This window comes from Mycobacterium nebraskense (assembly GCF_002102255.1).
In the GTDB taxonomy this organism is placed as follows: domain Bacteria; phylum Actinomycetota; class Actinomycetes; order Mycobacteriales; family Mycobacteriaceae; genus Mycobacterium; species Mycobacterium nebraskense.
In genome coordinates, this window is the sequence record NZ_LQPH01000015.1 from 1 (window position 1) to 52,345 (window position 52,345).

The following is a 52,345-nucleotide window of genomic DNA, read 5'->3' on the forward strand; positions in this document are numbered from 1 at the left end:
GGCGTGTACTGCGGGGCGGGCCGGCTCGGGGCGCGATAGACCGGTGCGGCCGGCGGCGGCTTCACCGGGGTTTGGGGCGCCGGCTGCTCGGCCGCCGGCGGCGCCGGCTGCGGGGCGGCCACCGCGGTAGGGGGCGGTGACGCGGGGGCGGGCGGCTGCGCTTCCGGCGGCGCACTCGGGGCCTGGGCGGGCACCTGCTTGGCCGGAGTGGCGACGCTGACCCGCGGGTTCTGCGGGGCGTTGGACCCCGGCCGGTCGGAGGCCAGCGAAAACAGCACCACGCCGGCCACGACGGCGGCGATCCCGGCCAGCGCGCTGCCGGCGAGGAACATGGGCCTGCGCCCGCGCGGGTTCACGTCGTCCTCGTCCGCGACGGCGCTGTAGGCCAGCGCGTCGGCGTCGGCGTTGCCCCAGACGTCCAGGTGGGTCGGGCCCAGCGCTCGGGGACTCACTTCGCCGGTGCCCGGGTCGAGCGCGTACGCCAGGGCCGCCGTGGACGAGGCGAACAGCGGCGCGTTCGCCGACGCCAGCGCCGCCCCGCGGGCCAGCGCCATCTCCGGCTCCTCCGGAGCGGTCACCTCGAGCGGGGTCGCCGCCTCGAGCGCGGGCTTGACGGCCACGATGTCCGTGCCGCAGCCGACCAGGAAGACGCCGTCCGCCCGCGTCCCGCGCGTGTTGAGGCCGGCGACCATCGTCGCCAACTCGGCGGCGAGCGGCCCCTGCCTGGGGTTCGCCAGCTGCTGGCGGTGCAGGTCGACGATCGAACCGTCGGTGACGTCGACGACGGCCAGCGTCGCGGTCTCGGGTTCCACGAACAGCATGGCGATGTACTCGTAGTCGAGCGCGGACCCGACCGTCTGGGCCAGCGCGGCCGCGGCCAGCAACGGGGACACCAACATCACGCTGCCCATACCGCGGCGGGCCATCGCATCCCGCAGCAAGCCGGCGCCGGCGGGGTCCGTCCAGGTCACTCCGGTCGACACCAACTGGTGGCCGCCCGCGAGCGCACCTTCCCGGGTGCCGCCGATCGCCGCAAGCACCTCGTCGACCGCACCGACGGCCACCGGGTCACCGCCGGCGGCGCCGACGTCGAACTCGTCCTGTTCGACGGTGACACCGTCGGCGTTGTGGCCCTCGATGACCACCAGGCGGACCGTCTCGGGAGCCATCGAGACCCCCAGCACGATGTCCACGTACGCCTCCACAGTCCGCTGATTCGCGCTGATTTGCTCCGAGGCCCTCCATGAGGGCACCACCGGATAAACCCCGCCCGACCGGGTGACACCACGCTACCCGCGCGGGCCCGGCCGCGCTCATGGAGCGCGCTTACCGGGAACGACGCGCGGCTAGTAGCCGGGGCTCAGGAACGGATTCTGGGAGTTCCCCGGGTACTGAGGATAAGGGGTGTACTGCGGGGCCTGGGGCGCCTGCGCCTGCGGAACCTGGACGGGTATCGGGACCGGCAGCAGCGGCACATGGATCCACTGGGTGGTCATCGGCACCGTCGTGCTGGTGGTCGTGGTCGTCGACGGTGGGGGCGGCGTTTCGGTGGTGGTCGTCGGCGATGGCGGGGGCGTCGTCATGGCCGTCGTGGTCGGCGTCTGAGTCAACGGCGGCGCGGTGTGCCGCGGGGTGTAGACGGGCGGCACCTGCGTGGTGACCACGACCGGCGGCGGCGGTGCTGATGGTGGCGGTTCGGGCGGCGGCGGCGCGGGGCTGGGCACCGGCGCGGCGCTGGGCGGGGGCGGCACGGCCGTCGGGGGCGGCGGCGCGACGGTGCGGGGGACCAGGGGGCGGGCCGGCGGCGCAGGCTGGGGTGCGACGCTGGGCGCCGGCGGGGCCTGGCGGTTTTCGATCCCGGTCAGCGTGTAGGCCACACCGCCGATCGCCGTCATGGCCACCAGCGCGGACATCCCGATGATCAACTGCGACAACCGAAGGCGGCGCCACGGCCGGTCCGGGGGCGGATCGATCACGTTCAGCCGCATCGACCAACCGGATGGGCCGTCTTCGTCGTAGGTTTCGCCGCCGAACCGCACCCGCACGTCGCCGGGGTACTCGGTCTGCGACCACGCCAACTCGCGATCCGTCAGCGCCTCGTCGTCGATCACCAGCACGTCGCCGGCCCCGAGGTCGACGACATGACCGGTGGCGTGGGCGGACGCGAGTAAACCCATCGACGTCCGCGTGCGCAGACTCAGCTCTTCGCCGCGGGACGCCAGGAGCAAGGCGCCGCAGGCTGCCGCGAGGGCGGGCTGCGACGGCGTCAGCACCGGGATGCGGCCGTGGATCGAAAGCCGTTCGGCGACAAGCGGAATGTGTGCGCCGCCGCCAACGGTCACCACCGCCGCGAGGTCTGCCCAGCTCTTGCGGTAGCGCACCAGCATGTCGTCGAAGGCGTAGATGAAGCCGGTCAGCCGATCCGCCATCAGGTCTTCGAGATCGTCTCGCTTCAGCGTGAAGCCGCAGCTGCGTTCGCCGAGCTCGGCGGCGATTTCGGTGACAACGTCAATGGACAGCCGCTCCTTGGCCAGCCGGCACTGTTCCCTCAGTTCGCCGAGCTGGCCGACGGCGGCCGTACTGGCCGGGTCGATGCCGCTACCGCGGCCCAGCTCCTCGAAGACCCGCAGCAGCAGCTCCTGGTCGATCTCGTCGCCGGACAGGGCCGCGTAACGCATTGTCGCGCTCACGAGTTCGAAATCGCCCGCGACATTCACCAGCGTGGCCGACGTACCGCCGCCGCCGAAATCGAGCAGCCCCACCACCCCATCGTCGGGCAGGCCGAGCTCGTCCTTCACCGCGGCCAACGACGCGATCGCGTCCGAGACAAGCTGGGGCGCCATGCCGCTGCGGACGAACCCCAGATGCGTCCGCAGCCCGTCGCGCAGCGCCTGCACCGTAACGGGTTTCCAGTACGCGGGCACGGCGATGGAGATCTCCGAGCACGATGCGTCCGCGTCGGCGGCGCGCACCATCGCGTCCAGGGCCTCGACCGTGAGCAGTTCCGGGTCGTGCGCGGACCCGTCGGCGGACACCAGCGCCACCGAGTCGCCGATGCGCTCCACGAAGCCCTTCATCATCACGCCGGGCTCCGATAGGTACGGATCCTCTTCGGGCACGCCGACTTTCGGCGCGCAGTGCGGATAAAGAGTCAGCACGGAGCGCCGGGTAACCGGTGGGCTTTCATTGCGCGCAGCGACCAGGTTGGTGGTCCCGATCGACAACCCAAGTGGGTCGTACATAGAGCGAAAACTTTCGTCTATAGGGGTCGGTGGCCAGCGTTAACGATAGCCGCGGACACGCCCAAAACCGATGGCTTGCAACATCATCGGTATCCGGTCGATGCCACCTCGTCACCGAAGTGGTACCGCTAACCCCTTGACAAATTCGCGCTCGTGCTCACACCACGGTGAGCGGCAGCGATCGCCTCGGCTCAAACTGGAATGTCGCTCCGCCGCTGACCTTCGTTACCGACACCTCGGGCAGTTCGGCCGCCGCGGTGTCGGTTTCGACCAGTTCCGCGGTCCAGTCGGTGTTCGTGCCGCTGACCCGAACCTCGATGTGCGGGTCGATGGCGGTGGCGATCGCCTGCAGCGGTTGCACGGATTCGGGTGTACACAGCGCGATCCAGGCGGCGTCGTCGTGGGCCGGTGAGCGGTGCACGACGAGCCGGTTGGCCGTTTCTGCGCAGACGTAGCCCGCGGGGTTCAGCAGGGGGTGCAGTTCGAGCACCTCCAGCACGCCTTCGATGCCGCCCGGGAGTCCCAGCGCGCGGTGAATGCGCTCGGCGGCCACGCCCGCGATGCCGGTCAGGCCTTGGGTGCACACCGATACGGCTTGGGCGTCGTCGGTGGCGCGTGCCCGCACCGCGATGGCGAACGACAGGTACAGCAGGTGCATCTGCAGACAAACCTCGTCGGCCATCCGGACCAGCGCCGAATGCGAGAAGCCGGCGAAGTCGAAGTCGGACAGCAACGGCCCGGAGTAGTCCGCATTCCCCTCGTCCGACCCGTCGATCGGATCGAGTTCCCATGTGGCAGCTCGGGTTTGGCGAACGATGTCCAGCGCGGGAATGCTCTGGGCCTCGGGATAGGACTCGTCGATGATGACGGTCCACGCGCAGTGCGGATGGCGATCCGCGGGCGTGCGCGGCGGCCGGTGGATGGGCCGCACCTGGGCGCGCGCGTTGGTCGCCACCGCGGTGGCGTCGAAGGTGGGGTCCTCGATGGTGTGACACATGCCGAACACGTACTTCTCGCCCATCGGCTCCACGTCGAGCAAGGCACCGCAGTGGTCGAGGTGGAATTCGCCGTGCCAGCGGTCGTGGACGGTGTAGCGGAAGTCCATGAATTGCGGTGGAGCGCCGATGTCGAGCTGCAACCCCTTGAAGATGGTCGGCACGTCGTCGCCCTCGAAGTTGAGCGCCCGCTGCATGCGTCTGGTGTAGATCGGGCTGGCACCCGCCCACTCCTCGATCGCGATCTGCACCATCTCGTCGCGGCCGAACGCGCTGATGCACCAGGCCATGCCGGAGCGGTCGATCAGCTGCCCGATCAGGAGCAGTTCGGGAACCAGGACGGCCAGCTGCTCGCGGGTCAACCGCGCATATCGGGATTGGCTCACGGGCCAAAAATAGACTTGGCTATGTTATAAAGTCAACAATGTCCATCGCTGCAGGCCAGTCCGCTGCGGGCTCCGTTGGCCCCACCCGCCGCACCAGCGCGCCACGCAAGCGCGGCGACGACACCCGCGCGAGAATCATCGACGAGACGGTCCGCTGCATCGTGGAGGAAGGGTTCGCCGCGGCGACCGCCAAGCATGTGGCCGAACGCGCGGGCGTGACGTGGGGGGTCATCCAGTATCACTTCGGCGATCGCAACGGCCTGTTGATGGCCGTCGTGGACGACGGGGTGGACCGGCTGATCGAGAGCCTGTCGTCGGCCGATGTCAGCGAGCTGCAGCTGCGCGAGCGCATCGAGGTGGTCGTCGACACCGCCTGGAGCTGCTACAGCAGTCCGACGTCGATGGCGGCGTTCGAGATACTGCGCGCGACCCGCGGAGGGCCGGGCGAATCCCCGCGGCGTCATCTGCTGGAGATCAACGCCGCGATCGGGCAGCTGGGACGAGTGATCACCGACGACCCGGCGAACGCCGGTGTGGCCGAAGTCATCTGGGCCACGCTGCGGGGTGTGGTGCTGGTGCAGATGCTCACCGGGACGGCGATCGACTGGAGCCTGGAACGACGCGCTCTGATCGACATGGTCACCCGCTACCTCTCCGACGGTCAGGCCTACCGCGACACTTAAACCACGCACAAGACACGCCACACCATGTGACCGTGGCTTAAGTCTCGGCGACACCGGCTCTTCGATGCGGGCGCAGGCGGCGTATCACCGTGTGCTGCAATGACGGGATGAGCACCCTCACCCTCGACGACCTGGCCGCCATCGAAGCCATCAAGCAGGTCAAGTACCGGTACCTGCGCGCGCTGGACACCAAGCACTGGGACGACTTCGCCGACACGCTCGCCGAGGACATCAAGGCCGATTACGGGCCGTCGCTCGGCAACGAGTTGCACTTCACCAACCGCGACGACCTGGTGGAATACATGCGCAGCTCGCTGGGGCCGAACGTCATCACCGAACACCGGGTGACCCATCCGGAGATCACCGTGACCGGCGATACCGCAACGGGCAATTGGTATTTGCAGGACCGGGTGATCGTCGCCGAACTCAACTTCATGCTGATCGGTGCGGCGTTCTACCGCGACACCTACCGGCGCACCGACGCCGGCTGGAAGATCAGCGGAACCGGCTACGACAGGACCTACGACGCCACAATGTCGTTGGCGGGCATGGACTTCAACGTCAAACCCGGTCGCGCGCTGGCCATTTAACCCGCTACTTGGTGATCGCTATCACCGCACCGGGCCGCAGCCATTTCATGATCGACACCAGCTGAGCATCGTCGACCGCGACGCATCCCTCGGTGGGTTTCCCGTCGGTGGTGTGGAAGAAGAACGCCGAACCGCCGCCCGGCGTCTTGTTCTGGTTGACGCCCATCACGACCGCGTGCTTGTACTGCGGTATCTGGAGATTCTCGCTGTCGGCGGTGTTGAACGGGCACTGCGCCTTCTGGCACACCTGCATGGAGTTGAACGTGGGGCTGTGGTCGTCGCCGCTCCACCAGTGATTGGCCCCCACCTGCGTGTACGGCAGCCCGGTACCGGGATTGGGCGCGGTGCCGAAGGCGGAGTCCAGGGTGTATACGCCCATCGGAGTGGCCGGCACCCCGCTCTTGGCCTGCGGTGCCATGCCCGCCGAACCGACGTGGGTGGGAATCCCGGTCCGCAGCGCCTGCCAGCCGGCGGCGCTGCGCTGATAGATGTCCATCGTCGCGTTCGATCCGCCCGTGCTCATCACCGAAACCACCTGCGTGGCATTGCCGACGGCGTTCGCGAACCAGGGTGCGCCGGCCGCGGCACCGATCGGCGCCAGGGCCAGCGACGCGAAAAATGCGCACGCCGAAGCGGACAACGAAGCGAGCAGTCGGCGCATGACCTCAATCGTCAAACGCGCACAGCGCTAGGTCAAGTAAAGCTTTAGACCCGGTTAGGTCACCGTGCCGTGACCAAATCGCCCGCGTCACACGGTTTTCGGGAGAAGACCGCGCTCGGTGGCCGAATTGCCTTGAGACACAACAGGAAATACAGGTAGCCCAGCGACCAGCCGGCCAACACGTCGGACGGGTAGTGCACGTTCAACGCCACCCGGGAGACCCCCGCCGCCAGCACGCTCAGCGCGACCACCGCGACCGCACCGCGGCGCACCACCCGGTTCATCGTCGGCAACACCAGGGACAGCGCAGCGAGCAGCGCGGCCGTCACCTCCAGCGCGTGCCCGGACGGAAACGAGGTCTCGGCCGCGGTTACCAGCATGGTCGACGGCCGCGGCCGGTCCGCCAGCAGCTTCGCCGCCACCGTCACCAGTCCGCTCAGCGGCGCGCAGGCCAACAGCAGCAGCCCCGCCCGCACCCTTCGCGTGACCAGGGCGACTACCGCCGCCACCGTGCCCAGCACGCGAAACGGGACCGGTCCCAGCGCAAAGGAGACGTCCGCCCAGAATCGCACCCAGATGTGATCTCTGGCCGCGCTGTCCCGAGCGGCGTCCAACAGCGAGGAATCCATGCGCTGCAGCCAGTGCCAGTCCTGCGAGTAACCCACCCACATGAGGGCATAGACGGCGGCGGCGGCCAGCGCGATGCATACGGCCGGAATGGTCCGCGGTCGGGTCATAACCCCACCGATACCAGCCGCGCCCGCGCAAGCGTCGGGCGGCCTGACCACGCGGTCTGGCAGCCCGGTCCATACTGGCGTCATGGCCGTATTCGTCCGTAGGTTGTTCGGCATCGGCAAGCTGCCCGACGACGTGTACGCGCAGGTCGAGGCGGAAGGCCTTATCTACCTCGCCGACTACGTCCCGGTGACCCGGCGATTCAGGGGCACCATTCCCGGCGTGCGATTGCCGCACAGCGTCGCCAGCTACACCGGTTCGCTGGTGTTCACCTCCGAGCGGGTGCTGGCCACGCTGTCCATGCTGCCCCGGCTGGCGGGCCCAACCGTCGACGTCCGCTGGGACGCGCCGCAGACCGGCGCGGCGCAGGTCGAGATCTCGTCGACCGGTTTGCAGGTCGACGTCGACATCGCGCGGGTCGACCCGAAGTTCAGCGGCGAACTGTCGCTGCACTACAAGGTCGCCATTCCGGCCGATGTGCTCAGCGGCCTGCCGCGGCAATCGCTGGCCTTCGACATGCCCCCCGACTACGTCTTCCGCGCGGTCGGCGTTACCTATAGTCCGTGATCGTCATCCGCGGCCAGGGCGGCTGCCGCAGCACCGCCAGGCTGCCGATCACCGCCGCTAGCAAGCCGGTGACCACTCCGATCAGCGCGATTCGATTCGCGTCCAGGGCGGGCTCCCAGGACGCCTCGCCGTTGCGGACGACGAAGACGCCGAGCGGTTTGACGACGGGGATCACGGTGGTGCCGTCCGGTGTCTGATAGGGCTCGCGGTATACGCGGCCGGCAGCTCGGTCGGTGGGCAGTTGGTCGAGTAGGTCGAACGGCTTCACGGAACACTCCCTTCTCGGGTGTTCGTGCGGACACGGTTCACGCTAACGCGGATTTCCTACGATGACTCCCGTGAGCGATCAGGCCTTCAGTCCGCAGGAGCGGCGGGCCGTCTATCGGGTGATCTCCGAGCGGCGGGACATGCGCCGGTTCGTCCCCGGGGGCGTGGTGGGCGAGGACGTGCTGGCGCGCCTGCTGCAGGCCGCCCACGCGGCGCCCAGCGTCGGTCTGATGCAGCCGTGGCGTTTCATCCGGATCACCGATGACTCGCTGCGGCGGCGCATTCACGCACTCGTCGACGAAGAGCGCCCGCTCACCGCCGCGGCCCTGGGCGAGCGGGCCGGGGAGTTTCTGGCGCTGAAAGTCGAAGGCATCCTCGAGTGTGCCGAGCTGCTGGTGGTGGCGCTGTGCGACGACCGGGAGAAGCACGTGTTCGGCCGGCGGACGCTACCGCAGATGGATCTCGCGTCGGTGTCGTGCGCGATCCAGAATCTGTGGTTGGCGGCGCGCTCCGAAGGCCTTGGCATGGGCTGGGTTTCGCTGTTCGATCCGCACCGGTTGGCGTCCCTGCTACAGCTGCCCGCCGGGGCGGAGCCGGTGGCCATCCTGTGCCTGGGTCCGGTGCCCGAATTCCCAGACCGTCCGGCGCTGGAACTGGACGGCTGGGCCGTCGCCCGCCCGCTGTCGGAGTTCGTCTGCGAGAACCGCTGGAGTCGGCGCACCGAGGCTGCCCCCGAGTAGCTGCGGTATCGTCGCCGGTCGCAAGGCAAGTTGGAGAGGTGACGCAATTGGCACCGGGCGAAGCAGCGGACCAAAGGGACAACGTGCTGATCGTGCATTGGCACGATTTGGGCCGCTATCTCGGCGTCTACGGCCACCCGGACGTCTCCAGCCCCCGGCTGGACCGCCTTGCCGCCGAGGGCATCCTGTTCACCCGGGCGCACGCCACGGCGCCACTGTGCTCGCCGTCGCGCGGATCGCTGTTCACCGGCCGCTACCCGCAGACGAATGGCCTGATCGGGCTGGCGCACCACGGCTGGGAATACCGCAGCGGCGTGCGCACCCTGCCGGAGATATTGACCGATGCGGGTTGGTACTCCGCGCTTTTCGGCATGCAGCACGAGACGTCCTACCCGCAACGGCTGGGCTTCGACGAGTTCGACGTGTCGAACTCGTACTGCGAGTACGTGGTGGACAAGGCTGGCGAATGGCTCCGCGAAGACCCCGAAAACCTCGCGGGCCAACCGTTCCTGTTGACCGCCGGGTTCTTCGAGACGCACCGGCCGTATCCGCGGGAGCGCTACGAGCCGGCGGACAACGCGCAGGTCGACCTGCCCGACTACCTACCCGACACCCCCGAGGTGCGCGGCGACCTCGCCAGCTTCTACGGGTCGATCGCGACGGCCGATGCCGCCGTCGGCCGGCTGCTGGACACGCTGGCCGAAACCGGATTGGACGCCAAGACCTGGGTGGTGTTCTTCACCGACCACGGCCCGGCGTTCCCCCGTGCCAAATCCACGCTCTACGACGCGGGAACCGGCATCGGCATGATCGTCCGGCCCCCCACCAACCGGGGCCTGGCCCCGCGGGTTTACGACGAGCTGTTCAGCGGCGTGGACCTGCTGCCGACACTGCTGGACCTGCTGGGTCTCGACGTTCCGCCCGATGTCGACGGGGTGTCGCACGCGCGCGCCCTCATCGCGCCCGACCCGCACACCGTGCCGGTCAGGGACCATGTGTACACGACGAAGACCTATCACGACTCGTTCGATCCCATCCGCGCGATTCGCACCAAGGAATACAGCTACATCGAGAATTACGTGCCCCGGCCGCTACTCGACCTGCCGTTGGACATCGAGGAAAGCCCTTCCGGGCACGCCGTGGCTCCGTCCGTCACCGGTCCGCGCCCGGAGCGCGAACTCTACGATCTGCGCACCGACCCCACCGAGACCACCAACCTGCTGGCCGGTGACAATGCCGGTGCCGACGAAGTCGCGGCCGATTTGGCTGTGCGGCTTCATGATTGGCGCCAGCGCACGGGTGACGTCATCCCGTCGGAGTTCGCCGGCACCCGCATCGCGGCGCGTTACACCGAGACGTATCTGCAGATCCATCGGTTGAAGCCGACCGCCCGGTCGGCGATCGCCGCCGACCGCGGCATCGAGAAGGAAGCGAGCCGTTAGCCGGCCGAACGCTGCGAGCCGCCGGCCTGGGCGACGATGAACACCCGCCGGAACGGGAAGATCGTCGTGCCGTCGGCCCGGGGCGGGTAGGCGTCGTCCAGCAGCGGGATGAGTTCCCCGCGGAACCGCTCCCAGTCCTCGGCGCTGAGACGCTCGCGCACCGGAACCAGCGCCGTCCCGGTGATCCATTCCAGTACCGGATTGTCACCGGTCAGCAGGTGCAGGTAGGTGGTCTCCCAGACGTCGACCTTGCATCCGGCGTCCAGCAGCATGTTGGCGTACTGGATCGGCGGCTGCACCACGGCACCGACCCGAAATGGTATGTCGCGCATTGCTTTTGCGTATGGCTCGCGCCGGGCCAATGTCCGCACCGTGGCGTGTGACGGCGTCTCGAAGTTCCCCGGAACCTGGACGGCGATCCACGATCCGGCGGGCAGCTCGTGCGCCCAACGGACCAGCAGGTCGGTGTGCTCGGGCACCCAATGCAGGGCCGCGTTGCTGACCACGACGTCGGTATCGGGCTTGGGCTTCCAGTCCCGCAAGTCGCCGATGACGGCGTCGATGCCGCGTTCCTTTGCGGCGGCGACCATCTCCGGCGAGGTGTCCATCGCCTCGATCACCGCCTCCGGCCAGCGCCGGGACAGGTATTTGGTCAGGTGGCCGGGCCCGCAACCGAGGTCGACGACGCGGCGGGCCCGCTCGGCCCCCACCCGGGACAGCAAGTCGTAGAAGGGCCGGCTGCGATGGTCCGCAAAGGCCAGGTAGACATCGGGATCCCACATGTCGGTCCTCCTGATCACGCGCCGTTGCCAGTCGGCAGATAGACCAACCGTATTAACGCATGCCGCCCGGGAGCCGCCCAAGTGGCCCCGGGAGCTGCGCCGGCCGGTTAGCATCGGCGTTCGTGGCGCCCGACACTTCGATTGATCCGCCCATTCCCGTTCCGGACATTCCCGGTGCCTTCAAGGGTGCCTTCCAAGGTGCAGACGTAGGAACCGACGTCGGCGGATTACCCCCGAATTCCGCGCTATCCCCCCGCCAGCGCATGGTAGTCGAGGGCTCGGCCATCGGCGACCTCGCCCTGCGCACCTGGGTGTCGTCGCTGCTCACCGCGACCGTGGCGCCGGTTGTGGTCGCCGCTTCCCTGCGGCACTCCGAGGCCCGCGCCGAGCGCGCCAACCTGAACTTCTACGCCGAACTCGGCGCGCAGCGAGATCCGGTGAAGTCGTTTCCCGCGCCGACCGAATCGCCGCGGGTCTCGTCGCGGCCCGCCAGCCCGCTCACCGAGTGGGTCGCGGGCGGCACGGTGGAAAACATCGCGTTCCCAAGCAGCTTCACGGCCATCAATCCCGCGATGCGCGAGCAGTGGGGCGCCTGGAAGTCCAACAACGTCGTGCGCGCGCAGCACTGGCGCCACGAGGACGGGCCGCGTCCCACGCTGTGCGTCATCCACGGGTTCATGGGTTCGTCGTATCTGGCCAACGGGCGGTTCTTCGCGCTGCCGTGGTATTACCGCTCCGGCTACGACGTCCTGATGTATACCTTGCCGTTTCACGGCAAGCGCGCCGAAAGGCTCTCGCCGTTCAGCGGTTTCGGCTATTTCGCCGGCGGCCTGAGCGGTTTCGCCGAGGCGATGGCCCAGGCGGTGCACGACTTCCGGTCCGTCATCGATTACTTGCGCGGTACCGGAGTCGACCGCATCGCGCTGACCGGCATATCGCTGGGCGGTTACACCTCGGCGCTGGTGGCCTCGGTCGACGACCGGCTGGAGGCCGTCATCCCGAACTGTCCCGTCGTCACCCCGGCGACCTTGTTCGACGAATGGTTTCCGGCCAACAAACTCGTCCGGCTGGGGCTGCGCCTGTCCAACATCAGCCGCTCGGAGTTATCGGACGGGCTGGCCTACCACTGCCCGCTGAGCTATCGGCCGCTGCCGGCAAAAGACCGGCGGATGATCATCACCGGGCTCGGCGATCGGATGGCGCCGCCGGACCATGCCGTCAAGCTGTGGGAGCACTGGGATCGTTGTGCGCTGCACTGGTTTCCGGGCAGCCACGTGCTGCACGTGAGCCAGCTGGACTATCTGCGCCGGATGACCGCGTTCCTGCAGACCGTCATGTTCTAGCGGTTTCGGCGACGGGCGCCTCGCCCACCGGAGTCGGCCAGCCCAGCTCCGCCAGCAACCCCGCAGGCGCATCGATGTGCCCGTCGAGCCGCTGCGTGGACAACAGATCCAATGCCTGAAGCGCCGGCCGATGATTGCCTCGCTGCGGGGTCAGCCCGGCCAGCGGGGCCGTCCGCTCCGGCGGCGTGTCGGTCAGGAAGGCGCACGCGGCCGCGACGGTGTTGCGGGTCCCGTCACCGGCGAGCTCGAGCGCCGTGCACGTTTCCCGCGCAGGATGCGCCCGGATCGCGTCGAGTGTCTCGGCCAACTCCCCGTCCACCCGGATCCGGTACGCCGCCAGGTAATCCGACGCTGCGCGCTGCACCCCGGACCAGCTCTCGCGGGGGTTGGAGGTGAGCAGCCGCGGGGCGTCGTCGGGCGCGACGCTGGTGACTTCCCACCCGAGTTCCCGCAGGTGGTCGGCCAGCCGGCGTGCCGCCACCTCCGCGGTCTCATGCAAGGGGATGCGTGCGGAGCGCGCTTGCAGCGCGGGCAGGTTGTCGGTGGCCGATATCGTCAGCCCGATCCACGTCTCGCGCCTCGACGCATCGGATGCGTTGTCGCGGACGGTGATCCGGATCTTGTTCGCGCGGATGCCGTAGCGGTCCAGGTAGCGGGCGATCAACAGCAGCGGCAGCACGTCGGCGTCGCCGTTTGACGGCCCGACCCGCAGCAGCGCGGTTGCCGCGGTGGCAGAGGCGGATTCGAGTGCGGTCGTCTCGCCGCGTCCCATGATCGCCAGCCGGCGGCGCAAAAGGGTGGTGAAATACAAACCCCGCCAGCAGCCGAACAGCACGATCACGACGGCCGCGGCGATGCCGAGAAGCCAGTAATCCCGCGGGGACCGCCAGGGGTAGGCCATCACCGCGGGCACGACGGCCAGCAGCGCCAGCGTCACTCGGCCGGGTCCGGGGGTGGGTATCCAGCGCTGAAGGCTCACGGGGTGGGATCCTTTCGTCGGCGGGTGGCGGCGGCGGTCATCGCGCCCGCGACTGCGACAAGCACAGCCAGCGCGGCGGTTCCGGCCAGCGCGACGGTCCGCGGGGTGGTGTTTTTGGGCGCGGGTGCCGGCGGAACGGCGACCGGCTTGACCGCCACCGCGGGAGGCTGATTGCCCGCGGGCAGTTGCCAGGTCAGGGCCGCCACCGGATCCACGCTGCCGGCGCCGACGACGTTGGATGGCGCCCGTGCGCCGTTGTGTGCGGTCGCGGTGATGCGATGGACGACCTGCGTGGCGTTGAGGTCGGGGTACTTGCTGCGGACCAGCGCCGCGACGCCGGCGACGTAGCCGGCCGCATAGCTGGTGCCGCTCAGCGCGACCTGTTGCTGGTGTTCGTCGGGCAGCCCGTTGGCCAGGGCGCCACCGTCGGCGTTGCCGACCGACACGATGCGTTCGCCGGGCGCGGCGATGCCCACCCACGGACCGGCCATGGTGAATTTCGACGGCTGGCCGTCGGGTGTCAGGGAGGCCACCGACAGCACGTACGGCTGCCACATCGACGGGATGGAGACCGAGGTGACGCCGGCCCAATTGCGTGGATCGTCCGGACGGCTCAGGTCGGTCAGCGGGTTGGACTCGCATGACGTTCCGCCTGCGACCGATCCGGTCGGTCCGGTGTTGCCGGCGGCCGCCACGATCACCGCGTCCTTGTCCACCGCCGCATAGCGGATCGCCGCGCCCAGCGCGTCCTGGTCGACGGGCCGGTCGGCGGGCAGGCAAGTGAGCGTGGAGATGTCGATCACCCTGGCGCCGAGGTCGGCCGCATGCACGATCGCGCGGCTGAGCGTCGTGACGTCCAGGCTCGCCCGCGCCATCAGCGGGTCGCCGCCGGGGGTGCGCGGCGAGAACTTGGCCGACGTCGTCCTGATCGACACCACCCGCGCCGCGGGCGCCACGCCGGCAAAACCGTCGTCCCCGGGCTGTCCGGCGATGAGCCCGGCCACCAGGGTGCCGTGGCCGTCGCAGTCGGTCAGGCCGTCGGTCGTCTCGACGAAGTCACCGCCCGGGTCGACGTTGGGCAGCCGAGGACCCGGCCGCACCCCGGTGTCGAGCACCGCCACCAGTTGGCCGTCACCGCGCGAGAATTGCCATGCCCCAGGCAGATTCAGCGTCGCCTGGCTGGGCGTGACGGCCGCGGGATCACTGCCGGGGATCACCCCGGAGGCGCTGCACGGACCCCGCTGCTCCATCGGCTGGACGGGACCCGGGGCCCCGCTGGGCGGCGGAACGCCCGGATCGACCTTCGGCGCTTCGATGGCCATCGCCGACGGGCAGGTCCACAGCAGCGCAGCCAAAGCCGCTGCGAGACAGGCTGATCCGGTCCGAATCATCGATTGAGAATCCAGGCGAAGATGCCGACCAGGTAGGCCATGACGGGGATGAGCGACGCATCGAGCCCGCCCGCGACGAAGCCCACCAGCCGGCGCACGGGAAGCGAATAGCTTTCCGGCTCGGCGATGTGCGGGTTGAGGGCCACCACTATCCATGCCAAGGCCAGCGCGACGAGCACCAGCGCCGCTCCCAGGGCGGCGGCGTAGCGTCCGGTCGCGGTGTAGAGCACCAGCAGGACACCCGCGGCCAGGAAAGGCTGCGCGAGCAGCCACGCCTTGCAGACGGCCGAATCCCACACCCGCGCGCGCAGGACGGACGTCGCCGCCGTGGCGCCCACCACGTACCAGCCCGCGCCGCTCAGCGCCTCTGGGCGCAGTGCGATCGCCACCGAGCCCAGGACGCTGAGCAGCACTGCGGCAGCGATGAATCCGCTCTGATGGGCGTCGCCGATCCGCACCCGTCGCGGGAGATCCTCGAGCACCCGCAACGACGGAGCCGACGGGGTGGGATCGCCGGGCGCGGGGATGACCGGCAACGGGAAGCGCGCCCACAGCGCCGAGAGCTGCGCGGCCTCGATGGTGACCAGCAGTGCCGCGACGATCAGGCCGCAGCCGATGGCGAGGGGGCGCAGGTGCCAGAGCACCTCGGCGCCCGCGGCCAACAACACCCCCGCCCCCACCACCGCGGTCGCGGTGAAGAAACCGACGATGCGCTCGCGTTCGGCGCTGGGCACCATCAGGGCGATCAGCGACCACGCGGTGACGCCGGCCGCGGCGAGCATGATGTGCGCCGGCCCGAACCGTCCGGGCACCGCCAGCGCCAGCGCGGCGCCGATCGGCACCAGCGCGGCGATCGACAGGGCCGTCCCGGCGCGCCGCGCGCGGGCCGCCACCAGCAAGCCGACGATCGCGGTCACCGCGGCGACCGCGCTGACCGCGACCAGCCCGGCCAGCGCGCCGGTGGCGACGCGGTAGGTGACCGAGAGCCCGGTGGCCAGGAACGCGACCGCGATGACGGCGGCCAACGCCCCGCGCTGGATATGCGCTGCGCCCCAAGGCTTCAGCCGGGAGGCCGAAAAGATCATGGCCGCGTCGGCGATGTCCTCGACGATGCCGGGGGCCGCATGGCCGACGGGCACCGGCTGCAGTGCCAGCAGGTCACCGTCCACGACCCCGACCGTGTCCAGGCTGGCGTCCAGGCTGAACGGCGCCCCGCCGATCGGGGCGAGGCTCAGCTGGGTCGCGGCGCCGAGGTCGGCGGTCCCCCGGGTCGCGCCATCGGAGTCGCCGTTCGGGGCCGCCGGTACCACCAGACGCTGTACGGCGGGCAGGATTTCACGTAGCGGCAACTCGGCGGGCAACGCCATCTCCGTCAGCCTGCTGTCCGCGAGGATTGCCACGCGGACGATCGGCATGACGGCGCCGGACGTCACCGGACCCTCGAAGGATGCTGGGGCCATACCTGAAACATCGTTGCTCTCTTCTCTATTTCGGAGTTGCGGTTATGCGTGCTGGGCAGTGAAATCTCTGGCCAACCGGTGGCCGGAGAACCATTCGGAGTCCGGCAGTAACGCGGTCAGCTGTTCAATCGCGACGGCGATCGCAAAGGGTGTGCCGGGGGCGAATGTCGACACCCACTCGCCGTCGAACGCGCGGGACGGGCTCACCAGCACCCGCCCCGCTGCCGCGTCGACGATGCTCATCCCCACCTCGGTGGTGGCGTGCCGCCCGTCGCGGTGGCAGCCGGCGACGACCTCGACGTAGCTGCGCGGACCGTTGAACACCGACTCCACCACCGGTCGCGCCGACTGCGGGATACCTAGGTAGTCAACGACTTCGGCCAGCGAGGCGCCCGAACGCAGCCGCTCGTCGGCCCGCGCGCCGACCCGTGTCGGCATGCCGAACTCGTCGAATCGAGCCGGCGGTTGCTGCGCCAGCCCGACGCCGAGGACCGGAACCAGCGCGCGCGGGTCGTCGATATCCATGGCGGTGAACGTGATCAGCTGCGCGCTGCGCAGGGCCACGATCGTCTTGGCGGTGATGGCGGAGCGCTGCGCCACGATGCCGCGCAGCAGCTCGCCGGTGCCGTTGTCGTTGTCGTTGCCCTTGGCGGGGCCGACGTAACGCAGGTCGAGCCATCGCTCCGGAAAGCACACCACTCTGATCCAGTCGGCGACCGCCGGGTTGACGGCGCCGCCCTCCGATACCAGACCCATCTGGGTCAGCTCGGCCTTCTGACGCTCGAGGAACGCTCGGCGTTGCGCGGCATCGCTATAGGGCGAGGTGATTGCGAGCACCCACGGGAAGCTGCCCGCCCCAATGGTTTCCGCAATGAACCACGCGTGGTCGACCGTCAGCTCGACGGCATTGGGTTCAGCGCTCATTTAACAAGGACTAACCGCCCCATTTGGCGGCTTCGGCCTGGTCACGGGCGAGCATGGACATGGTGTTGGCTTCGTGGGTGCTGGCCATCGCCTGGTAGGCCCGCACCAGGCTTTCCATCGCCTGGTTCCACTGGGTCTGCCACACCTGGTAGGTCATACCGGTGTCGCCCTGCCAGGCGTTGGACAACGTCGCCTGCTCGGCGGCGATGTCCGAACCGAGGCCCTGCATCGTGCCGGCGTAGCCGGACATGTCCGCGGCGTGGCTCAACATCGCCGGGTAGTTGTACATGATCTGGGACATGACAAGTCCTTTCGCGGTTGGTGGCGTCTGAAGCGGCGGTATCAGAAGGCGGTGTAGCCGGATGCGGCGGCGGCGTCGGCGGCCACGTAGGTGCCCGCTGCGTCGCCGAGGTTGGCCTGGGCGATGTCCAGCAGGGTGTTGACCCGGGCGGCGACCTCGACGAAGCGGGCGTGCGCGGCCTGGAACGCGGCCGAGGACTCGCCCTGGTGGAATGCCTGCGCCGACATCGCTTCTTGCTCGGCCTGGCTGATGGTGCTGCGCATCAGGGCCGCCTTGGCGCTGAACGCCGATTGCGAGGCCACCAACTGCGGGATATGAGCGTCCAACATGCTCATGGTGATTCCTTTCTGTTCGGTCTCATGGGGTTTCGCTGACTGACGAGCATCGTGCTGTCTGCCTTACCCCCCTTCCCTCGGCTCGGTGGGGCGCGCCGGGTCTTGGTTCGCGTCGTGGTCCCAGGTGCCGGGCGTCATCGGCATCCTTGGGCCGCCGCCGAACTCGCCGTCCGTTAGCTTGGTCAGTCCGGCCGCCCGGAAGGTGTTTTCTCTCCGCGCGGTGCCGGCGAAGCCCAGCGTTCCGGCCCCGGCACCGGATGCCGCCACGGCCAGCGGCTCCTCGTCGCCGTAATCCGGTGGGACGCCGATGTCGGAGTCCATATCGAGGTATTCGTCGCTGTAGTCGCGCATCGCGGCCCGCCGGCGCCGCCGCGCGCGCGCCTCGGCCCGGCCGGCCGCCGCCGCGCCGGCCGCCGGGATGGTCGCCGCCGGCGCCTTGACGCCACCGCGACCGCCCACCGTCGGGCCGACACCGGTCTCCGGGTCACCGCCGTAGGCGACCAGGTACGCGAGAGTGCTTGGCGCCGGCACCGGCGCCGGCGCGGGCGCCGCACCGGAACCCGCGGCAACCGAAGTGGCCGGGGCCCCAGCGGGAGTCGCCACCGTCGGTGCCAGCGCGACCGCCGGCAGCAGCGACGCCGGCTTGGTCGACGCGACCAGCGGTGTCGCCGCGGCTCCGGCCGCGACCGGCGCGATCTCGGCGGGCGCGGTGAGCAAGGAACTCAGGCCGATGCCGAGCAGCAGGGGGATGAGGAAGGGTGCGGTCAAGATCGCGCCCCAGGTCGGCCACCCGACGGCGTTGAAGAACACCTGATAGGCCACGAAGAACAGCAGTGGGCCGTTGGCGGCCAGTAACGCCGGCAGGTTCGACGAGAAGTCCTGCAGCATCTTCGAAATGTTCTGGAAGAAGTCGTGCAGGAACTGGGACAGCTGCTGGAAGAAATCCGAGATCGGGTTGGACGAGCTTTGCACGGCGTTGGCCGTGGTGTTGTTCGCCTCCCCGCCCGGACGCACGATGGACGGCGCCGGGGTACTGCGCGGCGCGGAGGCGAGCGCCGCGCCCGAGGTGGCCTGATAGGCGCTCATCACGGTGGCGGCCTGGACCCACATCCGCGCATAGTCGGCCTCGTTGACCGCGATCGGAATCGTGTTGATGCCAAAGAAGTTGGTCGCCACCAACACCCCGTGGACGGTGTGATTGGCGGCCAGTTCGCCCAGCGTCGGCATGGCCGTCAGGGCGGCGGTGTACGCCGCCGCCGCGATCTCGTGCTGCGCGGCCACGCCCGCGCTGTCGGCACTGGCCTGCTGCAGCCACGCCAGATACGGCGCGTGCGCGGCCGCGTACTGCTCGGCGGTTGGCCCCTCCCAGGCCCCCGCCTGTGCCGCTCCCAGCACCCCCGTGAGTTCGCCCGCCGCCGTTGCGTATTCGGCGCTCAGCGAGGTCCACGCGCCGGCGGCCGCCAGCAGCGGCCCCGGTCCGGGACCGGCGCTCAGCAACGTCGAATGCACCTCGGGCGGCGAAGCCATCCAGAGGGGCGCAACGGGGGACGTCATTGTCAGCCGCCCGCTATCCCATACGTCGCGGCGGCCGAGGTGTCCCCGGCGAGATAGCTGGCGCCGGATTCGCCAACACCCACGCCGGCGCGGCCGAGTTCTTCCACACCTTGGGCGGCGACGACGGCGTGCTCCTGGCCCTGTGCGCTGAACCCGACGGCCGTCTGCAGCGACACCGGGTCCACCGCCGGCGGCACCACCGCGGTGATGGCCGGAGCGGCCGCCGCATGCGCGGCCGCCAGCCGCGCCGTCAGCGCCTCCACCGCGGCGCTGGTCGCGGCCAGGCCCTCAGGAACCACTCGCAACGTCATGACTCTCCCCTTACTGTTGCGTTTCACCAAACATCGCGGCCTCACCCACCAGCGGGTTGACCAACTGCACGTAGGTCGGACTGTCGCTGTCGCCCAACAAGATCGCCCGCCCGGCCGGCAGCCGGCCGAATCGCTGGCCCCGGATCTTGCCGCTGTCCTGCGGGTTGCCCGCCAGCATCAGCGTGGTCGCCTGCAAATCGTTGAACCGGCGCAGCAGCGGGTTCGTCATCAGGGCGTGCCCGGATCCGGTGGCACGCGCCGTGACGATCACCCGCAGCCCCAAATCGGCCGCCTGCGAGAGGATTCCGATCAGCGGGGTCCACGGCCGCTGCCCGATGTACGGGCCGCTCATCGCCGGCGAGTCCGGTATCTGGTCGACGTCGTCGATGATCAGATAGTGGGTGTGGCCCGTGTTCGTCCAGCGGGCCAGCTCGCCGGGCGACAACCCGGCCGGGGGCCGCCGCGACTCGATGATGTTGGCCAGGCCCAACATCGCCGGGATGATGCGGTCGATGTTGGCGGTGTACTCGTTGTCGGCGAACAACGGCTCGTCGACCAGGTGCAGCCGCCGGTCCAGCACGGTGAAGGCCACCTGGTCGGCCGTGGAGTGCTCGCGGATGGTGCGAATGATGTGGCGCAACAACGTGGTCTTGCCGGACTTGCTGTCGCCGAACACCATCAGCAGCGGCTCGTCGGCGAAGTTGACGACGACGGGCGCGAGATCCTCCTCGCGCTGGCCGATGACCACCCGCTCCTGCCCGCGATAGAGCGCACCGACCGCCTCAGGGGCGAGGTTGGTCGGCAGCAGCCGCACCGGCGGTGCGGCCATGCCCGGGTAGCGGGCGTTGAGCGCGGCAACCTGATCCAGCTCCGGCGAGGCGAACAGGAAGTGCTCGGCGGCCATCGTCAACCCACGGCCCGGCTGGTCGTGCGGCACGGCTTCCGCGGGGCGCCGCAGCGCGCCGACGAGCCGCACATTGCTGTCCCGCGGATCGTGCAGCTTGAGCTCGAGGCGCAGTCCGAGGCCGTCGCGCATCGCCAGCGGCACCTCGAGCCAGCTCGGGGTGGTGACGACGACGTGGATGCCGTAGGCGAGCCCGACGTTGGCCAACTCGGTCACCTTGGCCAGCAACGGATTACGGGTGTTGAACTGGTCGGTGTTGTCCCGGCCGAACGCGTACAGGTTGTCGATGACCAGGAACACCTCGCCGTACTCGTCGTCGGGGGCGGCGCCGTGCCTGTCGCGGAACATCTCGCGCCGCTGCCGGGACAGCAGCAGCTGCTCCAGCTCGCCGAAGGTGCGCCGGATGCGCTCGGGTTCCAGCGCCGACGCGACGCTGCCGACGTGCGCCAGGTCTTCCAGCGCCCGCAGCTTGCCGCCGCCGTAGTCCAGGCAGTAGAACGTGACGTCGCGTGGCGAGTGCAGGCTGGCCGCCGACAGGATGAACGTCTGCAGCGCGGTCGATTTCCCGGACTTGGGGCCGCCGTGGATCACCATGTTCCCGGCCGACGAGGTGGCGTCGAACACCAACGGGTCGCGGCGCATCTCGAAGGGTTTGTCGATCTCGCCGAGCGGCCACTGCCACCGGCGCTGCGGCACCCCGGAGCGCGCCAGCACGGCGGTCAGCGGGATCGGCTCGTCCAGCGGCGGCAGCCACAGCTGCGGCGCCCGCGGCCCGTATCGCGCCAACTGGTCGCCGATGGTGGCGATCAGCTTGCGCGGCGGCCCGGTGAATTCGTCGTCCTCGGCGGCCGAGATCACGGTGTCCTGATCCGGTTCGACCCGTCCGGCCGTGAACAGCTTGGGCTCCGGGGCGGCCTGCACCACAAAGGCTTTGGCCTTCTGCGGCGGATCGTAGATGCCGTCGACGTAGGTGCTGCGGAACTTGATCGGGGTCGCGCCCGGGGCGGGCACCAGAAAGCCGACGCCCTTGTGTTCCTTGCCCGATTCGATGTGGTACGCGTCCTCCACGCCGATGATCTGGCGGGAGACGCTGGGACTGGCCACCTTCAACCCGATGCGGTACGAGGTGTTCTTGTCGATGTCCTTGATCTTGCCCACGTCCAGCGTCTGCGACGCGAACAGGATGTGGATGCGGAACGAGCGGCCCTTGCGCGCCACGTAATCGAACAGCTCCGCGTATTCCGGGTGATCGGCCAGCATCAGGGTGAACTCGTCGGCGACCACGAACAGCGTCGGGATCGGCGGCAGATCAGCGGTGCCGGCCGCCCCGGATCGGCAAGCGTCCTCGTATTCGACCACCGAGTTGAACGCGCTGCCCTGCACGCGACGCCCGGCCTCACGCAGCAGCGTTTCGCGACGGGCCACCTCCCCGCGCAGCGTGTCGGCGAACCGGTCGGCCAGCGACTTCTTCTCGGCCATGTTGGAGATCACCGCGACGACCTGTGGGAAATGGCGGAAACTGTCGGCGCCCGCCTCACCCTTGAAGTCCGCGTAGATCACGATCAGCCGGTCCGCCGGATGAGTTGTCAACAGGGACAACAGGATCGACATCAGGGTCTGGGACTTCCCGGATCCCGTCATACCGATCATCAGGCCGTGCGGACCCATCCCGCCCTCGGCTTCGTCCTTCAGGTCGAAGACCAACGGCTCACCGGTCGCGGTGACGCCGATGGGCACGCGCAACTCGTCCTCGCGGGGGCGCGGCGCCCACAGCGTGGGCACGTCCAGCCGCGATGCGTCCGGGATGCCCAGCAGCGTGGTGAAGCTGGCACCGCGAGTGGCCGCCGAGCGCAGCCCGGTGTGGGTCGGGTTGGAGTCCCAGCGCGACAGCTGGCGTGCCAGGTGGGCGGCCTCGTCGGCGCCGAACTGGTCGGCGTCGTCGATGTAGGGCTGCCAGCCGCCGGTCTGCCAGCGCTCGATGGTGCCGGCTACGCTGCCCCCGCCGTCCCCCCCGCTGACGCGCAGGATCGGCTTCTCCGGATCCGAATACTGTTCGCGGTGCGGCGGTGTGGCGGACCGGTGCACGACGGTCACGCCCGCCCGGCCCCGCGCCAACGTGGAGGTGTTCAGGTCGAAGTCGGGGTCGTCGACGACGATCAGCAAGTGCCGCAGCGTGTCGGCGGGCTCGCCGGTGAACGCCGGGCGGTCGATGAACGCGGGGCCGAGCAGCAAGACCAGCTCGTCGGGGTTGGTCGCCAGGAAGCGGGCCGGTCCAACGCCGTCGAGCTCGCCCGGAACGTCGACGTGCGGAAGCCATTTCAGCCAGGACCAGTCCGGGCCCTCCAGGTCGCTGGTGACCAGTGCAACCCCCAGCACCGCCGGGTCGTGCCACGTCACCGCCTGGGCGATCCAGGCGCGCATGGCCGCCCGCGCCGCCTCGGCCTCACCCAGGACAGTGATCCGCGAGACCTTCGTCAGGTCGATGCCGGTCGGCACCTCACGCACGATCCGGTGGGTGTCGAGCAGGCTGCGTAATGCGCTGTGCGACACCGGCTCCAGGTCGATCTCGTCCGCGGTGTCGTTCACCCGCAGTGCGGTGGTCAGCGGCACCTGATGGCGGCCGGCCCGCAGCACCAGGAAGTCCGGGTCGTGCGGGTCGCGCTCCCATTGACGGCGCGACCCCGCCACACCGGCGAGGGCGGTGGGCTCGGGGTGCGACCACTCGGCCGCTGCCCGCTGCTGGGCGGCCTGGGTGCGGATGTTGTCGCGGACCACCGAGAGGTAGCGCAGGTAGTCGGCGCGTTCGGCATCGACCTCCTCGGTGCGCGTCTTGTTGTCGTTGCCGCGATACATCGCGGTGGCCGCCAGTAGCAGCACAAACGGGAAGAACAGCGTCTGCGGGGAGATCAGCCGCATCCCGGTGGCGAACAGGGCGACGACCATGCCGACGATCAGGATCACCAGCACATAGGGCATCGCCCGGCGCAGGAACGACGGCGGGATCACCCGCGGCAGTTCGGGCGGCGCCTCGATGTTGATGGTGCCTTTGCGGGTGACCGGGGGGGCCAGCCGGCGGCGGGCTTCGAAAATGAGTCGGCTCATCGGGGCGCTCCCTCTGCTGATGCCACGCGGCCGGGCTTGGTGTCGGGCGCCAGTCCGTCGTGCGCCAGCAGCGCGTCGGCGCGTGACAGCGTCGGGCCGCTCGCGAACAGTGACAGGACCGACCACGGGACGGGCATTGCGGGCTCGCTCAGGCCAAGGGCCTCAACCGTTTTCCCGCGCCCGGCGGCAGAGTTCTCCGCCTCGTTGTCGATGCCATAGCGAACCCCGGTGTCCGACACCCAGAACAACGACCCGGTGCCGGGCGCACCCGCGCCGCCGGTGACGGTCTGAGCGAAGTAGCCGGTGCCCGGCGCCAGGGCGACCCGGGTGGCCGTTGCAGGGGAGGTGCCGCCGACCAGGTCGACGGTGCGGATCGATTCGGGCACCGGCAGCGCCGAGCCCGACAGCAGGCTCAGCGAGCTGGTGGCGGCGCCGGCCGGTTTGCTCCAGTACGCGCACGTGACGGGGTCCTTGGCCGCGTCGACGAGGGTGACCTGCTGGTCGGGATAGCGCGAGGTGTCCAGCATCCGCGAAACCGGCAGCTTGGCCACCGCGTCGGCGCCCAGCCGCGGCGGCTGGTCCAGGCCATAGGAGTTGGTGTTGCGCAGGATCGCCGCGAGCACCGGGGAGATGGGCTGCAAGCCGTCCGGCAACACCGCGTAGTAGCGGGCGCCCGACGAGTTCTGGTCCAGGGCATAGGAAACCACGACCGCCCCGATCGGCGCCGGCACGCTGAAACCGGCCGGAGCGCCTGCGTTCGGGATGCCCGGCGCCGTCAGCGGCGGCGCTTCGGGGACGGCGTTGAACAATCCCAGCGCGATGGGCCGCGGCGCCGGCACGTCAGAGTTGTTCAGCCCCAAGCCAAGTGCGTTCGTGACCGCGTGGTCGGCCAGGTTGATCTGGCTGCGCCTGCCGTCCCAGAGCAGCCAGGTGCTGTTGCCGCTATCGACCAGAACCGCCTGTCTGGCATCGAGTTTGGCCGCCCGCGCTCCGCTGCTGTCCGGGCGGCCCGCGATCACCGTGACGCCGGTGCTGTGCACGGCGTGCGACGTCCCGCCGATGCCATCGCACACGGTCCAGTTCGCGTCACGCGTGGTGTTTTGCACCATGCGTTCCGGCGCGCCCGGAATGCCGATCAGGTTGCCGCGCGGAAACCGGTCCAGCTCACTGCTTTTCACCGTCGCGGGGTTGACGGGCTTACCGACGATCAGCCGGGCCGACGTCAGGTTGAGCACCGGGTGCAGCTGGTCGCCCACCCGTACGTACAGGGCAGCGGTCGACCGGTCGGCGAGCACGGCGTTGGTCCCGACCGTCCCGTTGGGCCGGATCAGCGAGAACACGAAGCAGCCCGCCAAGCCGGTGGCCAGCAGCACCATCCCCATCAGCACCGCGCGCGACTGGCTACGCAGCGGGTCGACGAGCATCCTGGTGTCGTGCAAGGCGATACCGGAAGCGATCCGGCGCATCACGAATCGCCAGCCGCTCACCTGGTGGCGGGTGACGAAACCGCGCCGATACTCCACCTTGTCGGGATTGTCGTTGACCGGGGTTCGCGAGGCGAACGAACGCCGTTCGTCCGATTCGGGATGCGTCATGCCGGCACCGACAGCCCGAGGCCACGCAACAACGGCTCCACCGAGTTCTCGACGTCTTGGTCGGTTATCGTCATCAGCTCCTCGTCACTGAATTCCCCGGTCCCGGCGTGTTCCGAATGGTCGAGCCGGAATTCTCGTTCTTCCTCGGAGCGTTCGACGATGTTGCGGACGAATCGGCCGTTACCGGCGATGTCCAGGTTGCGCCGCGAAATCCCGTTGGAGTCCGGCGTCGACTCGGTGGCCAACGTCGTGAACAACGCCTCCATGTGGTCGAGCGCGGCCTGCTCGAAGACGCTGTCGCGCTGCTCGGCCATCTTCGTCGCGATCTCGACGAGCTCCGACGGTGCGTAGGAAGGAAAGTCGATGTTGCGGGTGAACCGAGAACGCAAGCCCTCGTTGGTGTCCAAGAACTTGTCGAGGTCGGCCCGGTACCCGGCGATGATGACCACCAGCCGGTCGCGGTCGTTCTCCATCCGCGCCAGCAGGGTGTCGATGGCCACCAGCCCGAAGTCGTTCTTGGCGCCGGTGGCGACCAGGGCGTAGGCCTCGTCGAGGAACAGCACCCCGTCGAGCGCGCTGTCGATGATCGCGTTGGTCTTGGCTTCGGTCTCGCCGATGTGCTGGCCGATCAGGTCGGCACGGTGCACCTCTCGGATGTTCTCCCGCTTCAAAAGGCCGAGGCCGCAATAGATCTTGGCGACCACGCGGGCGATGGTGGTCTTACCGGTGCCGGGCGGTCCGGCGAAGACGAGGTGGTGGGCACGCTGCGCGACGGCCAGCCCGCGCTGCTTGCGCACGAGTTCCATGGCCACTGAGCTCTTGAGCCGCGACACCTGGTTCTTGACCTCGTCCAGCCCGATGAATTCGGCGAGCTGGAGTTCGGCCTCGTGCAGCAGCACGGCCTTGCGCTCGTGGGCCGCGGGGTCGACGAAGTCCTCCACGCTGGGCTCGGTGTCCGGGTTCCAGGGGTCGGTGCGCGCTTCGATTCGGGCCGCGGTGGTGGTCACGATCCCGAAACTGGGATCGGACAGAGCCTGCTCGACCTGTTCGTTTTCCGGATGAGCCGCGTACAGGTCCTGCAGCACTTCGCTCGCCGATTCCTCGTCGACGTGCGCCCGCAGCACCAGCGCCTTGGCCAGCGCCCCGTCGACCGCCGCCACCGCGACGTGGCCGTCGGGCTCCTCGAGGTACGACAGGGCCGGGGCGAACATGCCCAGCCGCGCCAGCGCGGTGCCCAGGGCGATCTTGGCCGCGTGCGAGAAGGCCTCGTCGAGGTCGGCGTCGTTGACGACGGGCGTCAGCAACTTGACGACGTCCGACCACCGCTCGGCGCGGTAGTTGATGACGACGGCGACCCAGCGGGCCTCGCGCCAATTCGGGCGGTGCGCGATCAGGCCGGTGACGACCTGGGCTGCGTCGGCAAACCGTCCGGCCGTCCCGAGTGCCGCCGCGTAGGCGAGGTGGAAGTCGTCGGGGGTGGTGGCGCGGAACTGCAGATACAGGCCGGTGTCGTAGCGGAAGCCCAGTGCCCCGGGCGCCAGATCCACCCTGCGCTGCAACGCGCCGGCCGTTGTCGCGGTCTGCGACACCGCCTCCAGCACCCGCAGGGACACATCGCCGGCGGCCGCGAGTCCCGTCCAGGCGTCGCACTGGTCGTGGGCGATGCGGGTCAGCGCGGTGAATCCGGAGCGCGCGGCGGCCAGGTCTGCCGGGCGCTGGCGCTGGTATACCGAGATGCCGAGCGCGCGGCAGCACGTGGCGAACCGGCTGACGACGTCGCCGTCAACCCTGGCGTCCGCTCGAGAATTGACGGGCTGCGCTGCGAGCACGCCGGTGTCACCGAGTTCCACGGCCACGTCTCTCCATTTGTGTAGCCTCCCCTAACTTGACCCGCCTGAAGTTAGCATTGCATAAGCTAAGTGTCGAGGCGCTCGGGGCGGGTCGATTGCCTGCCCAGTTTCCGTTCTATGGGCACTGACCTGGCTGTTACCCGCGCCAGTCAACCCTTCAGTCCGACTCGCAACGCGTCACGGCAGATATTCCTCGCCGCCAGAGTCACCAACAGAAGACATGTTAACTGAATATGATTATCGTTTTCAACACTGTCACCACCGAGATCCGATAACGCCGTGGTCTACGCCGCCAGATGGACTCGCGTTGGGCAGACAGCCACCTGCATCGCCAGCTCGCTGAGTTGACCTGCCATCACACATATGGACCCACCTAAGACACCACCCCCGCCCTCAGCTGGCCCGGGGCGTGCTGGGCGGGCCGAATTGCTCTTCGGCGACAATGGCGGGCCGCCGATATCGGCACTCGGGCATTGCACTGTGCCGGCATAGGTCGATACGTCTCCCGCATAACCCAGCCGGCCGGCTAACAAGTTATTGACTCGGCGTCCCCCTGCTATGAAACGCTTCCGCCGAGAGTGCGACCGCTCAAGCCTGACCGATGGGGGGTGGCGCGTCGACTTCGCCTTCGACAAACGCCGAACACGTTGCAACCAACTGCGGAATATGCGTAGCCAGGAAACCCGTGGTGACTCTTCTAAAGCCATTGCTAGTCATGGTGATAAGCGTTTGCCGCATTGGCCATGCTCTGCATTGCCTCCCGCCTAGCCAGCCCGGTCTGGAGCCCAGGTTCCCGGCACCATCGGCACCGTCGGGCCCCCGCCACACGTCCCATCGCCCAGCGTGGTCAAGCCCGCCGCATCAACTACGGTCTCCTTGCGCACCGTCCCGGCGAACCCCAACGGCCCCGCGCCCTGATCGGAGCCCACCATCGAGGCGACGGGCTCCTCACTGGGCGGCGCGTCCCAGTCTGGCTCGACCGCGACACCCATATCCGCGAACTCGTCGCCGTGCCCGCGCAGCGCCGCCCGCCGACGCCGCCGTGCCCGCGCCTGATCCCGCGCAGCGGCCGTGGTCGCCGCGGCGGCGGTATCAGGCTCCGCCGCCTTCTTCTTGGCGCTGGCGCTGGTGCCCATACCCGACCCAAGCCCGATGCCGGGCCCACCAACCACGTAGGGGAAGCCGAAGCCCGCGACACCGGCGACCCCGGGTGCCGGCGGCGGCGGCGGTGCGGCCGGGGCGCTGCCGGTCGCATGCGCGGGCGCCCCAGTGGAAGCGGGGGCCGAGCCAGGGCTGACGACCGTCGATGCAGTCGGGGCGAGCCCGACGGCCGGCAAATTGGGCTCAGCCGCGGCAGGAATCGTCTCCGCTCCCGTGGGCACCGCGGCTAGGCCGGCCAGCCCGGACAGCCCCGCGAAGCCGGATACCGCTGCCAGGTTGGCGATGGCGAGGCCGAGCCCCACCGACAGCAACTGCGGGGATTGAGCCAGGTAGGTGACAAGGAACTGCACGTGGAACATAAAATCGGCCTCCATCAGAGGAAGGAGGGTCGCCGCCTGCGACGGATTTGATAGCAGGTCGGTCCATTGCTGAACAAGTTCGGACGCCCAATCCGTCCAGAAGCGCGGGTCGTTCGGGCAATACACGTTCTCGGTGCTTCCGGTCCACGGATCTATTCTGGTGCCGCCGCAGCCGCTGTCGCCGGTGTTGCTGCCGGATTTCTGGATCTGCGGCGCCGGTGCGGTTTGCGGCGTCGCCACCACCGCGGTGCCGGAGACCGCTTGATAGGTGGCCATTGTGGTCGCGGCCTGAATCCACATCCGCACATAGTCGGCCTCGTTGAGCGCGATCGGAATCGTATTGATCCCAAAGAAATTCGTCGCCACCAACACCGCGTTAGTGGTGTGATTGGCTGCCAGCTCGGCCAGTGTTGGCATGACCGCTAGTGCACTGGTGTAGGCGGCGGCCACGGTCTCATGCTGGGCGGCCGCGCCCGCGCTGTTGGTGCTGGCCTGCATCAACCAGGCCACGTAGGGCACGTTCGCGGCGACATAGGACTCCGCGCTCGGCCCTTCCCACACCCCCGCCTGCACCGCCGCCAGCGAAGCGGTGAGTTCGTCCGCCACCGAGGCATATTCGGCGCTGAGCGACGACCACGCCCCTGCCGCCGCCAGCAACGACCCCGGACCGGGGCCGGCGCTCAGCAACGCCGAATGCACTTCCGGCGGAAAGGCCATCCACACCGGCGCCGTCACGATCGGCCGCAGGCGACCAGATACGACGCGACGGCACCCATCCCGCGGCCGGAGCGACCGAGCTCCTTCGCGGCCTGTCCCGCATGCTCACCGCCGTGGACGCAGAACCCAACCGCACTGTGCAGCGCCACAGGATCGGCGGCCGGCGGCGCCACCTCTGTGATCAAAGTGGTAGGTCGGTCATGCGCAGCCGCCGTCGAGCGGTCAACGCTTCGACACGTGCACAGGCGGCTGGGCCTTCCGGGTATGACGCGGAACGTCACGAGGAAACTCCTTCGGTGGCGAAGCTCGGACAGCCATAGCTTAATGACGTTGATTATCATTATCAACAAGCCCGTATCGGGATCACGCGCGGGCCTGTTCGTCGCCCCACCTGAGCCCTGCAGTCCCATTCCGCAAGGCCTCGCGGCTCCACCGCCCCAACTCGCTGCATGAGTGAGCGCCACTACGGGGCTCCGCGAGCTCAGCCGGGTGTTGACGCCACCCCGAAAGACGCCAATTGGGTGCTCACAACACCAAGGACCGATTTGCAGCTAATTCCATTGGGCGGCATACCTGGAAGGTGAGTAGCCGTGTGCCGAGCGCTAGACGGTATGGGTTGACCGCCGGCGTTGGGTTGGGGGTCAACCCCATACCGTCTAGACCAACGGGCGGCCCGTCCTGATCCGGCGGTCGACGTCGGCCAGCAGGACGTTGAAGGGGAACTGCCGAACGAACCGCGGTAAGCACCGGTTCACCAAGGCCAATGCCGCGATGAGCCGGTCGAAGCGCTGTTGCTTGGTGGCGTCCCAGGGCAGCCGCATCTCGTTGCGGAACCGCTGCGGCAGAAAGCCCGTGGTGATCAGCAACGCGAAGTTGTCGGAGGCGCGCTGCAGGCGGCGCGGCAGCGTCAGCCCCCGGATGCGGTTCGCGGCAATGGGATACAGATACTCACGGACGGCCTCGTCGATGTGGACCTTGGCCAGCGACTCCTGCCAGTACCGGTCGAACGCCGCCCGGTCCGCCGGCCACATCTCCGGTGGGACCTGCAAGGTGGTGGCCAGCGCCATGCCTTCGCGGTAGTGGCGGTCGGCATCCTCGCCGTCCAGCTCGCCGATGAACATCCGGTAGATATCGACCCCGCCCTTGTACAAGCACGCCCCCACCCACAGCTGCAGGTCGGGGTCAAAGGCGTTGTACTGCACCGGGCTTTCGGGGGTGGAGTAGACCTGCGCGTGGGCCCGGTTCACCGCGCGACGGAAGGCCTCTTTCTGGGCGTCGCTGCCGTTGGTCGCCACGGCCAGGTAGGTGAAGGTGGTGCGCGCGCGCTTGATCGGATGCAGATCGACGCGGCCGCTTTCGACGCGGCTCTCCATGACGCCGTAGCCGACACCGGGGCGCGCCAATTGCATGATCACGTTCGCGGGGCCGGCCAATAGCGCGACGCCCATCAACCCCTCGTCGATGCCAAGCGCCCGCCGGCGCCCGCCCCGCCGCGCGGGGGATTGCCGTGGCGCGTCGGCGATCGCGCGCTCGACATGCCGAACCGGTTGGTGAACGGCCTCGTGTATTGCCATGGTCAGACCCCTCCAGCGGCACGGCCCGCGAATGTGCGAACGCTTGTTTCCTGATATTGTCGTGGCGTCGCGTTGGTGTCAAGATGGTTCGCATGGACGAGACCTCGAGCGTGCGGCCGTACCGCGGCGTCGAGGCCACGCAGCGACTGGCCACGCGCCGCAACCGGCTGCTGGCCGCGGGGCTCGACCTGCTCGGCGCGGAGCAGCAACAGAGCATCTCCGCGGTCACCGTCCGCGGCGTGTGCCGCCAGGCCGGCCTGGCGGCCCGGTACTTCTACGAAAGTTTCGCCGACAAAGACGAATTCGTCGCCAGTGTTTTCGACTGGGTGGTCGCCGAGCTGGCCGCCACCACACAGGCGGCGGTGGCGGCGGTGCCGGCGCACGAGCAGACCCGCGCGGGAATGGCCAACATCGTGCGCACCATCGCCGGCGACGCCCGCCTCGGGCGCCTGTTGTTCAACACTCAGCTGGCCGATCCGGTGATCGTGCGCAAGCGCGCCGAATCCAGCGCGCTGTTCGCCATGCTGTCCGGCCAGCACGTCGGAGACGCCCTGCGAGTCCCGGCAAACGACCGCATCAAGGCCGCGGCCCATTTCGTGGTCGGCGGCGTCGGGCAAACCATCAGCGCCTGGCTTGCCGGCGACGTCCGACTCGAACCGGACCAGCTCGTCGACCACCTGGCCGCACTGCTCGACGAACTCGCCGAGCCAAAGCTGTACCGCCCCAAGGAAATACGGGCAGACTCCGACGCTTAGTCGCCTGTCACACGCTCACACCGGGCAGACCGTGCGCCAGCCTTCGTGGCGGTGAGTGCGAAGTCGCTCAGGGCGCTCGCAATGGCGTGCCTCAATTCGCCGTCCGAGTTGGGCCGGCCAGGTTGGTAGGCCAGGAAGGAGATGAAGACCTGTTCGTTCGCCCTTCCCCATTGTCTTTTCCGCGTGCCGGTTGATCCACATGTTGACGCCGCCGGCCGAGAGACTGACGCCGTAAGTACCGAAATTCATCTCCGCCCACACCCCGGCGAGGTGACTCTTCCGAAAGTCCAGAAACGACAACATCATCGGCAGACACGTGGGCAGCCTGATTCCCATGCAGCATGCATTCAATTTCGACTGGAGATCTTTGCGACGGATTTGCGTATGTTGGACCGAACTTATGGTGCTGCTCGAACCCCCCCTTGTCGCTGTTGTTGGGCAGTAGTCGACTAAGGCGCCGATCTTGCGGTTTTTCGAAAATTTGCAATCTCGCGGTTGTCCGCCGCGATGCCGGTAAAATCGGCAGCCGTTCGGTCGCGCACCACGCCCGGCAGGCTATGTTGCGGTTCGAACCGGACCTGCCAAACCCCTACCGCCTCAGGGCAACAGCGGCAGATCCCACAGCCGCATCCCGGGGTCCAGCAGCCAAAAACGCGCCATGGTCAGGCGCATGAGCCGCAGCCCGCTGACGACCATGAAGGCCGCCAGTGGCAGCTCGATCAACAGAGCGGTGGCCACCGACAACCAGACATCCCTGGGGCCGGCGGTCATCAGGTCGAACCACGCGTCGCAGACCAGGAGCACCCCGGTGGTGAACGCGGCCGGAATCAGCACCTGACGACGCAGGTAGCCGAGAAGAGCCGTCGCCACCATGAACGCCATCAACAGCACGTCGAAGCCCACCCAGGTAAGGGGCCAGTTGTGCGCGACGTAGTCCTCCGGCAGCGTCGTGGAGAGATATCCCAGCCAGGGGATCATTACCGCCGAGCCACCGACCATCAGGCTCAATCGGATGCGCCGCACGCGGGCCAGGAACACCGGGTCGATGACGTCGCTAATAGGTTGTTCCAGCCGGGTGATCAGATCGCGCCGCTCACCGGGCGTGAGTGCCGCGATCTGCGCGTCGGTCAGGATGCGCTCGGTCATCAGCGACCGGCGACCACCGCGGGTCGCCGGTCCGCCGCGGTTTTCGGCACCGCCAGAGCATCGCTGTTATCGAATTCTTTGACCCAACAAGCGAATTCGAGGGTTATGCCATCGGGGTCCTGGAAGTAGAACGACCGCACGTACACCCCGGGATGCACCGTCGCGGACACTTGCGTGGGGCTCTCGTCATGGTTGAGCACCGGGCCGACCCGTACCCCTTTGTCCTTGAGCCGCTGGCGGTAGGCGTCGAACTTCTCGGCCGGCACGTGGAAGGCCAAGTGGTTCATGGTGCTCACCGCGCTGGTGATGTCGCCGATGCCGGGGATGGCGCCCGGCGACGAGATGCCCGGTATCCGGTCGGGCGCGTCGGCGAACCAGAAGAACGCGACGCAGTCACCGTTGCCGGCGTCGAAGAAGAAGTGCTGGCCCGCGCCCCGGGGCAGGTCGAGCGACTTGATCAACGGCATGCCGAGGATGTTGGTGTAGAAGTCCACGGTGCGAGCCATGTCCGAGCAGACCAGCGCGACGTGGTTGATACCGCCGAGTTCGAATTCCGTGTTGGTGTTGTGCGGCTTGATCATCGCGCGGCTCCCCTCGGTCCCCGGCTTGAAATCCTGGCCAAGATGTAATTCCGAATCTAACATCAGCTTCAGTTTTCAACGAGATGTCGATTGCCAACAGGGCCGCTGAAATGACTCTTCACACCGGTGCCGCGGGAGTAATCCGCGAGTTCGTCGGGTTGCCGTCGAGCACCGCCGGGCGCGCCGGTGCGGGTGGGCATCCTTGCCAGGGGCTGTACCACCGCGGGGTGGGACGCAAGCCCAAGGTGGCGATGATCGCCACGCACTACCAGATCGACTTCTCCGAGCACTACCTCGCCGACTACATGGCCACCCGCGGCGTCGGCTTTCTGGGCTGGAACACCAGGTTCCGTGGCTTCGAAAGCAGCTTCCTGCTCGATCACGCGCTAGTCGACATCGGCGTCGGAGTGCGCTGGTTGCGCGAAGTGCAGGGCGTGGAAACCGTTGTGCTGCTCGGTAATTCGGGCGGTGGCTCGTTGATGGCCGCATATCAGTCACAGGCCGCGGAGCCGAACGTGACCCCGTTGGACGGGATGCGGCCGGCGGCGGGCCTGACCGAGTTGCCCGCCGCGGACGGCTACGTGTCCACCGCGGCCCATCCGGGGCGACCCGACGTGTTGACGGCCTGGATGGATGGCGCCGTCGTCGACGAGAACGACCCCGTCGCCACCGACGCCGACCTCGACCTGTTCAACGAGCGCAACGGCCCGCCGTACGGGCCGGAGTTCCTCACCCGCTACCGCCGCGCGCAGACCGCCCGCAACCACGCCATCACCGACTGGGCCGAGAAGGAACTCAAACGCGTTCGCGCGGCGGGGTTTTCCGACCGCCCGTTTTCCGTCATGCGCACCTGGGCCGATCCCCGCATGGTCGACGCCAGTATCGAGCCGACCAGGCGTCAGCCGAACATGTGCTATGCCGGCCTCCCGGCCAAGGCGAACCGGTCGGCGCACGGCATCGCCGCGGCCTGCACCCTGCGGAGCTGGCTGGGCATGTGGAGCCTGCGGGTGGCGCAGACCCGGGCCGAGCCGCACCTGTCCCGGATCACCTGCCCCGCCCTGGTGATCAACGCCGAGGCCGATACCGGTGTCTTCCCGTCCGACGCCCAACGGATTTTCGTCGCGCTCGCGGGCCCCGACAAGACGCAAACGTCGATCGACACCGACCACTACTTCACCACCCCGGGCGCTCGCGGCGCGCAAGCCGACATCATTGCCAAGTGGATCACCAAACGGTTTCGCTGAGAGTTCTCGCCCGCTGGTGACCGCTGTGGTCAACCAACCGACCGGTTGTTAGTTTGGAAGGTGCTTGGCCGAGACGGAACCCCGAAAGCATGGGAAGGCGACCAATGCCGATCGCTATCACTCCTGAGCATCAAGACCTCGCCGCTTCGGTGCGGTCGCTGGTGACGCGTATCGCGCCGTCCGAGGCGTTGCACACGGCGATGGAAACGCCGATCGACAATCCCCCGCCGTACTGGCGGGCGGCGGCCGAACAGGGCCTGCCGGGCCTGCATCTGGCCGAGTCCGTGGGTGGGCAGGGTTTCGGCATCCTCGAGTTGGCCATCGTGCTGGCCGAGTTCGGCTATGGCGCGGTGCCCGGGCCATTCGTGCCGTCGGCGATCGCCAGTGCCCTGATTTCCGCCAATGACCCGCAAGCGAAGGTGCTCTCGGAGTTGGCGTCTGGCGCCGCCATCGCCGCCTACGCGATGGACTGCTGCGGGCTGACCGCCACCCGCCAAGGTGACGCGCTGGTGCTCCGCGGCGAGGTCCGCGCGGTTCCCGCGGCGGCGCAGGCCTCGGTGCTGGTGCTCCCGGTCGCGATCGACAGCGGCGAGGAATGGGTGGTGCTGCGCGCCGAGGAGCTCGAGATCGAGCCCGTGAAAAGCCTCGACCCGCTCCGCCCGGTCGCCCACGTGCGGGCCAACGCCGTCGAGGTCGGCGCTGATGCCGCGTTGTGCAACCTGAGCATGGCGACGGCGCACGCGCTGATGACGACGCTGCTGTCCGCCGAGGCGATCGGAGTGGCGCGCTGGGCAACCGACACCGCGTCGCAATACGCCAAGATCCGTGAGCAGTTCGGCCGGCCGATCGGTCAGTTCCAGGCCATCAAGCACAAGTGCGCGGAGATGATCGCCGACACCGAGCGCGCCACCGCGGCGGTGTGGGACGCCGCCCGCGCTATCGACGAAGCACGCGAAAACAATTGGGACATAACCGGTTCCCATGTCGAGTTCGCCGCCGCCGTGGCGGCGACGCTGGCCCCCGCGGCCGCTCAACGGTGCGCGCAGGACTGCATCCAGGTACACGGCGGGATCGGTTACACCTGGGAGCACGACACGAACGTGTACTACCGCCGGGCGCTGATGCTGGCCGCCTCGTTCGGCCGCAGTTCGGAATACCCGCAGAAAGTGGTGCACACCGCCACCAGCACCGGCATGCGCGCGGTCGACATCGACCTCGACCCCGACACCGAGAAGCTGCGGGACGAGATCCGGGCCGAAGTCGGCGCGCTCAAGGCGATGGAGCGCGACCAGCGCAAGGTCGCCATCGCCGAGGGCGGCTGGGCGCTGCCGTATCTGCCGACACCGTGGGGCCGCGCCGCCGGTCCGATCGAGCAGATCATCATCGCCCAGGAGTTCACCGCCGGCCGGGTCAAGCGCCCGCAGATGGGTATCGCGACGTGGATCATCCCGTCGATCGTCGCCTTCGGAACCGAGGAGCAAAAACAGCGTTTCCTGCCGCCGACCTTCCGCGGTGACATGATCTGGTGTCAGCTCTTCTCCGAGCCGGGCGCCGGGTCGGACCTGGCCGGGCTGAGCACCAAGGCAACCCGAACGGACGGCGGCTGGCGCATCACCGGCCAGAAGATCTGGACCACGGCGGCGCAGCTGTCCCACTGGGGCGCACTACTGGCCAGGACCGACCCGTCGGCGCCGAAGCACAACGGCATCACCTACTTCTTGCTGGACATGCGCAGTGAAGGCGTCGAGGTGAAGCCGCTGCGCGAGCTCACCGGGAACGCGATGTTCAACACCGTCTACATCGACGACGTGTTCGTGCCCGACGAATGTGTGCTCGGCGAAGTGAACCGGGGATGGGAGGTCAGCCGCAACACCCTTACCGCGGAACGGGTTTCGATCGGTAGCAGCGAGGCGAACTTCCTGGCCACCCTCGGCCAGTTCGTCGAGTTCGTTCGCGACGGCCAGTTCGACCCGGTCGCACAACACCGAGCGGGTCAGCTGATCGCCGAGGGCCACGCCGCCAAGGTGCTCAACATGCGCTCGACGCTGTTGACGCTGGCCGGCGGGGACGCCATGCCGTCGGCGGCCATCTCCAAGTTGCTGTCGATGCGCACCGGCCAGGGGTATGCGGAGTTCGCGGTGTCCTCGTTCGGCACCGACGCCGCCATCGGCGACCCCGCCGAACCAGCCGGCACGTGGGGCGAATACCTGCTGGCGAGCCGGGCCACCACCATCTACGGCGGCACCTCCGAGGTGCAGCTGAACATCATCGCCGAGCGGCTGCTCGGTCTTCCTCGCGATCCCTGACCGCCACTTCCAATTTGGTCCTGGAGAGCAACTTGGCCCTGGAGAGGGCCATGCCGACCTGAGGGGTGGTCAGGCCGGCATGGTTCCCCCAATCCCGTGGGTCGGTCAGCCTACTGTGGATCGGCACGCCGAGGCTGGCCGGTTACCACGGGAGGTGGTTCACCACCACCAGTTCCACCAGCGCCCGGGGGCCCAGAATCCGCGGTTGCCCGGAACCCACCCACGGTGGCCTCCCCCGGCCCATCCGTGGCCACCCCGTCCGTGGCCGCCCCATCCATGGCCGCCATGACCCCCTCCTGGACGGTCGGGAATGATTCCGGGTCCGCCCGGCGCGCCGTGCGGACCGGCGGTGGTGAAGCTGGTGTCGGGTCCTGGCACCGGGGCCGCCTGGGCGACGGGGCCGGCGCCGAACAGCAGCGCTCCGGCCACCGCCGAAGCACCGACTGCGCCCACGGCCGCGCCGCGTAACGATCGCGAAGAAATCATGATCGCCAGAGCTCCTTCCTGGCATTGAATGCCGACGAAATTAAACGTTAGTGAGAACGTTACCCGGCAAACAACGGCAGTACACCAGAATTGTCCTGTGAATTATGTAACAATTGTAGCAACAGCATTTATCATCGTCCAATTGTGTCAGATTTAATGCTGTTCATAACTCAGGATATTCATGGATACTGAGTTGCGTCCGCGAGCTATTTAAGCTGCTTAAACGTCATATACTGACATACTGGCTTCCGTCTTTCCGTATCGTCATATCAACTGAATTGCGTATTGCGCATAGCCATGTCCGCCGTCCATCAGCTGGCAGGTGCCCCGCAAAATCGTCTGCCGATCAGCTACCTTTATCAGTTTGCTGCAGAAGGCCGCTGCTGGGACACCTGCCGCGACCGCGGGCGGCTCAGGGGCCCGGTGACGCGACTTACGCCGTCGTCGGTGGAAGAATCAGTATTGACACAGTCGAGCGCTGATTTACTGATTGGCCACTCATCGGAGGACGATCGCCGCAGTGAACTTCAACCCCAGCCACATCCGACCCAGCGCCGGAACGTTTCGGGGCCCCGGGCCGTCGGCCGCACCGGCCGGAGACGCCGCGCCGACCGAGCGCCTCACCGGGCTCGGGCAGCAGGGCGCCCGCCCGATGGTCGGCCAGCCGGCGGCCAACCAGATGGGTCGGGGTCAGCGGACACGCCGTACCGTCGACCTCCCGGCGGCCACCCATCGAGCCCTCGACATCTGGCAGCGGGAGGCGGCCGACCGCCTGGGAGTCGCCCGGGTGACGGGACAAGAAGTCCTCACCGCGCTCATCGACCAGCTCCTGGTCGACCCCAACCTCGCGGCGCAGATCACCCGGGCCATCAAAGACCGGCGCTGACCCCCGGAAGGGGAAGCGGCTAGTCGACCTCCATCTCGCGCAGCTCGCGCTTGAGGATCTTGCCCGTCGGGTTGCGCGGCAGCTCCTCGAGGAAGACCACCTCACGCGGCACCTTGTAGCGGGCCAGGTGGTCGCGGACGTAGTGCTTGATGGTGTCCTCGTCGACGTCGGAGCCGTCCTTCTTCACGACGAACGCGCGCAGCCGGTGGCCCCACTCCTTGTCTTCGACGCCGATGGCGGTCGCCTCGACCACGTCGGGATGCCCGCTGATCAGATCCTCGACCTCGGCCGGGAAGACGTTCTCGCCGCCGGAGACGATCATCTCGTCGTCCCGGCCGCTGACGTACAGCAGGCCGTGCTCGTCGAAATAGCCGACGTCACCGGAGGACATTAGGCCGTCGATGATCTGCTTGTGACCGCCGCCGGTGTAGCCCTGGAAGGGGAACGCGTTGCCAACGAAGATCCGGCCGACCTCGCCCTGCGGCCGCTCCTTGCCGTTGTCGTCGAGGATCTTGACCTTTACGCCCTTGACCACCGGTCCGACCGTCGCCGCGTTCTTCTCTAGATCCTGCGGTCCGGCGATGGTGGCGAAGGCGATCTCGGTCGAGCCGTACATGTTGTAGATGACCGGACCGAGGTCCTTCAGCGCGCGGCTGGCCAGCTCGGCGCCCAGCTGCGATCCGGAGATGAACACGATCCTGAGGCTGGACAGGTCGGGCTTCTTGTCCATCTTCTCGACCGCGTCGAGGATCCGCGACAGCATGACCGGTACCACCACCATGGCGGTCACCTTGTACTTCTCGATGTCTTCGAGCACGTGCGGCGGCTTGAACTTCCGACGCAGCACCAGGGTCGAGCCCAGGAACATCGCGATGGTGGAGTGCAGGTATCCGAGCGCGTGGAACATCGGCGCCGGCAGCGACGTCACCTCGTTGGCCTTGAACGGAACGTGCGACAGGATGCCGCCGACCGGCGCCAGGGTGGGCGGGGTGCTGCGGTTGGCGCCCTTCGGGGTGCCGGTGGTGCCGCTGGTCAGGATGATGATCGACGCGTGCTTGGTCGCCTTGGGGGCGGGCGACTTGCTGCTCTTGGCGATCAGGTCGGCCAGCGTCTCGTCCTTGCTGCCCGACGGCTCGTCCGCGTCGGGGTGGGTGCCCAGCGCGCGCAGGAAGCCCAGCTCAGGCTCCGCCTTGCTGACGGCCTTGGTGTACTCGTCGTCGTAGATGATCAGCTTCGCGCCCTCGCGCTCCGACACCTCCTTGATCTGCGGGCCGGAGAACTCGCTGTTGAGCAGGATGATGCGGGCACCGACCCGGGCGGCGCCGTAGTTGGCGATGAGGAACCAGCGGGTGTTGCGCGCCAGGATCGCGACCCCGTCGCCACCCTTGACGCCCATCTCGAGCAAGCCGTTCGCCACCGCGTGGGAGGCCTCATCGAGCTCCTTGAAGCTGAATTCGCCCTCTTCGTCGATGCACGCGGCGCGGTCGGGGTGGCGTCTGGCGTTGAGCGAGGGCAGCATGCCGAACTCGCCCCACTTGTAGATGTCGGTGGCCATCGCGGCGTAGTTCAGCGGCGGCTCCAGCCGGAAGGCGCCCGATTCGAAGATCTTGCGCACGTAGTGCAATTCGGCTGAGCCGCGTTCGAGGTACTGCTGAACCTTGGCAACCGCCTGCCCGGACAGGCCAATCAGATTAGGCATGAATCCCACCCTATGTGACGTCCGTCGCATTACGAGGGGTAAGTACCCACCGACTTACGATGATGAACATGACCGGTCCGGCGTCACTGGAGGTGGCCGGGCACAAGGTCTCGATCACCCACCCGGACAGGGTGGTGTTCGAAGCCCACGACGGCACGGGACCGCACACCAAGCTCGATCTGGTCCGCTACTACTTGTCGGTGGCAGAGGGGGCGCTGCGCGGCGTTGCCGGCCGGCCGATGATCCTGAAGCGCTTCGTCAAGGGCATTTCCGAGGAGGCGGTGTTCCAGAAGCGCGCGCCGAAGAACCGGCCCGACTGGGTGGACGTCGCCGAACTGCACTATGCGCGGGGCACCTCGGCCGCGGAGGCCGTCATCCACGACGCCGCCGGCCTGGCGTGGGCGGTCAACCTGGGCTGCATCGACCTCAACCCGCACCCGGTCCTGGCCGGCGACCTCGATCATCCCGACGAATTACGGGTCGACCTGGATCCGATGCCCGGGGTCTCCTGGCGGCGGATCGTTGACGTGGCGCTGGTGGCCCGTGAGGTGCTGGAGGACTACGGCCTGGTCGCCTGGCCCAAGACGTCCGGGTCGCGCGGTTTTCACATCTATGCCCGGATCGCCCCGCGCTGGGAATTCCGGCAGGTGCGGCTGGCCGCCCAGACCGTGGCCCGCGAAGTCGAGCGGCGGGTGCCCGACGCGGCGACGAGCCGGTGGTGGAAGGAAGAGCGCGAAGGGGTGTTCGTCGACTTCAACCAGAACGCCAAGGACCGCACGGTTGCGTCGGCGTACTCGGTGCGGGCGACGCCGGACGCCCGGGTGTCGACGCCGCTGCTCTGGGACGAAGTCACCGAGCGCCGTCCCGAGGAGTTCACCATCGACACCGTGCCCGGCCGGTTCGCCGCCATGGGTGACCCGTGGGCGGGAATGAATGACGCGGTCGGTGAGCTCGACCGGCTGCTGATGCTGGCCGTGGAGATGGGGCCCCCGGAGCGCGCGCCGAAGGGATCCGGCAAAGCCGGCGGCCGGCGGCAGTCGGTGATGCCGCTCATCGAGATCGCCCGCACCAAGACCAAGAACGAGGCGCTGGCCGCGCTGGAGATCTGGCGCGGCCGCCACCCGGCCGCGGCCAGCCTGCTGCAGCCGGCCGACGTGCTGCTCGACGGCATGCGCGGGCCGAGTTCGATCTGGTACCGGATCCGGATCAACCTGCAGCATGTGCCGGTCGGCCAGCGACCGCCCCAAGAAGAGCTGATCGCCGACTACAGCCCTTGGGAGGGATACGGGGGCAAGCAGCGGCCGTGGAGCTGAAACTCGGCTATATCCCGGCCCGCGCGACCAACAAGAATCTCGCAGCGGTCGTTGGCCGCTTGTCAGAACTTTTTGCCGCCCGAATGCGGGAGAATTGCCGCATGCAGGCGACTGACCAGCCCCTGGGGCTGCGGGAACGCAAGAAGATCAAGACCCGCCATGCCCTGCGCCGCGAGGCGTTCCGCCTGTTCGACGCCAACGGCTACGCCGCCACCACCGTCGAACAGATCGCCGACGCCGCCGAAGTGTCACCCAGCACGTTCTTCCGGTACTTCGGATCCAAGGAGTCGCTGCTGCTGGCTGATGACCTCGATCCGTTGATCCTGGCCGCGTTCGACGCCCAGCCGCCCGAGCTGTCGCCGAGCCAAGCAATCCGGCGCGCCTACGCCACCACGATGGCCGGCCTGTCACCCGAGCAGCTGGAGTTCGAGAACACCCGCCAGCGGCTGATCTTCTCGATACCCGAGCTCAAGGCCGCCCTCTACGACGAGTACTACCGCACCGTGAACGTCATGGCGGAGGCGATCGGCCGCCGAATCGGCCGTCGCGCAACCGATTTCGAGGTCCGGGTGTACGTCGGCGCGATGGTCGGCGCCATGATGGCGGCGTTCGACAGCGCGCCGAAAACGGCCGACACCATCTATCGGGCCCTGGACTTCCTGGACGCCGGCATGCCGCTGGGCTGAGCGCCGCAACCGCGCGGCGATGCCGCCCAGGGCCCGGAACGCGATAATCTCACGCGATGCGACAGGGTTGGAATCGACGGGGATTCTTGCAGCTCGCAGGGGCTGCAGCGGTCGCCGCGGTCGCCGGGGAGCCGGCGGCGTGCTCGTCACGCAAACCGTCGTCGGATACCTCCGGCGGCAAATCAGTGACGATCAACCATCTCTTCGGTCAGACCGTCGTCAAAGAACCGCCCAAGCGCGTGGTCAGTGCCGGCTACACCGAGCAAGACGACTTGCTCGCGGTCGGCGTGGTGCCGATCGCCGTGACCAACTGGTTCGGTGATCAGCCGTTCGCGGTGTGGCCGTGGGCCCAACCCAAGCTCGGTGGGGCGCAGCCGGTGGTGCTGAACCTCGACAACGGGATTCCGGTCGACCAGATCGCGGGACTGAAACCGGACCTGATCGTGGCCACCAACGCCGGGGTGGACGCCGATACCTATCAGAAGCTCTCCAAGATCGCCCCGACCGTGCCGCAGTCGGACGGCGACGCCTTCTTCGAGCCATGGAAGGAGCAGGCCACCGCCATCGGCCAGGCGGTGTTCCAGGCCGACCAGATGAAGTCACTGATCGACGCCGTCGACCAGAAGTTCACCGCCGTCGCCAAGGAACACCCGAGCTGGACGGGCAAGAAGGCGTTGCTGATGCAGGGCACCCTGTGGCAAGGCACCGTCGTCGCGACAATGGCCGGCTGGCGCACGGACTTCCTGAACCAGATGGGGCTGGTGATCGCCGACAGCATCAAACCTTTCGGCACCGACCACCGCGCCGTCATCCCCCGCGATCACGTCAAAGCGGTGCTCGATTCCGCCGACGTGGTCATCTGGACAACCGAGAACCCCGACGATCAGAAGGCGTTACTCGCCGACCCCGACGTGGCGGCGTCACAGGCCACCGCGCAGAACCGGCACATCTTCACCACCAAGGAGCAGGCCGGCGCGATCGCCTTTTCCTCGCCGCTGAGCTACCCGTTGGTCGCCGACCAACTGCCCCCGCAGCTGAGCAAAATCCTCGGTTAGATCCCGGCCGCGCCAGCCTGTTTGAGCGTTTGCTAAGGCAGCTCTGGCAGTGTTCGAAAATCCGTGGCCCGGCCCTCGCCCGGGCCACGCTGCAGAGGTTACCGTCGAGTAATGAGCGTGACGGACCTTACCGACAACGTGTCCAAGGACCTGCCGACGGACCTGGTCGGCAACACGGTCCTGGACTTCGGCGACAGTGCGCTGATGCTGCAATGCGGCAGCACCGCCGAGGTATTGGCGTGGGTGGCGCAGCTGCGCGCCGCGGCGTTGCCGGGCGTGGTCGACGTCGTCCCAGCCGCCCGCACGGTGCTGGTGAAGCTTGACAGCCCCCGCTTCCAGGGGGTGATTCGTCAGCGACTGCGCAAGATGCGGGTCAGCGCCGAGGAGGTCGCCGCGCCGGACCGTCGCGCCGACGTCGTCATCGATGTCGTCTACGACGGCCCCGACCTTGCCGAGGTCGCCGGCCACACCGGTCTGACCATCACCCAGGTGATCGACGCACACACCGGCTCGCTGTGGCGGGTCGGATTCAGCGGGTTCGCCCCGGGTTTCGCGTATCTGGTCGACGGCGACGCACGACTGGCGGTGCCGCGCCGCTCGGAGCCACGCACCTCCGTGCCCGCCGGCTCGGTCGGCCTCGCCGGTGAATTCAGCGCGATATACCCGCGCCAGTCGCCCGGCGGCTGGCAACTGATCGGCCACACCGATGCGGTTCTGTGGGAGCTCGAACGGCCAGATCCCGCGCTGCTGGCGCAGGTCATGTGGGTTCAGTTCCGGGCCGTCTGAGGTAAGGAGATCACCGTGGCGACTCTGGAGATTCTGCGCACCGGACCACTCGCCGTCGTCCAGGATTTGGGCCGGCCGGGACTGGCCCACCTCGGCGTGAGCCGGTCCGGGGCCGCCGACCGCCGCGCACACCAGCTGGCCAACCGCCTGGTGGCCAACCCCGATGACCGCGCCACCGTCGAAGTGACGTTCGGCGGTTTCGCGGCGCGGGTGCGGGGCGGCGACATCGACATCGCGGTTACGGGCGCCGACACCGACCCGACGGTCAACGGAAACAAGTTTGGCACCAACAGCATTCAGCATGTTCGCGACGGCCAGGTGATCGCCCTGGGCACGCCCCGCGCCGGGCTGCGGACATATCTGGCGGTGCGGGGCGGCATCGACGTGGAGCCCGTGCTGGGCTCGCGCAGCTACGACGTGATGTCGGCCATCGGCCCGTCACCGCTGCGGGCGGGAGACCAGCTCCCCGTTGGCGAGCACACCCCCGACTACCCCGAACTGGACCAGGCCCCGGTGGCCGCGATCACCGGCAACGCCGTCGAGCTGGCGGTGGTGCCCGGGCCGCGCGACGATTGGTTCGTCGACCCCGATGTCCTGGTGCACAACGATTGGGTCGCATCCGACCGCAGCGATCGCGTGGGAATGCGATTGGTCGGCCGCCCCTTGCAGTACTGCTACCCGGACCGCCAGCTGCCCAGCGAGGGCACCACCCGCGGCGCGATTCAGGTGCCGCCCAACGGTTTACCGGTGATCCTGGGTCCCGACTACCCGGTGACCGGCGGTTACCCGGTGGTGGGTGTGGTGGTCGACGAGGACATCGACAAGATCGCCCAGGTGCGCCCGGGGCAGTCGGTCCGCCTGCACTGGTCGCGCCCGAGGGTTCTGGTGGGCGCCCACCCGCAGGCCGGGGTCGCCGGCTTGCCGTTTTCCTAGCCGAAAAGTATTCCAGCTCACACAAAGCCGGGCACCGGGGCCGAATCACTTGGAATAAGTGGTTATTTCAAGGTCTGCGGCCTACAGGGACTTACCAGACAACTGGTAATCAACTTACAGGCGATTCGGGCCGGTTTGAGTTGACCGATTCCCGTCCTGAGTGTGAGCATCGAAATGCACCGCGGGGCATGCCTCTTCGTTCGGGGTGACCACATTTCTTCCCGCTGCGGGTGAGCGAAGCGATCCCTGGCGCGACGGCAGCCGGACGCGCCGGTGAGCGGGGCCTGACGAGAGGGAGTCGTATGCACGCGGCTTCCTCGCGTCAAATCAATGCGCACAGTCGAATTCGCGGTCGACGAAAGGTGACGATCGGATGGCCCGCAATCACACCGCATCGCGGACTGGAACCCGGAAGACACAGCGGCCTGGGAGGCCGGCAACTCCGAGATTGCCCGCCGCAACCTGCTATGCACCATCGCGGGCGACCATGTCGCCTTCTCGGTCTGGACCCTTTGGCCCGTCATGGCGCTGTTCATGCCGGAGCACGTCTACGGCTTCTCCGCCGGCGACAAGTTACTGCTGGGCGCCGTTGCCACTCTGGTCGGTGGGCTGGCCCGGATTCCCTACACCCTGGGCATCGCCGCCTTCGGCGGTCGCAACTGGACCGCGTTCTCGGCGTTCGTGCTGCTGATCCCGACGGCCGGCACGATCGTGTTGCTCGCCAACCCCGGGCTGCCGCTGTGGCCATTCGTGGTTTGCGCCGCACTGACCGGGCTGGGCGGCGGCAACTACGCGGCTTCGCTCGCCAACGTCAACGCCTTCTACCCCCAGCGGCTCAAGGGCTCGGCGCTGGCCCTCAACGCCGGTGTCGGCAACCTCGGCGTTGCGGTGATCCAGCTGGTCGGGCTGCTGGTGCTGGCCACGGCCGGGCACGAGGCGCCGTACTGGGTGTGCGCGGTGTACCTGGTGGTGCTGGCGGTGGTGGGTGTCGCGGCCGCGCTGTTCATGGACAACGTCGGCCACGGCACCGAGCTGAACACGATGCGCTCGATCCTTTTCGAGCGCGACACCTATGTGATCTCGCTGCTCTACATCTGCACCTTCGGCTCCTGGATCGGGTTCGCCTTCGCCTTCGGCCAGGTGATGCAGGTCAACTTCCTGGCCGACGGCGAAAGCGCCAAGCATGCGGCCCTGCACGCCGCGCAGGTGGCCTTCGTCGGACCCCTGCTGGGCTCGCTGGCCCGGATCTACGGTGGCCGGCTGGCCGATCGCAAGGGCGGTAGCCGGGTCACGCTCGGCGTGCTGGCCGGCATGACCCTGGGCGCCGGATTGCTGGTCATCATCAGCACCTTGGACGATCCCAACGCCGGCGAGCGCTCGACCAGCATGATCGGCTACGTCGTCGGCTTCATGGTGTTGTTCATCCTGTCCGGGATGGGCAACGGTTCGGTGTTCAAACTGATCCCCTCGGTCTACGAGGCGCGCAGCCGCGCCCGTCAGCTGAGCGAGGAGGAACGTCGCCACTGGGCGCGCGCCAAGTCGGGATCGTTGATCGGTATCTGCTCCGCGGTCGGGGCACTCGGCGGCGTGGGCATCAACCTCGCGCTGCGCCAGTCCTACCTGGCCACCGGGACGGAGACGTCGGCGTACTGGGCGTTCCTTGCTTCCTATGTCGCGGCCGCGATCATCACGTGGATGGTGTACGTGCGCCGACCGGTGCTGCCCGCCGAGGCGGCGGACGGTGAGACAGCAGGCGCGCTGGCCCGCGTGTGAGCGCGGCCTCACTGTGGGCAATGCGTAAGCAATTGCCAGGTAACGCAACGGAAATCTCATAGGCATACACAGGTGATATGGGCCAGCCGGACTCCCCGCCGCTGACGGGTTACCGCATCGCGGTGACCTCATCCCGGCGCTCCGAGGAGCTGTGCGCGCTGCTCAGCCGCCAGGGCGCCGAGGTGTGCAGCGCGCCCGCGATCAACATGATCGCACTGCCCGACGACGACGAACTGCACCGTAACACCGAGGCATTGATCGCCGAGCCACCCGACATCCTGGTAGCCCATACCGGCATCGGCTTCCGCGGCTGGCTGGCCGCGACCGAGGGGTGGGGGCTGGTCAATCCGCTCCTCACGGCGCTGTCCTCGGCCCGGATCGTCTCGCGCGGGCCGAAGGCGACCGGAGCGCTGCGCGCCGCCGGCCTGCGCGAGGAGTGGTCGCCGGAATCCGAGTCCTCGCAGGAAGTGCTGGAATACCTGCTCAAGTCGGGAGTGGCCGGGCTGCGGGTGGCGGTTCAGCTGCACGGCGCCGCCGACGCGTGGGATCCCTTCCCGGAATTTCTCGGGGGGTTGCGGATGGCCGGCGCCGAGGTGGTGCCCGTCCGGGTGTACCGGTGGAAGCCAACTCCATTGGGCGGCACGTTCGATCAGCTGGTCACCGGGATCGCGGGACGGCAGTTCGACGCGGTCACCTTCACATCGGCACCCGCGGCCGCGGCAGTGCTGGAGCGCAGCCGCGAGCTGGACCTCGAAGACCAATTGCTGGGGGCCCTGCGCAGCGACGTGCACGCGATGTGCGTCGGCCCGGTGACCTCCAAGCCGTTGATCCGAAAGGGTGTTCCGACGTCATCGCCGGAACGAATGCGATTGGGCGCCTTGGCCCGTCACGTCGCCGAGGAGCTACCCCTGCTGGGTTCGTGCACCGTGACCGCGGCCGGCCACGCGGTCGATATCCGCGGCACGTGCGTGCTCGTGGACGGCTCGATCAAGGTGCTGTCACCGTCCGGCATGGGGATATTGCGCGCGCTGGCGAAACGTCCCGGTGACGTCGTCGCCCGCGGCGACCTGTTACGTGCGCTGCCCGGCAACAGCAACGACCCGCACGCCGTCGACACGGCCGTGCTGCGACTGCGAACGGCTCTGGGCGACAAGAACATCATCGCAACGGTGGTCAAACGTGGTTACCGGCTCGCGACCGAACAACGGGCTGGTTCCCCATGGCGCTGATCCTGGTCGCGCACGGCACCCGCAGCCCGGAGGGCGTGGCGATGGTCGAAGGGCTTGCTGCGCAGGCGAGTTCGCTGTCCGGCCGCCCGGTAGAGGTCGCGTTCGTCGACGTGTTGGGCCCCTCCCCCAGCGAGGTGCTGTCGCGGGCGAGGGCTACCGACCGGCCCGCGATCGTCATGCCGGCGTTCTTGTCGCGCGGCTATCACGTCCGCGCCGACCTGCCGGCCCACGTCGAGCTCAGCGGCCACCCGAACGTCATCGTCACACAGGCCCTGGGCCCCAGTGGCCAGGTCGCCCGGATCGTCGGCGATCAGCTGATGAAATGTGGTTGGCGCCCGGGTGATTCGGTGATTCTCGCCGCAGCCGGAACCTCGGATGCCAGGGCGCGTGCCGACCTGCACACCACCGCGACGCTGGTCTCGGCGCTGACCGGGTCGCGAGTAAGCCTGGCGTTCGCGGCCACCGGAGATCCGCAGTTACCCGAAGCCGTGGACGAGGCGAGGCGGCATGCCCGACGCACCAATTCGCGTGTCGTGGTCGCCTCCTACCTGCTGGCCGATGGCCTGTTCCAGGAACGGCTGCACGCCTGCGGCGCCGACCTGGTCAGCCGGCCGCTGGGCACCCATCCCGGCCTGGCACGCCTGATCGCCAATCGATTCCGCCGGGCCATGCCGCCGGTCCTCGCCCCCACCGCCCGGCACGCTTCGCGGCGATCGAACGCGCAGCGGCTTGTTCACGACCGGGTCATGCGGCCGAACTCGGCGGCCTGAAGACACTGACCGGCGGGCGCGCCGACGCCCGGCCATGCTTGATCTTTAGTCCGATACCGACGATCCTGGCACCATGCCCCGTCGCGAAGAGCCATCGCATGGGCTCCTCGACCCGGTCGCCAAGATGCTGCGGTTGCCCTTCGGCACACCGGAATTCATCGACCGGATCGTTACCGGCGGGGTCAACCAGGTGGGCCGTCAAACGCTACGGATGTTGATCACCACCTGGGACGCCGCCGGCGGCGGCCCCTTCGCCGCGAGCGCAATAGCTTCCACCGGGATGGCCAAGACGGCCGAGACCGTGCAAAGCATGTTCATCGGCCCGGTTTTCGGCCCGCTGCTGAAGGTTCTCGGGGCCGACAAGGTGGCCACGCGGGCCTCGCTGTGCGCCTCGCAGCTGGTCGGCCTGGGCATCATGCGCTACGGCATCCGCTCCGAGCCGCTGCACTCGATGTCCGTCGACGCGATCGTCGACGCCATCGGCCCGACGATGCAGCGCTACCTCGTCGGCGATATCACGCGCTAGGCGGCGATCCGACCAACCTGGACGATCCCGTCGACAGTGACGCGCGCCGGGTACACCGGGATCGAGAAGTTCGGATCGTCCAGGCAGCAACCGTCTTCCAGCGAGAAGGCCTGCTTGAGGATCGGCGATTGAACCGCGACCCGGCCCCCGCGGTCGCCCACGATCCCGCGCGAGAGCACCGCGGCGCCGGAGAACGGGTCGACGTTGCCCACCGCGTACACCGAGCCGTCGTCCAGCCGGAACAACGCCGCCTGGGAACCGTCGTCGAGGAGCACGCCGACCCCCCGGCCCGGGATCAGACGGTCGTAATCGCAGGCCGTCGTCCACACCTGAATGTCGTTGAGAACTGTCATGATTCCTCCCGAGCCTCCTGACGGATTCGCGGCATTCCAATGGACACAGGGATTTTGCGTCCGGCATGTTCGGTGAATTCGACCGTCGAATCGACGGCGTCCGGGGCGTTGACGAACGAGACGAACCGCGACAGCTTGTCCGGGTCGTCGAGCACGCCCTTCCATTCACACTTGTAGTTCTGCACGTGCCGCTCCATTGCGGCCTCGAATTCTTCGGCCAGTCCCAGCGAGTCCTCGCACACGACCTCGCGCACGTGATCGAGACCGCCCTCGAGCGAATCGACCCAGGGCGCCGTGCGCTGCAGCCGGTCGGCGGTCCGGATGTAGTACATGACGAACCGGTCGACGTAGCGGACCAGCGTCTCGGTGTCCAGATCGCTGGCCAACAGCTGGGCGTGCTTGGGCGTCATGCCGCCGTTGCCGCCGACATAGAGGTTCCAGCCTTTTTCGGTGGCAATGACGCCGACGTCCTTGGAGCGCGCTTCCGCGCACTCCCGCGCACAACCCGAAACCCCCATCTTGATCTTGTGCGGCGCACGCAGGCCCCGGTACCGCAGCTCCAGGTCGATGGCCAGCTGCACCGAATCCTGCTGACCGTAACGGCACCAGTCGGTGCCGACGCAGCTCTTCACGGTGCGCAGCGCTTTGCCGTAGGCATGGCCCGATTCCATGCCGCCCTCGACCAGCCGTCGCCAGATCTCCGGGAGCTGGTCCACCCGCGCACCGAACATGTCGATCCGCTGGCCGCCGGTGATCTTGGTGTAGAGCCCGAAGTCCTGCGCGATCTGGCCGATCAGGATCAGGTGCTCGGGCTTGATGTCCCCGCCGGGAACCCGCGGCACCACCGAGTAGCTGCCGTTCTTCTGGATGTTGGCCAAGAAGTGGTCGTTGGAATCCTGCAGCGACGCTTGCTCGCCTTCGAGGATATGGTCCGAGCCGGTGGAGGCCAGGATGGAAGCGACCACGGGTTTGCAGATGTCGCAACCCTTTCCGCGGCCGAAGCGCTCCAGCAGGCCGGAGAAAGTACGGATCTCGGTGGCCGAGATGATCTCGAAGAGCTCCGCCCGCGACTGGCCGAAATGCTCGCACAGCGCCTTGGACTGTTCCACGCCCTCGGCTTCCAGCAGCTGCTTGAGCAAGGGCACGCACGAGCCACACGACGTGCCGGCCGCGGTGCACGACTTGAGCGAGGGCACGTCGGCGCAGCCGTCGGCGATCGCGCACTTCAGATCGCCCTTGGTGACGTTGTTGCACGAGCAGATCTGCGCGGAATCCGGCAGGGCGCCGATTCCCAGCGCCGGAGCGTCGCCGGAAACCGGTGCGATCAGCGCGAGCGGATCCCCCGGCAGCTCGCTGCCGACCATGGGCCGCAGCACCCCGTACGACGAGGCATCACCCACCAAGACGCCACCGAGCAGCGTCTTCGCGTCGTCGGACAGCACCAGCTTGGCGTAGGTCCGCTTGACCGCGTCGTTGATGGCGACCTCGAGGCAGTTCTCGGTCACCCCCATCGCGTCGCCGAAGCTGGCGACGTCGACGCCGAGCAGCTTCAGCTTGGTCGACAGGTCCGCTTCGCCGAACTCCGCGGCGCCGTCCAGCAGGCGGTCGGCCACCACCTCGGCGGAGGTGTAACCGGGTCCCACCAGCCCGTAGCACCGGCCCTGGATCGCGGCGACCTCACCGACCGCGTAGATGTCGGGATCGCTTGTGCGGCAAGCCAAGTCGGTGAGCACGCCGCCGCGCTCGGCGAGCGTCAGGCCAGCGGCCTTGGCCAGCTCGTCGCGCGGCCGGATACCGGCGGCGAAAATGACCAGCCCGGCGTCGATGACCTCGCCGTCGGTCAGGCGCACCCGCACCGACGACACTCCGTCCGAGTGCTCGATCGCTTCGATCGACTCCGTACCCGTGCCGACGTGCACCGCGATGCCCAGGTCGCCGACCATCTTGGCCAGCAACGCGCCGCCGCCCTCGTCGATCTGCTGGGCCATCAACCGCGGCATCATCTCGACGACGTGTGTCCGCAACCCGAACTGGCGCATCGCATTAGCGGCTTCCAGGCCCAGCAGGCCACCGCCGATGACCACGCCCGCCGGGGTGCGACCGGCTTCCACCGTGCGCTGGGCGTCGGCCCGGATGGCGTCGAGGTCGTCGAGCGTCCGGTACACGTGGCACGCCGCCAGGTCGTGCCCGGGCACCGGCGGGACGAACGCGTAGGACCCGGTGGCCAACACCAACGCGTCGTAGCCGTGCCGTTGCCCGTCGGCCGTAACAATCGACTTCGCTTCCCGGTCGATCTCGGTGACGCGGGTGTTCAACACCAACCGAACCTGTTCGTCACCCGCGTAGTCGTTGCCCGGCAGCGCCAGCAGCTTGCGGTCCCAGCTTTCGGTGTACGAGGTCAGGCCAACCCGGTCGTAGGCCGCGTCCGCCTCCTCGGCGAAAACCGTGATGCGCCACAGTCCCTCGGTGTCACGCGCCCGGAGTGCCTCAACCAGCCGGTGCCCCACCATGCCGTGCCCGACTACGACGATGTGACGGCCCGCACAGTGCACGCGCGAAATCCCGTCTGCAGCCATGGCTTTGAGGCTAGCGGCCAGAAATTACCGCGATTTCGCCCAATGTGACGGTCCTATGACGAGGATCTCACAACTCACAGGGAGCCCTGTGAATATTCGTTCGCCCAAGGCGAACGCCTAGGTGGAACTTAAGCGTGGTCGACTCATGTTTCTTCTTACAGCCGGCCGGAATGGCGCCGGATACAGCAAATCCACAAGAAAGCTCAAGGAAGTACAAGGAGAATCTCAATGACGTTGTCAAGCCGCCGCAGTAGTGGTTGCGGGTTGGTAGACAGCGTGGTCGCGCAGCATG

The 52,345-nt window shown here is 68.2% G+C and carries 46 protein-coding genes and 1 pseudogene; 19 read left to right on the forward strand and 28 right to left on the reverse strand.

The genetic code is table 11. From position 1 onward, the window contains the following. The 3 genes from AWC17_RS01795 to AWC17_RS01805 all read right to left on the reverse strand — a co-directional run. Positions 1 to 1,193: DUF7159 family protein (locus tag AWC17_RS01795; protein ID WP_141224408.1), on the reverse strand; the 1,193-nt coding region annotated here is incomplete at its 3' end. Positions 1,194 to 1,346: 153 nt separating this feature from the next. Continuing rightward, positions 1,347 to 3,242 (reverse strand): Hsp70 family protein, encoded by a 1,896-nt coding sequence (locus AWC17_RS01800; RefSeq protein WP_085164183.1) that lies wholly within the window; start codon positions 3,240 to 3,242, stop codon positions 1,347 to 1,349. A gap of 157 nt (positions 3,243 to 3,399) precedes the next feature. Then, entirely contained in the window at positions 3,400 to 4,623 is a 1,224-nt protein-coding gene (locus AWC17_RS01805; protein WP_046185141.1) for a hypothetical protein, read from the reverse strand. A 38-nt stretch (positions 4,624 to 4,661) separates the two neighbouring features. On the opposite strand from AWC17_RS01805, the gene AWC17_RS01810 reads away from it, so the two are divergent. Beyond that, the gene (locus AWC17_RS01810; protein ID WP_046185140.1) at positions 4,662 to 5,306 is read left to right on the forward strand and encodes a TetR/AcrR family transcriptional regulator; all 645 of its coding nucleotides are present in this window, start codon (positions 4,662 to 4,664) and stop codon (positions 5,304 to 5,306) included. A gap of 107 nt (positions 5,307 to 5,413) precedes the next feature. Then, on the forward strand, positions 5,414 to 5,896 hold the full coding sequence (locus AWC17_RS01815; RefSeq protein ID WP_141224410.1) for a nuclear transport factor 2 family protein: 483 nt from the start codon (positions 5,414 to 5,416) through the stop codon (positions 5,894 to 5,896). 4 nt (positions 5,897 to 5,900) lie between these two features. On the opposite strand, the gene AWC17_RS01820 is transcribed toward AWC17_RS01815, so the two are convergent. Further along, positions 5,901 to 6,557, reverse strand: coding sequence for a L,D-transpeptidase family protein (locus AWC17_RS01820; RefSeq protein WP_046185138.1), 657 nt, complete (start codon positions 6,555 to 6,557; stop codon positions 5,901 to 5,903). 59 nt (positions 6,558 to 6,616) lie between these two features. Continuing rightward, the gene (locus tag AWC17_RS01825) at positions 6,617 to 7,294 is read right to left on the reverse strand and encodes a phosphatase PAP2 family protein (protein WP_046185137.1); all 678 of its coding nucleotides are present in this window, start codon (positions 7,292 to 7,294) and stop codon (positions 6,617 to 6,619) included. Positions 7,295 to 7,376: 82 nt separating this feature from the next. Between AWC17_RS01825 and AWC17_RS01830 the strand changes: the two genes are divergently transcribed. Then, positions 7,377 to 7,859, forward strand: a complete 483-nt coding sequence (locus AWC17_RS01830) for a hypothetical protein (RefSeq protein ID WP_046185136.1) — start codon at positions 7,377 to 7,379, stop codon at positions 7,857 to 7,859. Here the strand turns inward: AWC17_RS01830 and AWC17_RS01835 are convergent. Then, positions 7,843 to 8,127, reverse strand: a complete 285-nt coding sequence (locus AWC17_RS01835; RefSeq protein WP_046185135.1) for a hypothetical protein — start codon at positions 8,125 to 8,127, stop codon at positions 7,843 to 7,845. The two genes, AWC17_RS01830 and AWC17_RS01835, sit on opposite strands and share 17 nt — an antisense overlap. Before the next feature lie 61 nt (positions 8,128 to 8,188). Between AWC17_RS01835 and bluB the strand changes: the two genes are divergently transcribed. Beyond that, entirely contained in the window at positions 8,189 to 8,866 is a 678-nt protein-coding gene (gene bluB, locus AWC17_RS01840; protein WP_046185134.1) for a 5,6-dimethylbenzimidazole synthase, read from the forward strand. 38 nt (positions 8,867 to 8,904) lie between these two features. Further along, positions 8,905 to 10,308 carry a sulfatase family protein gene (locus tag AWC17_RS01845; RefSeq protein ID WP_046185133.1) on the forward strand — a complete coding sequence of 468 codons (1,404 nt, stop codon included), beginning with the start codon at positions 8,905 to 8,907 and terminating at the stop codon, positions 10,306 to 10,308. On the opposite strand, the gene AWC17_RS01850 is transcribed toward AWC17_RS01845, so the two are convergent. Continuing rightward, positions 10,305 to 11,090, reverse strand: a complete 786-nt coding sequence (locus AWC17_RS01850) for a trans-aconitate 2-methyltransferase (RefSeq protein ID WP_085164185.1) — start codon at positions 11,088 to 11,090, stop codon at positions 10,305 to 10,307. The genes AWC17_RS01845 and AWC17_RS01850 overlap by 4 nt on opposite strands. A 122-nt stretch (positions 11,091 to 11,212) precedes the next feature. Here AWC17_RS01850 and AWC17_RS01855 point away from each other — a divergent pair, with 122 nt between their 5' ends. Beyond that, positions 11,213 to 12,433 (forward strand): alpha/beta hydrolase family protein, encoded by a 1,221-nt coding sequence (locus tag AWC17_RS01855; protein ID WP_046185131.1) that lies wholly within the window; start codon positions 11,213 to 11,215, stop codon positions 12,431 to 12,433. On the opposite strand, the gene eccE is transcribed toward AWC17_RS01855, so the two are convergent. The 14 genes from eccE to AWC17_RS01920 all read right to left on the reverse strand — a co-directional run bounded on the left by eccE (position 12,423) and on the right by AWC17_RS01920 (position 30,950). Beyond that, positions 12,423 to 13,412, reverse strand: coding sequence for a type VII secretion protein EccE (gene eccE / locus AWC17_RS01860; RefSeq protein ID WP_085164187.1), 990 nt, complete (start codon positions 13,410 to 13,412; stop codon positions 12,423 to 12,425). The two genes, AWC17_RS01855 and eccE, sit on opposite strands and share 11 nt — an antisense overlap. Beyond that, the gene (gene mycP, locus AWC17_RS01865) at positions 13,409 to 14,803 is read right to left on the reverse strand and encodes a type VII secretion-associated serine protease mycosin (RefSeq protein ID WP_046187038.1); all 1,395 of its coding nucleotides are present in this window, start codon (positions 14,801 to 14,803) and stop codon (positions 13,409 to 13,411) included. The genes eccE and mycP overlap by 4 nt, the downstream gene beginning before the upstream one ends. Continuing rightward, a complete protein-coding gene (eccD, locus tag AWC17_RS01870; RefSeq protein WP_141224412.1) occupies positions 14,800 to 16,263 on the reverse strand; it encodes a type VII secretion integral membrane protein EccD in 1,464 nt (487 codons plus the stop codon). Before eccD ends, mycP begins: the two co-directional genes overlap by 4 nt. 42 nt (positions 16,264 to 16,305) lie before the next feature. Further along, positions 16,306 to 17,187, reverse strand: coding sequence for an ESX secretion-associated protein EspG (locus AWC17_RS01875; protein ID WP_046187145.1), 882 nt, complete (start codon positions 17,185 to 17,187; stop codon positions 16,306 to 16,308). A 10-nt stretch (positions 17,188 to 17,197) separates the two neighbouring features. Further along, a complete protein-coding gene (locus AWC17_RS01880; RefSeq protein ID WP_046187146.1) occupies positions 17,198 to 17,488 on the reverse strand; it encodes a WXG100 family type VII secretion target in 291 nt (96 codons plus the stop codon). Positions 17,489 to 17,529: 41 nt separating this feature from the next. Further along, the gene (gene esxG, locus AWC17_RS01885; protein ID WP_046187147.1) at positions 17,530 to 17,823 is read right to left on the reverse strand and encodes a type VII secretion system protein EsxG; all 294 of its coding nucleotides are present in this window, start codon (positions 17,821 to 17,823) and stop codon (positions 17,530 to 17,532) included. Positions 17,824 to 17,886: 63 nt separating this feature from the next. After that, complete coding sequence (locus AWC17_RS01890; RefSeq protein ID WP_085164189.1) at positions 17,887 to 19,377, reverse strand: PPE family protein; 1,491 nt, start codon at positions 19,375 to 19,377, stop codon at positions 17,887 to 17,889. Between the two features lie 2 nt (positions 19,378 to 19,379). After that, positions 19,380 to 19,688, reverse strand: a complete 309-nt coding sequence (locus tag AWC17_RS01895; RefSeq protein WP_047324034.1) for a PE family protein — start codon at positions 19,686 to 19,688, stop codon at positions 19,380 to 19,382. Between the two features lie 10 nt (positions 19,689 to 19,698). Continuing rightward, positions 19,699 to 23,694 (reverse strand): type VII secretion protein EccCa, encoded by a 3,996-nt coding sequence (eccCa, locus tag AWC17_RS01900; protein WP_085164191.1) that lies wholly within the window; start codon positions 23,692 to 23,694, stop codon positions 19,699 to 19,701. Continuing rightward, complete coding sequence (gene eccB / locus AWC17_RS01905) at positions 23,691 to 25,289, reverse strand: type VII secretion protein EccB (RefSeq protein WP_046185676.1); 1,599 nt, start codon at positions 25,287 to 25,289, stop codon at positions 23,691 to 23,693. Before eccB ends, eccCa begins: the two co-directional genes overlap by 4 nt. Next, on the reverse strand, positions 25,286 to 27,139 hold the full coding sequence (gene eccA / locus AWC17_RS01910) for a type VII secretion AAA-ATPase EccA (RefSeq protein WP_046185677.1): 1,854 nt from the start codon (positions 27,137 to 27,139) through the stop codon (positions 25,286 to 25,288). The genes eccB and eccA overlap by 4 nt, the downstream gene beginning before the upstream one ends. Before the next feature lie 764 nt (positions 27,140 to 27,903). Next, complete coding sequence (locus tag AWC17_RS01915; RefSeq protein ID WP_085164199.1) at positions 27,904 to 29,376, reverse strand: PPE family protein; 1,473 nt, start codon at positions 29,374 to 29,376, stop codon at positions 27,904 to 27,906. 14 nt (positions 29,377 to 29,390) lie between these two features. Continuing rightward, entirely contained in the window at positions 29,391 to 29,549 is a 159-nt protein-coding gene (locus tag AWC17_RS33240) for a hypothetical protein (protein WP_372517412.1), read from the reverse strand. A 483-nt stretch (positions 29,550 to 30,032) separates the two neighbouring features. Further along, positions 30,033 to 30,950: an oxygenase MpaB family protein gene (locus AWC17_RS01920; RefSeq protein ID WP_085164193.1), complete on the reverse strand. Its 918-nt coding sequence runs from the start codon at positions 30,948 to 30,950 to the stop codon at positions 30,033 to 30,035. An 83-nt stretch (positions 30,951 to 31,033) separates the two neighbouring features. Between AWC17_RS01920 and AWC17_RS01925 the strand changes: the two genes are divergently transcribed. Further along, positions 31,034 to 31,705, forward strand: a complete 672-nt coding sequence (locus AWC17_RS01925) for a TetR/AcrR family transcriptional regulator (RefSeq protein WP_046185253.1) — start codon at positions 31,034 to 31,036, stop codon at positions 31,703 to 31,705. A gap of 171 nt (positions 31,706 to 31,876) precedes the next feature. On the opposite strand, the pseudogene AWC17_RS33245 reads toward AWC17_RS01925, so the two are convergent. The 3 genes and pseudogenes from AWC17_RS33245 to AWC17_RS01940 form a co-directional block, all read right to left on the reverse strand. Next, a pseudogene (locus AWC17_RS33245) lies at positions 31,877 to 32,041 on the reverse strand (condensation domain-containing protein); the annotation flags it as partial. 261 nt (positions 32,042 to 32,302) lie between these two features. Beyond that, positions 32,303 to 32,851: a hypothetical protein gene (locus AWC17_RS01935; RefSeq protein WP_046185254.1), complete on the reverse strand. Its 549-nt coding sequence runs from the start codon at positions 32,849 to 32,851 to the stop codon at positions 32,303 to 32,305. Then, positions 32,851 to 33,432 carry a VOC family protein gene (locus AWC17_RS01940; protein WP_047323187.1) on the reverse strand — a complete coding sequence of 194 codons (582 nt, stop codon included), beginning with the start codon at positions 33,430 to 33,432 and terminating at the stop codon, positions 32,851 to 32,853. The genes AWC17_RS01935 and AWC17_RS01940 overlap by 1 nt, the downstream gene beginning before the upstream one ends. 110 nt (positions 33,433 to 33,542) lie before the next feature. Here AWC17_RS01940 and AWC17_RS01945 point away from each other — a divergent pair, with 110 nt between their 5' ends. Next, positions 33,543 to 34,676, forward strand: a complete 1,134-nt coding sequence (locus tag AWC17_RS01945; protein ID WP_046185258.1) for an alpha/beta hydrolase — start codon at positions 33,543 to 33,545, stop codon at positions 34,674 to 34,676. A 104-nt stretch (positions 34,677 to 34,780) separates the two neighbouring features. Further along, positions 34,781 to 36,982, forward strand: coding sequence for an acyl-CoA dehydrogenase family protein (locus AWC17_RS01950; RefSeq protein ID WP_047323162.1), 2,202 nt, complete (start codon positions 34,781 to 34,783; stop codon positions 36,980 to 36,982). Between the two features lie 159 nt (positions 36,983 to 37,141). On the opposite strand, the gene AWC17_RS01955 is transcribed toward AWC17_RS01950, so the two are convergent. Continuing rightward, positions 37,142 to 37,468 (reverse strand): hypothetical protein, encoded by a 327-nt coding sequence (locus AWC17_RS01955; RefSeq protein ID WP_082123098.1) that lies wholly within the window; start codon positions 37,466 to 37,468, stop codon positions 37,142 to 37,144. A gap of 520 nt (positions 37,469 to 37,988) precedes the next feature. Between AWC17_RS01955 and AWC17_RS01960 the strand changes: the two genes are divergently transcribed. Then, positions 37,989 to 38,354 carry a hypothetical protein gene (locus AWC17_RS01960; protein WP_046185256.1) on the forward strand — a complete coding sequence of 122 codons (366 nt, stop codon included), beginning with the start codon at positions 37,989 to 37,991 and terminating at the stop codon, positions 38,352 to 38,354. A gap of 19 nt (positions 38,355 to 38,373) precedes the next feature. Here AWC17_RS01960 and fadD2 read toward each other — a convergent pair whose 3' ends face one another. After that, the gene (gene fadD2 / locus AWC17_RS01965; protein WP_046185259.1) at positions 38,374 to 40,053 is read right to left on the reverse strand and encodes a long-chain-fatty-acid--CoA ligase FadD2; all 1,680 of its coding nucleotides are present in this window, start codon (positions 40,051 to 40,053) and stop codon (positions 38,374 to 38,376) included. A gap of 59 nt (positions 40,054 to 40,112) precedes the next feature. Here fadD2 and AWC17_RS01970 point away from each other — a divergent pair, with 59 nt between their 5' ends. The 9 genes from AWC17_RS01970 (at position 40,113) to AWC17_RS02010 (ending at position 49,124) form a co-directional block, all read left to right on the forward strand. After that, a complete protein-coding gene (locus AWC17_RS01970) occupies positions 40,113 to 41,366 on the forward strand; it encodes a DNA polymerase domain-containing protein (RefSeq protein WP_085164195.1) in 1,254 nt (417 codons plus the stop codon). 101 nt (positions 41,367 to 41,467) lie between these two features. After that, positions 41,468 to 42,052 (forward strand): acyl-CoA-like ligand-binding transcription factor, encoded by a 585-nt coding sequence (locus AWC17_RS01975; RefSeq protein WP_046187078.1) that lies wholly within the window; start codon positions 41,468 to 41,470, stop codon positions 42,050 to 42,052. Positions 42,053 to 42,108: 56 nt separating this feature from the next. After that, complete coding sequence (locus tag AWC17_RS01980; RefSeq protein ID WP_046187076.1) at positions 42,109 to 43,107, forward strand: ABC transporter substrate-binding protein; 999 nt, start codon at positions 42,109 to 42,111, stop codon at positions 43,105 to 43,107. A 111-nt stretch (positions 43,108 to 43,218) separates the two neighbouring features. Beyond that, a complete protein-coding gene (locus AWC17_RS01985; RefSeq protein ID WP_046187077.1) occupies positions 43,219 to 43,893 on the forward strand; it encodes a 5-oxoprolinase subunit B family protein in 675 nt (224 codons plus the stop codon). A 15-nt stretch (positions 43,894 to 43,908) separates the two neighbouring features. Then, positions 43,909 to 44,826, forward strand: a complete 918-nt coding sequence (locus AWC17_RS01990; protein ID WP_046183498.1) for a 5-oxoprolinase/urea amidolyase family protein — start codon at positions 43,909 to 43,911, stop codon at positions 44,824 to 44,826. Between the two features lie 393 nt (positions 44,827 to 45,219). Then, complete coding sequence (locus tag AWC17_RS01995) at positions 45,220 to 46,599, forward strand: MFS transporter (RefSeq protein ID WP_046183480.1); 1,380 nt, start codon at positions 45,220 to 45,222, stop codon at positions 46,597 to 46,599. Positions 46,600 to 46,676: 77 nt separating this feature from the next. Then, positions 46,677 to 47,828: a uroporphyrinogen-III synthase gene (locus AWC17_RS02000; protein ID WP_046183481.1), complete on the forward strand. Its 1,152-nt coding sequence runs from the start codon at positions 46,677 to 46,679 to the stop codon at positions 47,826 to 47,828. Continuing rightward, on the forward strand, positions 47,819 to 48,598 hold the full coding sequence (locus tag AWC17_RS02005; RefSeq protein ID WP_046183482.1) for a sirohydrochlorin chelatase: 780 nt from the start codon (positions 47,819 to 47,821) through the stop codon (positions 48,596 to 48,598). Before AWC17_RS02000 ends, AWC17_RS02005 begins: the two co-directional genes overlap by 10 nt. A gap of 73 nt (positions 48,599 to 48,671) precedes the next feature. Then, a complete protein-coding gene (locus AWC17_RS02010) occupies positions 48,672 to 49,124 on the forward strand; it encodes a TetR/AcrR family transcriptional regulator (RefSeq protein ID WP_046183483.1) in 453 nt (150 codons plus the stop codon). Here the strand turns inward: AWC17_RS02010 and nirD are convergent. Further along, positions 49,121 to 49,477: a nitrite reductase small subunit NirD gene (gene nirD, locus AWC17_RS02015; protein ID WP_046183484.1), complete on the reverse strand. Its 357-nt coding sequence runs from the start codon at positions 49,475 to 49,477 to the stop codon at positions 49,121 to 49,123. The genes AWC17_RS02010 and nirD overlap by 4 nt on opposite strands. Beyond that, entirely contained in the window at positions 49,474 to 52,053 is a 2,580-nt protein-coding gene (nirB, locus tag AWC17_RS02020) for a nitrite reductase large subunit NirB (RefSeq protein WP_082122969.1), read from the reverse strand. Before nirB ends, nirD begins: the two co-directional genes overlap by 4 nt. Positions 52,054 to 52,345 lie beyond the last annotated feature (292 nt).

What these genes read in the sequence shown, in the direction of transcription:
- AWC17_RS01800 (WP_085164183.1), bottom strand. Translation starts at nt 3,242, where the DNA reads ATGTACGACCCACTTGGGTTGTCGATCGGGACCACCAACCTGGTCGCT.
- AWC17_RS01810 (WP_046185140.1), top strand. Translation starts at nt 4,662, where the DNA reads ATGTCCATCGCTGCAGGCCAGTCCGCTGCGGGCTCCGTTGGCCCCACC.
- AWC17_RS01815 (WP_141224410.1), top strand. Translation starts at nt 5,414, where the DNA reads ATGAGCACCCTCACCCTCGACGACCTGGCCGCCATCGAAGCCATCAAG.
- AWC17_RS01820 (WP_046185138.1), bottom strand. Translation starts at nt 6,557, where the DNA reads ATGCGCCGACTGCTCGCTTCGTTGTCCGCTTCGGCGTGCGCATTTTTC.
- AWC17_RS01825 (WP_046185137.1), bottom strand. Translation starts at nt 7,294, where the DNA reads ATGACCCGACCGCGGACCATTCCGGCCGTATGCATCGCGCTGGCCGCC.
- AWC17_RS01830 (WP_046185136.1), top strand. Translation starts at nt 7,377, where the DNA reads ATGGCCGTATTCGTCCGTAGGTTGTTCGGCATCGGCAAGCTGCCCGAC.
- bluB (WP_046185134.1), top strand. Translation starts at nt 8,189, where the DNA reads ATGACTCCCGTGAGCGATCAGGCCTTCAGTCCGCAGGAGCGGCGGGCC.
- AWC17_RS01850 (WP_085164185.1), bottom strand. Translation starts at nt 11,090, where the DNA reads ATGTGGGATCCCGATGTCTACCTGGCCTTTGCGGACCATCGCAGCCGG.
- mycP (WP_046187038.1), bottom strand. Translation starts at nt 14,803, where the DNA reads ATGATTCGGACCGGATCAGCCTGTCTCGCAGCGGCTTTGGCTGCGCTG.
- eccD (WP_141224412.1), bottom strand. Translation starts at nt 16,263, where the DNA reads ATGGCCCCAGCATCCTTCGAGGGTCCGGTGACGTCCGGCGCCGTCATG.
- AWC17_RS01875 (WP_046187145.1), bottom strand. Translation starts at nt 17,187, where the DNA reads ATGAGCGCTGAACCCAATGCCGTCGAGCTGACGGTCGACCACGCGTGG.
- AWC17_RS01880 (WP_046187146.1), bottom strand. Translation starts at nt 17,488, where the DNA reads ATGTCCCAGATCATGTACAACTACCCGGCGATGTTGAGCCACGCCGCG.
- esxG (WP_046187147.1), bottom strand. Translation starts at nt 17,823, where the DNA reads ATGAGCATGTTGGACGCTCATATCCCGCAGTTGGTGGCCTCGCAATCG.
- AWC17_RS01890 (WP_085164189.1), bottom strand. Translation starts at nt 19,377, where the DNA reads ATGACGTCCCCCGTTGCGCCCCTCTGGATGGCTTCGCCGCCCGAGGTG.
- AWC17_RS01895 (WP_047324034.1), bottom strand. Translation starts at nt 19,688, where the DNA reads ATGACGTTGCGAGTGGTTCCTGAGGGCCTGGCCGCGACCAGCGCCGCG.
- eccCa (WP_085164191.1), bottom strand. Translation starts at nt 23,694, where the DNA reads ATGAGCCGACTCATTTTCGAAGCCCGCCGCCGGCTGGCCCCCCCGGTC.
- eccB (WP_046185676.1), bottom strand. Translation starts at nt 25,289, where the DNA reads ATGACGCATCCCGAATCGGACGAACGGCGTTCGTTCGCCTCGCGAACC.
- AWC17_RS01915 (WP_085164199.1), bottom strand. Translation starts at nt 29,376, where the DNA reads ATGGCCTTTCCGCCGGAAGTGCATTCGGCGTTGCTGAGCGCCGGCCCC.
- AWC17_RS01920 (WP_085164193.1), bottom strand. Translation starts at nt 30,950, where the DNA reads ATGGCAATACACGAGGCCGTTCACCAACCGGTTCGGCATGTCGAGCGC.
- AWC17_RS01925 (WP_046185253.1), top strand. Translation starts at nt 31,034, where the DNA reads ATGGTTCGCATGGACGAGACCTCGAGCGTGCGGCCGTACCGCGGCGTC.
- AWC17_RS01935 (WP_046185254.1), bottom strand. Translation starts at nt 32,851, where the DNA reads ATGACCGAGCGCATCCTGACCGACGCGCAGATCGCGGCACTCACGCCC.
- AWC17_RS01940 (WP_047323187.1), bottom strand. Translation starts at nt 33,432, where the DNA reads ATGATCAAGCCGCACAACACCAACACGGAATTCGAACTCGGCGGTATC.
- AWC17_RS01945 (WP_046185258.1), top strand. Translation starts at nt 33,543, where the DNA reads ATGACTCTTCACACCGGTGCCGCGGGAGTAATCCGCGAGTTCGTCGGG.
- AWC17_RS01950 (WP_047323162.1), top strand. Translation starts at nt 34,781, where the DNA reads ATGCCGATCGCTATCACTCCTGAGCATCAAGACCTCGCCGCTTCGGTG.
- AWC17_RS01955 (WP_082123098.1), bottom strand. Translation starts at nt 37,468, where the DNA reads ATGATTTCTTCGCGATCGTTACGCGGCGCGGCCGTGGGCGCAGTCGGT.
- fadD2 (WP_046185259.1), bottom strand. Translation starts at nt 40,053, where the DNA reads ATGCCTAATCTGATTGGCCTGTCCGGGCAGGCGGTTGCCAAGGTTCAG.
- AWC17_RS01970 (WP_085164195.1), top strand. Translation starts at nt 40,113, where the DNA reads ATGATGAACATGACCGGTCCGGCGTCACTGGAGGTGGCCGGGCACAAG.
- AWC17_RS01975 (WP_046187078.1), top strand. Translation starts at nt 41,468, where the DNA reads ATGCAGGCGACTGACCAGCCCCTGGGGCTGCGGGAACGCAAGAAGATC.
- AWC17_RS01980 (WP_046187076.1), top strand. Translation starts at nt 42,109, where the DNA reads ATGCGACAGGGTTGGAATCGACGGGGATTCTTGCAGCTCGCAGGGGCT.
- AWC17_RS01985 (WP_046187077.1), top strand. Translation starts at nt 43,219, where the DNA reads ATGAGCGTGACGGACCTTACCGACAACGTGTCCAAGGACCTGCCGACG.
- AWC17_RS02000 (WP_046183481.1), top strand. Translation starts at nt 46,677, where the DNA reads ATGGGCCAGCCGGACTCCCCGCCGCTGACGGGTTACCGCATCGCGGTG.
- AWC17_RS02005 (WP_046183482.1), top strand. Translation starts at nt 47,819, where the DNA reads ATGGCGCTGATCCTGGTCGCGCACGGCACCCGCAGCCCGGAGGGCGTG.
- AWC17_RS02010 (WP_046183483.1), top strand. Translation starts at nt 48,672, where the DNA reads ATGCCCCGTCGCGAAGAGCCATCGCATGGGCTCCTCGACCCGGTCGCC.
- nirD (WP_046183484.1), bottom strand. Translation starts at nt 49,477, where the DNA reads ATGACAGTTCTCAACGACATTCAGGTGTGGACGACGGCCTGCGATTAC.
- nirB (WP_082122969.1), bottom strand. Translation starts at nt 52,053, where the DNA reads ATGGCTGCAGACGGGATTTCGCGCGTGCACTGTGCGGGCCGTCACATC.